The 56,323-nt window shown below is 45.2% G+C and carries 59 protein-coding genes, 1 pseudogene and 1 riboswitch (1 of these 61 cut by a window edge); of the genes and pseudogenes, 23 read left to right on the forward strand and 37 right to left on the reverse strand.

Annotation, left to right across the window (positions count from 1 at the left end; all coding sequences use genetic code 11):
* Positions 1-139: 139 nt before the first annotated feature.
* A complete protein-coding gene (locus AB4209_RS13010; protein ID WP_017078817.1) occupies positions 140-760 on the reverse strand; it encodes an FKBP-type peptidyl-prolyl cis-trans isomerase in 621 nt (206 codons plus the stop codon).
* A gap of 213 nt (positions 761-973) precedes the next feature.
* Here AB4209_RS13010 and AB4209_RS13015 point away from each other — a divergent pair, with 213 nt between their 5' ends.
* Positions 974-1,558, forward strand: coding sequence for a LysM-like peptidoglycan-binding domain-containing protein (locus tag AB4209_RS13015; RefSeq protein ID WP_017068022.1), 585 nt, complete (start codon positions 974-976; stop codon positions 1,556-1,558).
* Between the two features lie 59 nt (positions 1,559-1,617).
* Here AB4209_RS13015 and AB4209_RS13020 read toward each other — a convergent pair whose 3' ends face one another.
* The 10 genes and pseudogenes from AB4209_RS13020 to AB4209_RS13065 form a co-directional block, all read right to left on the reverse strand.
* Positions 1,618-2,466 (reverse strand): DMT family transporter, encoded by an 849-nt coding sequence (locus AB4209_RS13020; protein WP_017063713.1) that lies wholly within the window; start codon positions 2,464-2,466, stop codon positions 1,618-1,620.
* Positions 2,466-2,918 (reverse strand): GNAT family N-acetyltransferase, encoded by a 453-nt coding sequence (locus tag AB4209_RS13025; RefSeq protein WP_017058878.1) that lies wholly within the window; start codon positions 2,916-2,918, stop codon positions 2,466-2,468. The genes AB4209_RS13020 and AB4209_RS13025 overlap by 1 nt, the downstream gene beginning before the upstream one ends.
* A 57-nt stretch (positions 2,919-2,975) precedes the next feature.
* A pseudogene (locus AB4209_RS13030) lies at positions 2,976-3,543 on the reverse strand (Crp/Fnr family transcriptional regulator).
* Between the two features lie 71 nt (positions 3,544-3,614).
* Positions 3,615-5,369 (reverse strand): lysophospholipid acyltransferase family protein, encoded by a 1,755-nt coding sequence (locus AB4209_RS13035; RefSeq protein WP_372056144.1) that lies wholly within the window; start codon positions 5,367-5,369, stop codon positions 3,615-3,617.
* Between the two features lie 12 nt (positions 5,370-5,381).
* On the reverse strand, positions 5,382-5,819 hold the full coding sequence (locus AB4209_RS13040; RefSeq protein WP_102333018.1) for a YHS domain-containing (seleno)protein: 438 nt from the start codon (positions 5,817-5,819) through the stop codon (positions 5,382-5,384).
* 12 nt (positions 5,820-5,831) lie between these two features.
* Positions 5,832-6,581, reverse strand: a complete 750-nt coding sequence (locus AB4209_RS13045; RefSeq protein ID WP_017058882.1) for an NRDE family protein — start codon at positions 6,579-6,581, stop codon at positions 5,832-5,834.
* Positions 6,582-6,583: 2 nt separating this feature from the next.
* Entirely contained in the window at positions 6,584-7,126 is a 543-nt protein-coding gene (locus tag AB4209_RS13050; RefSeq protein ID WP_048618622.1) for a hypothetical protein, read from the reverse strand.
* A 19-nt stretch (positions 7,127-7,145) separates the two neighbouring features.
* Entirely contained in the window at positions 7,146-8,279 is a 1,134-nt protein-coding gene (locus AB4209_RS13055) for a D-alanine--D-alanine ligase (protein ID WP_372056146.1), read from the reverse strand.
* Positions 8,276-8,863: a DedA family protein gene (locus tag AB4209_RS13060; RefSeq protein ID WP_372056148.1), complete on the reverse strand. Its 588-nt coding sequence runs from the start codon at positions 8,861-8,863 to the stop codon at positions 8,276-8,278. The genes AB4209_RS13055 and AB4209_RS13060 overlap by 4 nt, the downstream gene beginning before the upstream one ends.
* A 286-nt stretch (positions 8,864-9,149) precedes the next feature.
* A complete protein-coding gene (locus AB4209_RS13065) occupies positions 9,150-11,126 on the reverse strand; it encodes a bifunctional 2',3'-cyclic-nucleotide 2'-phosphodiesterase/3'-nucleotidase (RefSeq protein WP_371725126.1) in 1,977 nt (658 codons plus the stop codon).
* A 414-nt stretch (positions 11,127-11,540) separates the two neighbouring features.
* Between AB4209_RS13065 and cysD the strand changes: the two genes are divergently transcribed.
* From cysD to cysC, 4 genes are all read left to right on the forward strand, one after another.
* Positions 11,541-12,485, forward strand: a complete 945-nt coding sequence (gene cysD / locus AB4209_RS13070; protein ID WP_372056176.1) for a sulfate adenylyltransferase subunit CysD — start codon at positions 11,541-11,543, stop codon at positions 12,483-12,485.
* 18 nt (positions 12,486-12,503) lie between these two features.
* Positions 12,504-13,934, forward strand: coding sequence for a sulfate adenylyltransferase subunit CysN (gene cysN, locus AB4209_RS13075; RefSeq protein ID WP_017058887.1), 1,431 nt, complete (start codon positions 12,504-12,506; stop codon positions 13,932-13,934).
* A 65-nt stretch (positions 13,935-13,999) separates the two neighbouring features.
* A complete protein-coding gene (locus tag AB4209_RS13080) occupies positions 14,000-15,724 on the forward strand; it encodes an SLC13 family permease (RefSeq protein WP_017058888.1) in 1,725 nt (574 codons plus the stop codon).
* Between the two features lie 24 nt (positions 15,725-15,748).
* Complete coding sequence (cysC, locus tag AB4209_RS13085; RefSeq protein WP_017067555.1) at positions 15,749-16,369, forward strand: adenylyl-sulfate kinase; 621 nt, start codon at positions 15,749-15,751, stop codon at positions 16,367-16,369.
* 163 nt (positions 16,370-16,532) lie between these two features.
* On the opposite strand, the gene AB4209_RS13090 is transcribed toward cysC, so the two are convergent.
* From AB4209_RS13090 to AB4209_RS13120, 7 genes are all read right to left on the reverse strand, one after another.
* Positions 16,533-17,441: a TIGR03899 family protein gene (locus tag AB4209_RS13090; protein ID WP_017058890.1), complete on the reverse strand. Its 909-nt coding sequence runs from the start codon at positions 17,439-17,441 to the stop codon at positions 16,533-16,535.
* A 514-nt stretch (positions 17,442-17,955) separates the two neighbouring features.
* Positions 17,956-18,471, reverse strand: coding sequence for a DUF3299 domain-containing protein (locus AB4209_RS13095; protein ID WP_017058892.1), 516 nt, complete (start codon positions 18,469-18,471; stop codon positions 17,956-17,958).
* Between the two features lie 14 nt (positions 18,472-18,485).
* Positions 18,486-19,745, reverse strand: a complete 1,260-nt coding sequence (locus AB4209_RS13100) for an ABC transporter permease (RefSeq protein ID WP_017058893.1) — start codon at positions 19,743-19,745, stop codon at positions 18,486-18,488.
* Complete coding sequence (locus AB4209_RS13105) at positions 19,742-20,458, reverse strand: ABC transporter ATP-binding protein (RefSeq protein ID WP_017058894.1); 717 nt, start codon at positions 20,456-20,458, stop codon at positions 19,742-19,744. Before AB4209_RS13105 ends, AB4209_RS13100 begins: the two co-directional genes overlap by 4 nt.
* Positions 20,459-20,599: 141 nt before the next feature.
* Complete coding sequence (locus tag AB4209_RS13110) at positions 20,600-21,259, reverse strand: DUF2796 domain-containing protein (protein ID WP_372056151.1); 660 nt, start codon at positions 21,257-21,259, stop codon at positions 20,600-20,602.
* 40 nt (positions 21,260-21,299) lie between these two features.
* Positions 21,300-21,590: a DUF2607 family protein gene (locus tag AB4209_RS13115; protein WP_017063722.1), complete on the reverse strand. Its 291-nt coding sequence runs from the start codon at positions 21,588-21,590 to the stop codon at positions 21,300-21,302.
* Positions 21,591-21,681: 91 nt separating this feature from the next.
* Positions 21,682-22,233 (reverse strand): YtfJ family protein, encoded by a 552-nt coding sequence (locus AB4209_RS13120; RefSeq protein ID WP_017063723.1) that lies wholly within the window; start codon positions 22,231-22,233, stop codon positions 21,682-21,684.
* Between the two features lie 253 nt (positions 22,234-22,486).
* Between AB4209_RS13120 and AB4209_RS13125 the strand changes: the two genes are divergently transcribed.
* Positions 22,487-22,687: a DUF1107 family protein gene (locus tag AB4209_RS13125; protein ID WP_017058898.1), complete on the forward strand. Its 201-nt coding sequence runs from the start codon at positions 22,487-22,489 to the stop codon at positions 22,685-22,687.
* Between the two features lie 110 nt (positions 22,688-22,797).
* Here the strand turns inward: AB4209_RS13125 and msrA are convergent, their stop codons facing one another.
* Positions 22,798-23,427 (reverse strand): peptide-methionine (S)-S-oxide reductase MsrA, encoded by a 630-nt coding sequence (msrA, locus tag AB4209_RS13130; RefSeq protein WP_017058899.1) that lies wholly within the window; start codon positions 23,425-23,427, stop codon positions 22,798-22,800.
* A gap of 195 nt (positions 23,428-23,622) precedes the next feature.
* Between msrA and AB4209_RS13135 the strand changes: the two genes are divergently transcribed.
* Genes AB4209_RS13135 through AB4209_RS13145 form a run of 3 tightly spaced genes read left to right on the forward strand, consistent with a single transcriptional unit; the run spans position 23,623 to position 29,462 of the window.
* The gene (locus AB4209_RS13135) at positions 23,623-25,335 is read left to right on the forward strand and encodes an autotransporter assembly complex family protein (RefSeq protein WP_372056153.1); all 1,713 of its coding nucleotides are present in this window, start codon (positions 23,623-23,625) and stop codon (positions 25,333-25,335) included.
* A complete protein-coding gene (locus AB4209_RS13140) occupies positions 25,332-29,090 on the forward strand; it encodes a translocation/assembly module TamB domain-containing protein (RefSeq protein ID WP_372056155.1) in 3,759 nt (1,252 codons plus the stop codon). The genes AB4209_RS13135 and AB4209_RS13140 overlap by 4 nt, the downstream gene beginning before the upstream one ends.
* 18 nt (positions 29,091-29,108) lie before the next feature.
* The gene (locus tag AB4209_RS13145) at positions 29,109-29,462 is read left to right on the forward strand and encodes a gamma-glutamylcyclotransferase (protein ID WP_017058902.1); all 354 of its coding nucleotides are present in this window, start codon (positions 29,109-29,111) and stop codon (positions 29,460-29,462) included.
* Positions 29,463-29,550: 88 nt separating this feature from the next.
* Here AB4209_RS13145 and fbp read toward each other — a convergent pair whose 3' ends face one another.
* Positions 29,551-30,561 (reverse strand): class 1 fructose-bisphosphatase, encoded by a 1,011-nt coding sequence (gene fbp, locus AB4209_RS13150; protein ID WP_017058903.1) that lies wholly within the window; start codon positions 30,559-30,561, stop codon positions 29,551-29,553.
* 270 nt (positions 30,562-30,831) lie between these two features.
* Here fbp and mpl point away from each other — a divergent pair, with 270 nt between their 5' ends.
* The 5 genes from mpl to thiQ all read left to right on the forward strand — a co-directional run bounded on the left by mpl (position 30,832) and on the right by thiQ (position 36,471).
* Complete coding sequence (gene mpl / locus AB4209_RS13155; RefSeq protein WP_372056157.1) at positions 30,832-32,190, forward strand: UDP-N-acetylmuramate:L-alanyl-gamma-D-glutamyl-meso-diaminopimelate ligase; 1,359 nt, start codon at positions 30,832-30,834, stop codon at positions 32,188-32,190.
* Between the two features lie 38 nt (positions 32,191-32,228).
* Entirely contained in the window at positions 32,229-32,852 is a 624-nt protein-coding gene (locus tag AB4209_RS13160) for a flavin prenyltransferase UbiX (protein WP_016787846.1), read from the forward strand.
* A gap of 43 nt (positions 32,853-32,895) precedes the next feature.
* Positions 32,896-33,015: riboswitch (TPP riboswitch) on the forward strand.
* A gap of 53 nt (positions 33,016-33,068) precedes the next feature.
* Positions 33,069-34,061 (forward strand): thiamine ABC transporter substrate binding subunit, encoded by a 993-nt coding sequence (gene thiB, locus AB4209_RS13165; protein WP_137001872.1) that lies wholly within the window; start codon positions 33,069-33,071, stop codon positions 34,059-34,061.
* 92 nt (positions 34,062-34,153) lie between these two features.
* The gene (thiP, locus tag AB4209_RS13170) at positions 34,154-35,767 is read left to right on the forward strand and encodes a thiamine/thiamine pyrophosphate ABC transporter permease ThiP (RefSeq protein WP_372056159.1); all 1,614 of its coding nucleotides are present in this window, start codon (positions 34,154-34,156) and stop codon (positions 35,765-35,767) included.
* Entirely contained in the window at positions 35,767-36,471 is a 705-nt protein-coding gene (thiQ, locus tag AB4209_RS13175; RefSeq protein WP_137001871.1) for a thiamine ABC transporter ATP-binding protein, read from the forward strand. Before thiP ends, thiQ begins: the two co-directional genes overlap by 1 nt.
* A gap of 106 nt (positions 36,472-36,577) precedes the next feature.
* Here the strand turns inward: thiQ and yjgA are convergent, their stop codons facing one another.
* Positions 36,578-37,102: a ribosome biogenesis factor YjgA gene (gene yjgA / locus AB4209_RS13180; RefSeq protein WP_372056162.1), complete on the reverse strand. Its 525-nt coding sequence runs from the start codon at positions 37,100-37,102 to the stop codon at positions 36,578-36,580.
* A gap of 118 nt (positions 37,103-37,220) precedes the next feature.
* Here yjgA and pmbA point away from each other — a divergent pair, with 118 nt between their 5' ends.
* Positions 37,221-38,564, forward strand: coding sequence for a metalloprotease PmbA (pmbA, locus tag AB4209_RS13185; protein WP_372056164.1), 1,344 nt, complete (start codon positions 37,221-37,223; stop codon positions 38,562-38,564).
* Positions 38,565-38,660: 96 nt separating this feature from the next.
* Here the strand turns inward: pmbA and mgtE are convergent, their stop codons facing one another.
* The 12 genes from mgtE to AB4209_RS13245 all read right to left on the reverse strand — a co-directional run bounded on the left by mgtE (position 38,661) and on the right by AB4209_RS13245 (position 47,933).
* Positions 38,661-40,016, reverse strand: coding sequence for a magnesium transporter (mgtE, locus tag AB4209_RS13190; RefSeq protein ID WP_017058911.1), 1,356 nt, complete (start codon positions 40,014-40,016; stop codon positions 38,661-38,663).
* A gap of 148 nt (positions 40,017-40,164) precedes the next feature.
* Positions 40,165-40,440 (reverse strand): HPr family phosphocarrier protein, encoded by a 276-nt coding sequence (locus AB4209_RS13195; RefSeq protein WP_017066670.1) that lies wholly within the window; start codon positions 40,438-40,440, stop codon positions 40,165-40,167.
* Positions 40,441-40,442: 2 nt separating this feature from the next.
* Positions 40,443-41,312 carry an RNase adapter RapZ gene (rapZ, locus tag AB4209_RS13200; RefSeq protein WP_372056166.1) on the reverse strand — a complete coding sequence of 290 codons (870 nt, stop codon included), beginning with the start codon at positions 41,310-41,312 and terminating at the stop codon, positions 40,443-40,445.
* A gap of 1 nt (position 41,313) precedes the next feature.
* The gene (gene ptsN / locus AB4209_RS13205) at positions 41,314-41,775 is read right to left on the reverse strand and encodes a PTS IIA-like nitrogen regulatory protein PtsN (protein WP_004738707.1); all 462 of its coding nucleotides are present in this window, start codon (positions 41,773-41,775) and stop codon (positions 41,314-41,316) included.
* A 1-nt stretch (position 41,776) separates the two neighbouring features.
* Entirely contained in the window at positions 41,777-42,064 is a 288-nt protein-coding gene (gene hpf / locus AB4209_RS13210) for a ribosome hibernation promoting factor (RefSeq protein ID WP_009847742.1), read from the reverse strand.
* 62 nt (positions 42,065-42,126) lie between these two features.
* Positions 42,127-43,587, reverse strand: coding sequence for an RNA polymerase factor sigma-54 (locus AB4209_RS13215; protein WP_017058913.1), 1,461 nt, complete (start codon positions 43,585-43,587; stop codon positions 42,127-42,129).
* Positions 43,588-43,641: 54 nt separating this feature from the next.
* Positions 43,642-44,367, reverse strand: a complete 726-nt coding sequence (gene lptB / locus AB4209_RS13220) for an LPS export ABC transporter ATP-binding protein (RefSeq protein WP_372056168.1) — start codon at positions 44,365-44,367, stop codon at positions 43,642-43,644.
* A gap of 2 nt (positions 44,368-44,369) precedes the next feature.
* Positions 44,370-44,864 (reverse strand): lipopolysaccharide transport periplasmic protein LptA, encoded by a 495-nt coding sequence (gene lptA / locus AB4209_RS13225; RefSeq protein WP_017058914.1) that lies wholly within the window; start codon positions 44,862-44,864, stop codon positions 44,370-44,372.
* A complete protein-coding gene (lptC, locus tag AB4209_RS13230) occupies positions 44,845-45,408 on the reverse strand; it encodes an LPS export ABC transporter periplasmic protein LptC (RefSeq protein ID WP_004735306.1) in 564 nt (187 codons plus the stop codon). Before lptC ends, lptA begins: the two co-directional genes overlap by 20 nt.
* Positions 45,405-45,962: a 3-deoxy-manno-octulosonate-8-phosphatase KdsC gene (kdsC, locus tag AB4209_RS13235; protein WP_017058916.1), complete on the reverse strand. Its 558-nt coding sequence runs from the start codon at positions 45,960-45,962 to the stop codon at positions 45,405-45,407. The genes lptC and kdsC overlap by 4 nt, the downstream gene beginning before the upstream one ends.
* Positions 45,962-46,933 (reverse strand): arabinose-5-phosphate isomerase KdsD, encoded by a 972-nt coding sequence (kdsD, locus tag AB4209_RS13240; protein WP_017058917.1) that lies wholly within the window; start codon positions 46,931-46,933, stop codon positions 45,962-45,964. Before kdsD ends, kdsC begins: the two co-directional genes overlap by 1 nt.
* A gap of 34 nt (positions 46,934-46,967) precedes the next feature.
* Positions 46,968-47,933, reverse strand: a complete 966-nt coding sequence (locus tag AB4209_RS13245; protein WP_017063737.1) for a calcium/sodium antiporter — start codon at positions 47,931-47,933, stop codon at positions 46,968-46,970.
* A 264-nt stretch (positions 47,934-48,197) separates the two neighbouring features.
* Between AB4209_RS13245 and mlaF the strand changes: the two genes are divergently transcribed.
* The 8 genes from mlaF to AB4209_RS13285 all read left to right on the forward strand — a co-directional run bounded on the left by mlaF (position 48,198) and on the right by AB4209_RS13285 (position 53,677).
* Positions 48,198-48,992, forward strand: a complete 795-nt coding sequence (mlaF, locus tag AB4209_RS13250; protein WP_017058919.1) for a phospholipid ABC transporter ATP-binding protein MlaF — start codon at positions 48,198-48,200, stop codon at positions 48,990-48,992.
* Between the two features lies 1 nt (position 48,993).
* Entirely contained in the window at positions 48,994-49,773 is a 780-nt protein-coding gene (gene mlaE / locus AB4209_RS13255; protein WP_017058920.1) for a lipid asymmetry maintenance ABC transporter permease subunit MlaE, read from the forward strand.
* 2 nt (positions 49,774-49,775) lie between these two features.
* Positions 49,776-50,267, forward strand: coding sequence for an outer membrane lipid asymmetry maintenance protein MlaD (gene mlaD, locus AB4209_RS13260; RefSeq protein ID WP_017058921.1), 492 nt, complete (start codon positions 49,776-49,778; stop codon positions 50,265-50,267).
* 52 nt (positions 50,268-50,319) lie between these two features.
* The gene (locus tag AB4209_RS13265; protein WP_120459707.1) at positions 50,320-50,949 is read left to right on the forward strand and encodes a phospholipid-binding protein MlaC; all 630 of its coding nucleotides are present in this window, start codon (positions 50,320-50,322) and stop codon (positions 50,947-50,949) included.
* Entirely contained in the window at positions 50,949-51,257 is a 309-nt protein-coding gene (locus AB4209_RS13270) for a lipid asymmetry maintenance protein MlaB (RefSeq protein ID WP_017058923.1), read from the forward strand. The genes AB4209_RS13265 and AB4209_RS13270 overlap by 1 nt, the downstream gene beginning before the upstream one ends.
* Before the next feature lie 13 nt (positions 51,258-51,270).
* The gene (ibaG, locus tag AB4209_RS13275) at positions 51,271-51,525 is read left to right on the forward strand and encodes a BolA family iron metabolism protein IbaG (RefSeq protein WP_017058924.1); all 255 of its coding nucleotides are present in this window, start codon (positions 51,271-51,273) and stop codon (positions 51,523-51,525) included.
* An 8-nt stretch (positions 51,526-51,533) separates the two neighbouring features.
* Complete coding sequence (murA, locus tag AB4209_RS13280) at positions 51,534-52,799, forward strand: UDP-N-acetylglucosamine 1-carboxyvinyltransferase (protein WP_017058925.1); 1,266 nt, start codon at positions 51,534-51,536, stop codon at positions 52,797-52,799.
* A gap of 152 nt (positions 52,800-52,951) precedes the next feature.
* The gene (locus AB4209_RS13285) at positions 52,952-53,677 is read left to right on the forward strand and encodes a 1-acylglycerol-3-phosphate O-acyltransferase (protein WP_136989336.1); all 726 of its coding nucleotides are present in this window, start codon (positions 52,952-52,954) and stop codon (positions 53,675-53,677) included.
* A gap of 125 nt (positions 53,678-53,802) precedes the next feature.
* Here AB4209_RS13285 and AB4209_RS13290 read toward each other — a convergent pair whose 3' ends face one another.
* The 4 genes from AB4209_RS13290 to AB4209_RS13305 form a co-directional block, all read right to left on the reverse strand.
* Positions 53,803-54,192 carry a RidA family protein gene (locus tag AB4209_RS13290; RefSeq protein ID WP_004735319.1) on the reverse strand — a complete coding sequence of 130 codons (390 nt, stop codon included), beginning with the start codon at positions 54,190-54,192 and terminating at the stop codon, positions 53,803-53,805.
* Between the two features lie 136 nt (positions 54,193-54,328).
* A complete protein-coding gene (pyrI, locus tag AB4209_RS13295) occupies positions 54,329-54,790 on the reverse strand; it encodes an aspartate carbamoyltransferase regulatory subunit (RefSeq protein ID WP_017058927.1) in 462 nt (153 codons plus the stop codon).
* 12 nt (positions 54,791-54,802) lie between these two features.
* A complete protein-coding gene (gene pyrB / locus AB4209_RS13300; protein WP_012604860.1) occupies positions 54,803-55,732 on the reverse strand; it encodes an aspartate carbamoyltransferase in 930 nt (309 codons plus the stop codon).
* A gap of 287 nt (positions 55,733-56,019) precedes the next feature.
* A protein-coding gene (locus tag AB4209_RS13305; RefSeq protein ID WP_017066667.1) for an ornithine carbamoyltransferase crosses the window boundary here: on the reverse strand, positions 56,020-56,323 show its 3' end. Its footprint extends 701 nt past the window's final position; the window shows 304 of its 1,005 coding nt (coding positions 702-1,005); the start codon falls outside the window, past its right edge; its stop codon occupies positions 56,020-56,022.

Consider the following 56,323-nt stretch of genomic DNA (forward strand, 5'->3'; position numbering starts at 1 on the left):
AAGTAATAAAGTAATAAAGTAATAAAGTAATCGACCTATTCACTATAAACGAAAAACGGCGATGTAGTCACATCGCCGTTGGATTATTTTAATTTTATTTGCCTATAGTATTTTGTTTTACTAAAGGTTTTTATAAAAATTAAAGGATAGCTAGAAGTTCTACTTCAAACACTAGAGCAGCAAATGGTGGGATTGCAGCACCTGCGCCACGCTCACCGTATGCTAGATCTTGAGGGATGTATAGCTTCCACTTAGAGCCAACAGGCATCATTTGTAGAGCTTGTACCCAACCTTGAATTACGCCAGTTACTGGGAATTCAGCAGGTTGACCGCGAGATACAGAGCTGTCGAAAACAGTACCGTCAGTTAGTTCGCCGTGGTAGTGAACACGTACTTGCTTGTCTGCAGTAGGGATTTCGCCAGTACCTTCAGTTAGTACTTCGTACTGAAGACCAGACTCAAGAACTGTTACTTCTGAACGAAGAGCGTTGTCAGTTAGGAAAGCTTCGCCGTCAGCTGCTGCTGCTTTAGCTAGTTCTTGACGTGCAGCTTCACCACGAGTGTGTAGCTCTTGTAGTGCGTTGTTGATTTCGTCAACTTCGATAGCTGGCATGTCACCAACTAGAGCTGTTGCGATACCAGCAGCGATTGCGTCAACGTTTAGGCCTTCAAGACCAGAACCAGCAAGTTGTTGGCCCATTTGTAGACCGATACCGTAGCTAGCTTTTTGCTCTACAGTTTCAAATTTTACTTCAGACATGAAAAGTCACTCTTTTTGTCAGTACGAAAAGGGTAAGAATACCAGTATTAGCAGCGTGAAGAAACGGCTAGTCCCTGATCACTTGCGCTTTACCGTGCCCAAATCACAGCCATGTCAATTTTCTCGCTTTGGGCCTTGTTGTGACGGAAAGATCTATACTGTTGGTACTTTGGTTTTTATACTGTAGTTATTCAATGTATAGGACGCAGTGGTATGAATCGTCGTCAAAAGAAAAAACAGAAAGTTGACCACTTAGCAGAATTCAAGGATCGACTGAATCAGGTCAAAGAGAAATTGAGTTCGATCGATGTGAAGAAAATGAAAACCTCGACAGCGCAAACTTGGGGTTCATTGCCGAAGTTACACCAAAGACTGTTGATGGTGATTTCTCCGATCGTACTGATATTACTTTTTGTGCCGCTACCAGAACCTAAAGTAGACACAGCTCCAACAACATCGCGCGTTGAGCTTGAAATAAACACCGTCGGCTTAAGCGAACAGCAAAATGCCAAGAACAGCTCATTAGAACCGAGTAACAAAAATTGGCAGGAGTACCTTGTTAAGCAAGGGGATACGTTAGCGCAGGTTTTTCGAAACAACGATTTGCCATTGTCTGACTTGAATGCGTTAGTGCGAATTGAAGGTGCAGATAAGCCGCTCAGTCAGATTCGTAAAGGCCAGCTGGTTCGTTTCAAACTTGCTGAAACTGGGCAGTTGGACATTCTTCAGCTAGAGAAAGGCGACACTTCGGTGATGTTCTTCCGCTTATCCGATGGTGGCTTTGGTCGCAGTAAGTAGATGAATAGTGAGCCTGAGTTAAAGCGCTTCACCAGACACAGATAAACGATAGAAAAGAGCTAAGCATTAGCTCTTTTTTTTGGTCGCTTGAAAGGGGCGAGTGGCAAGATGATAAGCATGATTCCGATAAAGGTTAATGTATCCGGAATCTCATCGAACCATATTGCACCTATTAGCGCGACAAACACCAATCCTGAATACTCAGCCAAGGCAATTTGGCTAGAGTGTGCTTTTTGATAGGCAGCAACCGCAAGGCCGTTGTAACTTAAGATTAGCGTCGCACTCAGGGCTATGTATCCCAAATGCTCCACAGACACTGGCTGCCAGTATAAGAAGCACAGTACTAATGAGGCTGGAATAGAGAATAAGGTTGTCCACCACAGCGTAGTGACCACCGTTTGCTCACTAGGAAGCTTTCTTACGAGTACATTAAATAGTGCTAGGGTGAGTGCTGTCCCCAAAGCAAACAGTGCCGCCCAATGAAATTGTGATGGCCTCAAGACAATCAATGCACCAATAAAACCTATGGTTGTGCCGATAACCTTGCCGAGTGCCGGTTGCTCTTTCAATAGCAACATTGAGAGCGGCAACATCAGTAAAGGCGCGACATAAAATACTGCGTTGGCGGTTGCCAAAGACAAGTGAGTGATCGCGACCACCATGCACCCACTGCCGATCAGAATTAACTGACCTCGAATGAAGGTTACCTTAGCCTGCTGTAAGCGCCGTTGTTCTTTTTTCTGCTGTAGCCACAAAGGGGTGATGATGACCAGAGATATCAACTGTCGGAAAAAAATATACTGTAAGGGCGGTACTTCGCCATTTAACAGTTTTACCGCTACGTCGGAAAGCGAGGCAAACAAGTTACCTGCAACCAACAATAGAATACCGGCAGTGATATTCGTCATTATTTTTCTAATCTCATGTCTATATGAGGAATGTCATCTTCGAGATACATATCCGAGATGGTGTTGAAGCCGTGGCTCGCATAGAAGTTTTCTAGGTGTTGCTGCGCGCCAATATCAATGGCCGTATTTGGCCAAAGAGCCTCGCAGCGTGTTAATGCTTCTTTGATTAATTGATGCCCCAAGCCACCACCTCTTGCCGATTGCTTGGTTGCGACTCGACCGATGCTGGTGTTGTCGTAAGAGGTACCTGGTGGTAATAAACGTGCACACGCTACCAACTCTTCATCAGCATAGCCAAGCAGGTGCTCAACACCCGCGAGTGTATCTTTACCGTCCAGCTCTGGATAAGGACAAGTCTGCTCGACCACAAATACATCGACTCTTAATTTAAGTAGTTGATAAAGCTGTTGTGTTGAGAGTTCAGAAAAAGGAATTGAGTGCCAAGTGATCATGTTTACATCCAGAGATTATCGATGCTCTGAATGTACTATGCGCGATGATTGTTGGCATTAACTATTGTTAATTCGACCTTTAATTCTGCTCAGGCTGATTGCGGTTATTCCTAGGTAGGCTGCAATTTGATTGTCGTTCAAGCGCTGCTCAAGGTCGGGATAGTGCTCGCAGAACAGCTGATAGCGTTGCTCTGGTGTATAGAGCAGCATGAAGCGTTCTTTGTTTTCCTTATGCATCAGTTGTGTTTCTAACAGCTTTAAATACAAAGGATTATTTGATGCACGCCACTCGATAACCGCATTCATTGGCAGCTCTAACATGGTGATGGGTGTCAGCGTTTCTAATAGGTAAGGAGAGGCTTGGTTCTTTATCAGACTCTCAAAGCCGATGATCCAATCTTGTTCCCCAATAGAACTCTTTGCTGTATTGCTTACCATCATCAGTGAGGTAGCAGGCATGGCACAAGCCTTCAAGTACAAAGTAGATTGAACTCGCCATCTCACCTTGATTGATCAAGATGTGTCTGGTTGGCAGCTCAAGTGGCTTGGCGACAGCGAGTAGAGATTCAATCTGGCTTTCAGAGAAGTCGAAGCTTTGCAGTTGTTCGATAAAAGAGGTGTGCATGAAAATAACCTAACCCAAATAAGTGCCGAAATCATCGCACTTATTTGGAGAGAGGTACAGAGCGGGATAAATCAGCGGCGTGCGTGTTGCTCTAGGTAATCTTGAGCAAGCTCTCTGCCCATGTATTTACCCAGAGTCTTCAGTGATACCTTTTTAAGGTTCACCACAATCAAGCCATCCAAGGCATCATTAAACGATGGGTCGACATTAAAACACACCAGTTTACCGTTCATCCCTAGATATTGGCGCAGCAGTACCGGCAGGCCTTTACCTTGCTCCATGCGTGCTAACACTTTAGAGAGCAGAGGCACACTCGCCAGTGAAGAGAGCAGGTGATTTTGCCAGAACACATGACTGCTGGTATTGAGTGGTGACGAAGGTGAAACCAAATTCGCCTTTTCCTCATCATAATGGTGGATTGATAACGTGGTCGCGATCAACAGACGCGCATTGTGGCTGTAATCATTGCTGATACTGACTGGGCCGAACAGATGGGTATATTGAGGGTGACGAGACACAAAGGTCGCAATGCCTTTCCACAATAGTAACAGTGAGTTCAGGCTCTTTTGGTAAGGTTTACTTACTACCGATCGCCCTAGTTCAATGCTGTTTTCTAACGTATCAATGAATTCTTGGTTGTAGTTAAACAGGCTACGAGAGTAAAGCTGATCAAGCCCGTGCTCTGCGATGAGTTTGTCGACCATACCGAGTCGATACGCGCCAACTAGTTCTGCCTTGGTTTTATTCCACACAAACAGTTGATGGTAGTAAAGGTCATACTCATCTAAATCACAGGCCAGCCCGCTGCCTTCTCCGACTTCTCTAAAGCTTTCTTCTCTTACTCGACCAATCTCGCGCATTAAGTTAGGAATGGATTGGCTTGGTGTGCAGTAGACCTCAAAGTTCCCTTGCTCGAGCAGTTTCATCTCTTCAGGGAGTGAGTCTATCTCTATTGATAAGACTTCTGGTGGAATAGGCGCTATCACTTGGGTATCGAAAGAGGGCGCGTGGATTGGCGTGTTCGGACTATCTTGTTGACTCATTAGATAGGTATTAAGTCGTAGGTAGTTGACGATATCCATCTCTTTTTCAAACGATTTTATCTCTGAATACGGAATCGATGAGCCAATCGAGATAGAGATAGTTGTCGCTTGTTTATTAAGAAGTTCACGCCCGAGTAGAGCGGTTCTCAACAGTGGATGAACACGACCCGCTTGATAGAAAAGCTCACTGTTCTTGCCATTGATAAAGATAGGTACCGTGGTGGCTTGGTGACGTTTGACGAATTTCGCTACCGACTTGCTCCACTCGATGTCTGTCAGTGTTTTTGCCCCTTTACGGTAGCTTGATACTTCACCTGCTGGGAATACAATCAATAGTCCACCATCAGCCAAATGACGATTGGCATCTCGAATCGCTTTGGCATTGGTGCGTTTCGATTCTTTACTGTTAAAGACATCGACACCGATGAAAAGATCATCCAGTTCAGGCAGGCGCTTAAGTAACTCATTGGCCAGCACCTTCACATCCTTTCTTACTGATCCTACGAGATCGGCAAGGATCACGCCTTCGATGGCGCCAAGCGGGTGGTTCGCCACAATCACGACAGGCCCTTCTTCCGGGATGTTTTCCGTGCTTCCCGATGCAACCGAGTAGTCGATATTGAGCGCCGACAGAGTGTAATTCATGAATTCGAAGCTAGATAACTCGTTTTTACGATCTTGGTAGAGTCGGTCTAGCTTAGATAGCCCAGTTGCCCACTCGACAACAGACTCACCTAAACCAAAAGGCGTGTAACGTGGTAAACGAAAAGGACTATCAATCATAATGAAATTACCTTACTTAATCAGTTGCGGCCAAACTTTATCGGCTTGTTGAATATGCTGTGCTTGGTCTTGTTCCCAGCGCTGCTTAATCTCTTGGTCGTAGTTGAGGTAAAGCTTGTTATCAACAATCGTCCATTGATGTGGGTCACTCGGTGCAAAGTCGCTCTTCGCTGATACTGCCCAAGCGCAATAGCCACCATATTGAGGGGCATATTTTTCAGGATTATTAACAAATAAAGTCAGATTCTTTTCAGAAGAGAAATACCAATCCGCCCCTTTGTACTCAGTGCTGAATTTTTTACTGCCTTCAATGGGCTTACCGGAAGTGAAATATGCGACGGTATCGTAGCCATCGAGCGCCTTACTGCTAAAGAAACCAGTGTAGATTTCATCGGCGGCAAATACGTACGGGCTAACAAGTAGCAGAACCATGGTGAATAGTTTTCTCATGATGGACTCCATCTATAGATTGATTGCGGGTGATAAATCAAAGGTAAAGCGCTGCTGATTTATCTGACATGGTTTAATGGGTTCGCATGGTGAGCCGGGTGCATAAAACATAGAGGCTTGACCATGCAGGTTACGTAAGTGTGTAAAGCTCACGGTATGTGCGTCTTCGCGATGCATACAGGTCGCTAAATGAGGTTGCTCATTGTGATGGTGAGAGTGGAACATCAGTAAGTTCTGTTGATTCTTACCTGCCGCCATGAGCTGATCATATTTTGCTTGTCGGTAGGCTTGCACTCGCTCTAAATCAACACCGGATGAGAAGAGTGGAGAATCAGTGTCGACTATTTTCTGTTGAATACCATCCCACATGTAGGCGATAACCAGACCATTGTGTTGGGTTAGATTGGGCGCGAAAGCTAGCAAGGTAAATGGGGCAAAAGAGTGTAGGTCTAGCTTGTGAAACGCTTCAGATAGCTGACTGATATTACGACTCGATGATAGGTTTTTAAGTAGCAAACCGCGGCTTACTAAAGGACCAACGGGCACTGTGCCTTGATAGTTATTGAGTAGGCATAGCGAAAGCCCGAACTCATTAATACTTATCCAGCTACCGCCGCCAGTTGGGTCGAGTGGCATAATGATATCGACACCGTTGACTCGATATTGTCTGGGTGGCATTGCCAGTGCTCGCGTCTTTTGTTCATCACGATTAAAAAAGACCTGATAACCATTCTCTTCAAGCAGCCAAGATACTGAACACATGATTATTGCTCCCTCAGATAGCTGTTGGTGGTTGGGGCATAACCAAAGGTGTTGCAGGTCTCGACGTCTAGGAAGGTGGTGATCACCTTGATCATCGCGTAATGATGATTGGCATGCAGTGCGGCAAAGGTGACCTCTCTTTCGAGCGTTGAAGGCAGGCTTGCGAACACTTGAGCATCCATCGAAACCTCGGTTTGGATCATGATAGGCGCTTCGAGATCTCGACGGTCTAATCGTTCAAGCCAGTTGATCACATAGTGGATCTCTTTGACTGCAATAGAGCGGTCGTATTCGACAGGATGACCACGACGACGAGTGTTGTAATCAACGGTCTCATCCTCTTTTAAAATCAAGGCGTGAAAAAGATCCAGTGTGTGACGAGTATGTTCACCGATAGAGCTTGTAACGTGTGGCTTTGCTCGTGTTAGGTAATCGCTGTCAGAAATCGCTAACAAAAACTCTAAACCCTGATTCAATATCTCTACCGCTCCCTTGATGCTAGGAGAGAAAGAAGTAAGGGCGCTCGGCTGGGCTATGGGGTTCATTCATGATCCTCGTGAAAAGTTAGTCGGTAGTCGGATATTGTTGAACAAGACGTCGCTCTTCTTGCCACGCCGCAAATAAGCTCTTGAAAGAAGGGGATTGGTGGCCTCGTTGTTTTTGCTGAGCGCCAATATCAAAAAGAATGCGATATTGCAGAAGTAGCGTGGAAAATATCTCTCGCAATGGGGTGTTGCGATCCCAGATATGTCCAGCCTCACTGCTTGCGCCATTGACCTCAAGAATCGTGAAATCCTCGCCGTTCATTAGGCTGTACATGTCTTTAAACTTGACGTCGAGTCGACCAAAGTGAAAGCCATCGAAGTCGTCGAATATCTCGTCTAAGCGTTCTGTTAGAGCCTGAGTGATGTATTGATTACCGTCTCGGAAGATACAGCCACGGCTATGGCTGCCTGCAAACGCGAGTTGGAACTCTTCACCCTCTGCGAGCACTTGATCCAATTTATCTTCATGCCTTGGTAGATACAGGTGGCTGAGTTGCCCAGCGCGCGGGCTGTTTTCAATTAACTGCTTGAGTGTCGACTTGCCATCACCCATCACCATTGGCGCATATTTGAGTGTGATCGAGATGATCTCACCTTGCTTTTTATTTGGGTAACGAATGTAGAAAACACCCGCTTCGGCTTGATAAGGCGCCTTTTTTTGCAGTAGAAAGCGAGCATTATTTGGGAAAGATTCGACATATTGCTCAAGTTGAACTTGGTTGTTGATCAGCTTAACGCCAACACCTCGACAGCCAAGATCCGGCTTAGCCACGATAGGGAAATCAAGATCCGTTTGTATGAGTGCGCTGCGTGCGTCTTCGGCTTGTTTTTTACTGCCGAGATCCGTTTTGGTTAGGGTTATAAACGGTGAGATCCAACGCTGACTTGAAGATCCGGCAAGGCTCAATATCTCATGTTTTGATTCGCCTACCATGCCGCTTAACTTAATGCTTGGATTGGCGATGAGCGGCAGCGCCCAGTCAAAGTGCCGTAACCCTTGCATCAGGCTTTGAATGACCACTGGCGTGTAGAAGAACCAAGTCGGAAGAAACTCATAAGGAGAGACACTTCGCACGGTATCTTTTTCAAGCAGAGGCATACCTGCATTAATTTGATGTGCGGGAATGATGCGAATATCTTGCGGTGAACTCATGATAGCCCTCTAGAGTAGGTTTTATTCATTAATCGATTGCCGATAAACAGCAAAACGATGGCACACGGGATGATGATCCATTGATATTCAGAGGCTTGCAGCCAGGCTGATGTCCCTAAATAGTAGATGGCAGAGAAGACAATGCCAGTCCAGAGCGCAGTTGCGCCGATGACGGCAAATAAGAAAGTAGGCAGTGGGATGGCGAAAAAGCCACTCAGAGTAAAACCAACGGTGCGTAGCCCAGGAATAAAGCGGATAACAAAAAGGCTGCTGAATGCGTTTTGGCGTAATTTGGTACGAAGCGAACGAAAGTACTTATTGGTGAGGGCTTTATATCGAACGCCTCGGAAGTAACGTCCTGATTTACCAAGGTAATAAAGACCAAGATCACCAGTGGCAATGCCAATGAAAATTGCAAGTAACGCATATTGCGGTGGGATGAGTGCTTGAGTCGCTAAACCAGCGGCCGTCACGATTGCCAGATCTTCAAGCAGGTAAGAAAGCGCGATAATGCCAAGCATCAGCCATAGCAGCGACTCCTCCCCTGAATGTAACCATGCTTGAATGCTCTCGACGGTGCCCATCAAATGTCCTTATCTATCCTATAGATGAATGACTTACCGGCCATTCATTGAGTGTAGTAAATTAAATAGACAGGAGGAGCTCAGAAAAACTTACAGCAAATTGCTGCTTTTTTACGTTGATTGGATTCAATAGGTGATTTGAGGTGTGCGATATTAGGCGAAGAATGAGCAGGAGTTTAAGCTTCGAAAGCTGAGGCCTTACACTAAGAATTTAGATAAGAAAAGAAAAAGGCTGAGTCGTTAAACTCAGCCTTTTAGAAGGTTAACTATTGATTACTAGAGTAATCTATTTAGTTAGATCAATTTGGTAAACGCCGAAACCAACATCGTCAGTGGCAACACGTTTCATTGGGTATTGACCCTTCTCTTTAATGAACTGTGCCGCTTTCTCACTTGGCGACGTTTCAAAGCGGATATCTAGCTTTTTATCCGTTTTGATTGGTGCGAATGACCAGTTGTTGTCAGCTGTTGGGCTCACTTGGCCTTGCTCTTTGCTTACGCGAGAGATGTAGTTCGCCAGTACAGTACGGTTCTCATCTGGTGCATCAAATGCGATGAAGTCTTCACCTGTGCCTGGGAATTTAGCGCTGTAAGCTCGGTAGTTGTTGGTTGCGATCAGGAAGTCTTGCTTCATGTCGATTGGCTTACCTTGGTAAGTTAGGCCAACAATACGCTGAGAATCAGGGTTAACCACTTTACAGTTTGCATCGTATTTCGCAGGCTGAGTTACGTCGATTTGGTAATCCACACCGTCGATAACATCGAAGTTGTAAGTACGGAAGTTATCCCACTCAATCAGCTGTTGTGGTGCTGTTGAGTTCACATCGATTTGGTTGAATTGGCCAGCAGAACACTCAAGCCACTCTTTTACTTCGTGACCTGTTACCTTCATTGCAACTAGCGTGTTCGGGTAAAGGTATAAGTCAGCCGCGTTACGGAATGTCAGTTGGCCAGATTCAACCTCAGTGAAGTTCGCTGGGTCATTCTTACGGCCACCGGCTTTGAATGGCGCAGCAGCAGAAAGTACTGGTGTACCGTCTAGGTCTGGGTCACCTTGGATGAACTGTTCAACGTAATCTTTCTGTGCAAGGTTAACAATCTGCACTGTTGGATCGTCTTGTACTAGAGACAGGAAGCTGTACATCACGTCGTCTGCTTTACCAATTGGTTGGTTAACAAACTCACGAGTACCTGCGTGGTCTTTTTCTAGTGCTGTTACGATGCCTTCATCAGCATCTGCAAGTGATTTCTTCTCGATCTTGTCGTAGATAGGGCGTGCTTCTGATTGGCCTTTTACTACTTCCCACTTACCGTCTTTTTGTGCAAGTGTTAGGTCCATAACACCAACGTGGCTACCCCAACGACCTGGCATTACTGCTGCAACGCCGTTCATTGTGCCAGTTTCGTTGTCGATGCCTTGAATGTCATCAAAACCTTTACCTGGGAACACTGCGTGAGAGTGGCCGAATGCGATTGCATCTATGCCGTCTACTTCAGATAGGTAGAACGTTGAGTTCTCTTCGCCATTTCTGTATGGGTCCGTTGATACGCCTGAGTGAGGGATAGCAACGATAACTTCAGCGCCTTCCGCTTTCATTTGAGGCACTAACTCGTTAGCTGTCTCAATGATATCGCGAGCGATTACTTTACCTTCAAGGTTCTTCTTATCCCACGTCATGATTTGTGGTGGAACGAAACCGATGTAGCCGACTTTTACTTCATGCTCTACGCCTGCAGTATCTTCAAACGTGTGCGTCTTGATGATGTAAGGTGTGAAGTAGTGTTCTTTGGTTTTTGCGTCGTAAACGTTAGCACTGATGTACGGGAAATCAGCGTCGTTGATTGACTCTTCTAGGAAATCAAGACCGTAGTTGAATTCGTGGTTACCTAGGTTTGCAGCGTCGTAGCTTAGCTGGTTCATAGCTTTGTATGCAGGGTGAACTTCACCCGCTTCGATGCCTTTGTCTGCCATGTAGTCACCCATTGGGCTACCTTGCAGCAAGTCACCGTTATCAACTAATACGCTGTTGGTTACTTCGTTTTGAGCTTCTTTTACTAGAGTTGCAGTACGTGCTAAGCCGATTTTTTTCGATGGCTTGTCTTTGTAGTAATCGTAATCCATTAGGTTGGTATGGATGTCCGTTGTCTCTACGACACGTAGTTTAATCACTTCATCGGTATCTGGTGTTGTTGTACAGCCTGCTAGAGTCAAACCAAGACCCGCAAGCACAGCCAATGACAAAGGTTTCATTGCAACTTTCATTTTGTAGCTCCAAAGTGGATAGTAGAAAATTCGTTGCGTAATGTAACAAAATGGAATGAAACAATGATTACAACGAATGTTAATTCGTGACTTAGATCGATTACTTTATGGTGTTCTGCAAGACGCCTCCCAAACCTGATTAATCGATGTGCAACTGATATCGATAATATTAGTCCATTCATTTCACCTGCTTATCGATAAATTCAATCCCTTATCAGCTTTTCGAATAAAAAATGAAATTTTAGAATTTCCAGTAATATGAGAGGCTCGTCATAATGCCTATATCAAGGACGTATCAGGCAGACGAATAGCAAGGATAGCTCAACACGAAGCTTCTGTTTTCTTCTAGTGCCAATACTCCCATTCACTCAAGTGGATGAGTTAAATCCCATGCTTGGCAAGACCAAGTAATGAATTGCTCGTAACGCGAGCCTTAAAGGAAGCACTGAAATGGACCAAGAACGTTTAACCCACCTAAAACAGCTCGAAGCGGAAAGTATTCATATTATCCGTGAAGTGGCGGCTGAGTTTGATAACCCAGTGATGATGTACTCCATCGGAAAAGATTCTTCTGTGATGCTTCATTTAGCTCGCAAAGCGTTTTATCCAGGCAAGATTCCATTCCCGCTATTGCATGTAGATACGGATTGGAAATTCCGCGAGATGATTGAGTTTCGTGATCGTACGGCTAAAAAGTACGGCTTCGACCTTTTAGTACATAAGAACCCAGAAGGTATTGAGATGGGTTGTAGCCCATTTGTACATGGTTCTTCGAAGCACACTGACATCATGAAAACACAGGGCCTTAAGCAGGCGTTAAACAAGTATGGGTTCGATGCGGCTTTTGGTGGTGCGCGTCGTGATGAAGAAAAATCTCGTGCGAAAGAACGTGTTTATTCTTTCCGTGATAAGAACCATACGTGGGATCCAAAAAACCAGCGTCCAGAGCTTTGGCACACCTACAACGGTCAGGTTAATAAGGGCGAAAGCATTCGTGTCTTCCCGCTATCTAATTGGACTGAGCTCGATATCTGGCAATACATCTATCTAGAGAGCATCGATATTGTTCCACTTTACCTTTCAGACAAACGCCCTGTAGTTGAGCGTGATGGCATGCTGATCATGGTTGATGATGACCGTATGGAGCTGCAAGAAGATGAAGTGATTGAAGAGAAAAGCGTTCGTTTTCGTACTTTAGGCTGTTACCCATTAACCGGAGCGGTTGAATCTGAGGCGAATACGCTAACGGGCATTATTGAAGAAATGCTGGTGGCGACGTCTAGTGAGCGTCAAGGTCGAGCGATTGACCATGATCAGTCGGGCTCTATGGAGCTGAAAAAGCGCCAAGGTTATTTCTAAGAATCTAAGGAAAGAAAAATGAATAGTGCAGTAGAAGCCGAATTGGCTGAACTAGGGATTGAAGGTTATCTAAGTCAGCATCAGCATAAATCTATGCTTAGATTTTTAACTTGTGGCTCGGTAGATGACGGTAAAAGTACGCTAATCGGTCGCTTACTCCATGATACAAAACAGATTTATGAAGATCAGCTAGCGGCGGTTCACTCGGATAGCCAACGAGTGGGAACGACAGGTGAGAAACCTGATTTGGCACTGCTTGTTGATGGTCTGCAGGCTGAGCGTGAGCAAGGGATCACGATCGATGTGGCTTACCGCTACTTCTCGACTCAAAAACGTAAGTTCATTATTGCTGATACTCCTGGGCATGAGCAGTATACGCGCAACATGGCAACAGGCGCTTCAACGTGTGATCTGGCGGTGATCTTGATTGATGCTCGTAAGGGCGTTCTGGATCAAACACGTCGTCACTCGTTTATCTCTAACCTGCTTGGTTTGAAGCATTTCATCGTTGCTGTAAACAAGATGGATCTCGTGGATTACGCGCAAGATCGTTTTGAAGAAATTCGCGATGAATACCTAGAGTTTGCAGAAAACCTAGAAGGCGAAACCAATATTCAGATCCTGCCAGTATCGGCGCTTGAAGGCATCAACGTTGCTGCACCAAGTAAAGAGCTTGCATGGTTCGAAGGCCCATCTCTGCTAGAAGTGTTAGAGAACGTCGACATTGACCAAAAGCGTTCGGCAGGTGAATTCCGATTCCCAGTTCAGTACGTCAATCGTCCTAACTTAGACTTCCGCGGTTTTGCTGGCACCGTTGCCTCTGGCCGTGTCAGTGTCGGTGATGAAATCAAGGCGCTGCCGTCGGGTAAAACCTCTAAGGTTGCACGCATTGTAACTTTTGATGGTGATTTGGAGTCTGCGCAAGCGGGCTTGGCAGTAACACTGACCCTTGAAGATGAGATTGATATCAGTCGTGGTGATTTGATTGTGCTAGAAAACGCGCAGATTGAATCCACTAACCACGTATTGGCTGACATCGTGTGGATGACAGAGCAACCATTGCAACCGGGCAAAGCTTACGACATCAAGATCGCAGGCAAGAAAACCGTTGGTCAGGTTGAAACGGTTCGTCACCAATACGACATCAACAACCTATCGACTCACGCTGTCGATGAGTTGCCATTGAATGGTATTGGTTTGTGTGAATGGTCATTGAACGAGACTGTCGCGCTGGATAAATACCGTGAAAGTGCCGATACCGGTGGCTTCATCGTTATCGACCGACTAACCAACGTGACGGTTGGCGCGGGTTTGATTCGAGACCGTTTGGACTCTGTTGAACAGCAAGTCGGTAACTTCTCTGCATTTGAACTTGAGTTCAACGCATTGGTTCGCAAACATTTCCCTCATTGGGATGCCAAAGATCTAAGCCAACTACTGAAGTCATAAACGACCAAGTAACAGCTTATTGAATCAGGCGGAAACCGATCGTTTCCGCCATAAAGGACGGGTATATGTGGCAACAAGGATTTGTATTAGCGATTTTGCTCGGCATCATTACTTGCCTGCTCGTTACCCGTATTAAGCCAAGCTTTATCTTTGCTGGCGCGGCGTTTATTGCTTTTATGGCTGGCATGATCGACTTGTCGAGCTTGGCTAATAACTTCACTAACTCCTCGTTACTGACTTTAATTCTTCTGATCCTCGCATCAAGTGCGTTGGAGAAAACTCGCTTAATCAGCTGGGTTAGCCGCAATATCTCTGAAGGTAGGCTAGGTACCGTGGTTGCGAAGTTGGGTATTTCTACAGCGTTACTTTCTTCTTTTACTAATAACACCGCGGTGGTTGTTTCTTTGATCGGGGCGATCAAACGTAATCAACAGCACGCGCCGTCTAAGTTACTTATCCCTTTGTCATACGCTGCCATCTTAGGTGGCACCCTGACATTGATCGGCACATCAACCAACTTGATCATCAATAGCTTTGTTGAAGATGCCGGATTGCCGAGCTTAAACTTTTTCACACCCACCTTGATCGGTTTAGCTGTTTTGATCGGCGGCGTGTTGATCCTTATTCCTCTTAGCTATTTTTTACCCAGCTACGATGATGGTTCTCAAGATGATCTGCCTTACTTTTTAGAAGCCAGAGTGGAGCCGGGCTCACCGTTAGTTGGTCGCAGCGTAAGTGAAAACAACCTCAGAGCATTGAGAAAACTGTTCTTAGCGGAAGTGATTCGAGACGGTAAGACCACCGCATCTATTGACCCTGATTTTATTCTTCAAGCTCGCGACCGATTGCTGTTTTGTGGTGATGTAGAGAGTGTTGCAACACTGCAAGAAATCCAAGGTTTAACCCTGTTTGGTCAGCATCATTTGAATGGCCAGAGCTTTGTTGAAGTGGTGGTGAGTTCGTCGGCAAGCTTCTGTAACAAAACCCTGAAAACCAGCCAATTTAGAGATCGTTTCGATGCAGTTGTGGTTGCTATTCGTCGTGGCCATGAACGCCTAGAAGGTGGGCTAGGGAATATCACATTGACCGCTGGTGATACCTTGATTTTGGTTCCAGGTAAACGCTTTGAAGAACAGCGCCAACAACACAACAAAGAGTTTGTGTTGATGAATGACTTAGATTCGAGTGCCAAGCTTGATGCCGACAAATCGACGTTCGTGTTGCTCGGCTTTGCTAGCGTGATTGGTTTAGCCCTTATCGATGCAGTACCTATTATCAAAGGCTTAGCTGGTTTTCTACTGTTGCTGGTGGCATTTGGCGTGGTGCAACTGGGTGAGCTCCGCCGCCGTTTCCCAGTCGATATTGTGGTGATCGTGGGCTCTGCACTTTCTATTGCTCAACTGATGATTTCATCGGGTTTATCTGAGCGGATGGGGCTGATGTTTATGGAGGCGTTTAATGGCTGGGGCGTATTCGGTGCGTTAGTTGCTACCTACTTTATGACTTTGGTTTTGACAGAGCTGGTGACCAATAATGCGGCTGCAGCACTCTCATTTCCGATTGGCTACAGTATGGCAGTAGGTTATGGCGTTGACCCTATGCCGTTCATCATGGCGGTACTGTTTGGTGCCAGTGCCAGTTTTATCTCTCCATACGGCTACCAAACCAACTTACTTGTTTATAGCGTAGGTAATTACCATTTAACGGATTATCTGCGTATCGGCATTCCAATCTCGATTGTATATTCGGGCTTGGTGCTGACCCTAATTCCTTATTTTTTCCCATTTTAATGCTGTTTATTTAAAGGACTAATTATGACCGCAGTACTCAAACCCAAAGATGAGAATGTTGTGTGGCATCAACACTCGATTGATAAAACATTTCGCGCGGATCTGAAATCACAAAAGCCAGCCGTGCTCTGGTTCACGGGGTTGTCTGGTTCTGGTAAATCGACAGTCGCTGGAGCATTAGAAAATCGTTTGGCACAGCTTGGTTACCATACTTATTTATTGGATGGTGACAATGTGCGTCATGGCTTATGTAGCGACCTTGGCTTCTCTGAGCAAGATCGTCGAGAGAACATCCGTCGTATTGGTGAGCTTGCTAAATTGATGGCAGATGCAGGCTTGATCGTGTTGTCAGCCTTTATTTCTCCGCATCAAGCTGAAAGGCAACTCGTGAGAGATTTATTGCCGGAAGGTGAGTTTCTTGAGGTGTTCGTCAATACTCCATTAGAGGTTTGCGAACAGCGTGACCCTAAAGGTCTGTATAAGAAAGCACGTGCCGGAGAGATCCCGAACTTTACAGGTATTAGTTCAGTGTACGAAGCGCCTCAGAACCCTGAGATTGATCTACCTGCAGGTGAGAAGACACTCGATGAATTGGTCGAACTGTGTATTGATGCGTTGGAGAAGCGAAATATCTTAGCCAACTGAGATCGTTGGTATGACTAAGGCTACTCAGCTGTTTATCTGTTTATTCACGACCGATAAATAGTGCAGCCTTAGTTTACCGAGACAAGAAACCTATCCTCTAGATTCTCTTTATTCCTCTCTATACTTCACTTTTTACACCGTCTATTTTAGCTCCGTCGAGTGTCTAGACGGTGTAATTTACGCTGCTTTTCACTTCTGTCTGTACTGTGAATTTCTGGCTCAATAGTGCAATCAGTTGATCGTAATACTGCGTGTTTGGCTTGTTACCGAGCAAGGTACAAAGCTCATTGCCTGTAGGGCTGAATCGGTAGTAAACCAGCTTCACGCCTTTTGATAATGGTGCCAGTGACATGCTCTTACCTTGATAGGTTAGGTGCAGGGCTGGATCGAAATCAATCTCTCCGGATTCTAATTCTGTGCCCAGAATAATCCCGAGCTCTATCAAGTGGAGCAAGCTGGAGTAGGGCAGGTTGTGCCCACCAAGGTTGATGGTGTTGGTGGTGTCCCTTTTGCCAAAGTTGAATAGCCCAGCATGAGATTTAAAGCCGAGTAAGAGCTTTCTGCTGTTATCGCTACCAAAACTGCAGCCTAATGAAGCTGCTCTTTGTAAGGTCAGTGCTTCCTTTGGCGTCATGTCTTTTAAGATTTGCAGTGCCTTCATCGACGTCGAGCCTGGGTTGGTGACTTCTCGTTTCAGTACTTGAGCCCATAGCCTCTGCATCGATGTATTGTGGATCTCTTGTGCCATGTCGAAGAAACGGTATAGCCAGTCCTGATCCGGGTCTCCAGCCGCTTCATCCTTACATGAAGAGTGCGCCAACTTTAGAATCTGTTCTAGGTTCTTTTGGCGAAGCTCTCTACGTTTTTTCTCTCGCAATAGTGCCCGTTCGATAAGCGTACTCTCAGCTTTATCCTTTGGCTTGGCACTATGACTAATTAAGAAATCGAGGCCGAAGCTTTGTGCGATGTGCAGCATTCTGCTGGCACTGTCGGCAATATGAGGCTTTTTCTCATGCTTTTGCTGTGTATCGCTAGCATGCTCAATGATCACTGGCTGTTTGGTTTCTGACATAAGAGTACCGTTAGGAGACGACTCAAGACCAATCGTAGTAAATAATTGCTCGCTCTAGCTTGTTAAAACGCTCGATAACGGCGTTAGAACTTTTGATTGTAGAATAACCACTTATCAAAAAGCTCCGCCTGGTTCTCAAGCCTTTTTTCTACGCTATTTCTGAACACTTACTTATTGTGATTGGTATAACTGTCTAAAATGTAACTCTTTATCTTATTGGTGGCTAGATTTTGCGTGCAGAGTTGAAGGTTTCAACAAAATTTTACTTTTGTTAATGATAATAAAATGTTAAATTTGTTGTAATTCTCAAGGAGGAGTTATGAATCAAGTCAATGATAACAAGCTGAAGAAACAGCTTAGTATAGGGTTATTACTCGCGATTTATGTCGCTGTTCTAGCTTACTTATCTAATTACATCGCGTAATTCAGAAGAAAATTATCGTTATTAAACTGTTATTGAATGATCACACTCGTTCAGTGACGGCAGCTCATCCTTGAGCCACCCTTCTAATGACTACATGTCGTCATACTCTTCAATCGCAGTACCTTCAATAAGATAACCGGTTTGCGCTAAGTCATGGCTGATTGACTCAGTTTTCAGCGTTCCGACCAAATAGATCACATCCCATAACTGCTGTATTGGTGCACCTTTCGGGAACTTCACGTAGATGATTTGGTTCGGTGGCGGCGGTGGCACGTGGATACATGCGCCAAAGTACGGTACCAGCAGAAACTCAGTGATCATATTCTCATCACCTTCCAATGGAATCACAAAGCCAGGAATCTTCACTGTGCTGCCATTCAGCTCTGGGCGAACAGCACCAAGTGTCGATTGTTGAGGTTTGTCCATACTATTGTGGTCAACCATCGGCATACCAAATGAATCTAGCTGAGCACGTTCTGATTCTGGAATCAAATCAATCCATTCAAGTGTTAATACCGATTCGTCATTCTGAGTGGTTTCAGCGTGAGCTGTACTGATAAATGGGAACAGAAGTAGCCCAAGTATCAGTAGGAATTTGCGTTGCATCGTAGGTTCCTATTTTAGATTCGAATCGTCATGCCATCAGACAATGACTGGCGGTAAGCCCTGAAAGCGGGAATAAAGCCGATAATGATTCCAGCAACTTGTACCAGCATAAGCAGTTTCCACTCATGCGGTGTGATTGCGGATATCGATATGTTGATACCATAACTTTGTTGCACAATAGGAGCAACCACTGCGATCAGCGCAAACAATACTGCAACACCTAATGTAATGCCAAGGAAGGTTAGCGCACTGGCTTCACTGATCAGTAAACCAAACACATGACGAGGTCTTGCGCCCATCGCACGTAGGATGGCCATCTCTCGGCGCCTTTCTTGCAAGCTAGTGAGTAGGCTACTGAGCATGCCCAATAAACCGGCGACGACAACAAACCCTGAAACAATCAGTAGTGCTTGTTCTGCTACAGCCATCATTCCCCACAATTCGTGAAGCGCAATGCCCGGCATAATGGCGCTTAAAGGTTCTTGGCGGTAGTTATTGATTTCTCGTTGCAGTGCGAAGGTTTGGATCTTCGATTTAAGGCCAACCATCATCGCGGTAATCTGCTTCGGTTGGAAGTCACGTTGCTTTAGCGCTTCAGCATTCGGTGTGTGCCCGAGGTTGGCACCTGATTCCCAGCCAACATGAATTGCTTCGATTGCCTCTAGCGATACGTGTACGGTTTTGTCTACTGGTGTTCCTGTTGGCGCGAGTATTCCCACAATCTTGAAGGGCAGATTATCGTGACGGCTAAACGCAACATCACTGATACCGTGCGCAAGAATGATTTGATCACCTATTTTGTAATCTAGCTTCTTCGCGACGTCGGCACCAATCACTACGTCAAATAGCTGATTAAACTCTTTGCCTTGCTGAAAAGTAAGTGGTTGCTTACTTCCATAGCGATAATTCTCGAAGTAGCTATGGTTCGTGCCCATTACGCGGAAGCCTTTATGTGAATCACCCAATGAGATTGGGATCGCCCACTTTACAGCGTTGTGCTGGCTAAATTCTTCATAGCTTTTCCAGTCGATGTTGTTGGTCGCATTACCGATTCTAAATACGGAATAAAGCAGCAGGTTTACCTGACCAGAGCGGCCACCGACGATAAGGTCAGTACCTGAAATCGTATTGGCGAAGCTGCTCTTAGCTTCGGTTCTTACACGTTCCACACCGAGTAATAGAATGACGGATACAGCCACAGTGAGAATAGTTAGAATGGCTGTGGCTTTACGGTTGAGTACGCTTTTTAAGGCTAAGTGAGTAATTACTTTCATACGACAACCTTAGCTTGGTTAACGGTTTTTAAATCTATGGTTCGAGTGAACAACTTTTCTAGTGTTGGATCATGGCTAACAAAGATAAGAGTAGAACCTGCCTGGTTGGCTTGTTCTAACAACAGTTCGATAAAAGCTTCTCGGTTGTCATGATCCAAAGCCGAGGTTGGCTCGTCGGCAATAATGATTTTGGGTTGGCCGATCAAAGCACGAGCGGCAGCAACACGTTGTTGTTGACCGATGCTTAACTCGGTAACGGGCTTGTCCATTAAAGCTTGAGGTAGTTTTAATCTGAGTAACAACTCTCGAGCCGTCTCTTGTAAGCTTTTCTGGCTTTCAGCGACTTGCTGTTTACGTATCTGTGAAAACTGGCAAGGAAGCGTCACGTTATCGATAACTGATAGATAAGGAAGCAGGTTAAATTGTTGGAAAATATAACCAATATGATCGGCTCTGAATTTATCTCTTTGACGAGGTGTAAGCTGAGTGAGGTCTTGATCAAGGATAGAGACTTCTCCTTGCTCAGCTTGGTTGATTCCGGTCAGTAGCCCTAACAAAGTTGATTTTCCACAACCACTTGGCCCTTTAATAAAAAGGTGCTCTTGGGCTTGGATGTGAAGAGAGGGGATCTCTAACGTTGGTGGTAATTCAGGCTTCCAACGAAAGCTGATATTTTCGAGTTTGACCACAAGTGATGAACTGTCAGAAGACATGCTAGCTCCAATAATTAAAGCGGTGTATCTACTGGACAGTAATTTGAAACATAAATTCCCAGGAACACACCGATTTGAACAGCCAAGTAAGCGATGACTTACCTGGCTGTTTATTTTACGTTTAATCCGATCTAGGAGTGATTAGAATCGGAAACTAATACGCTCTGCGTTAAGCACTTCTTGTACTTGAGCTGTGTCTGTTAGTAGGTTCACCGTCATTTTTTCAGTGTTGCTGAACTTAGAGAACCACTGAGTGCTAACTGTGTCTAGCTTAGCAACATCTGAACATTCATAGTGGTACTCAACAGTGAACTCACCGTGGCCACCTTCTGAGTGATCGTGGCCTTCATGATCGTGGTGGTCGTGACCTTCGTGGTCATGGTCTTTGTGGTCATCATGATCGTGTTCAGCGTGGCCATGGTCTTTGTGGTCGCCATGACCGTGTTCCGCATGGTCATGGCCTTCATGGTCGTCATGACCGCCTTCTAAGGTGTTTGCTACTGACTTGAACTTCAGAGTACAACTCGCATTGTTAAAACTAAACAGCTCTTCTGGCTTGTTTAATTGTGCGATAGCCTGTTCAAACACTTTCTTCTGTTCTGCAGTTTTTGGAGCATGTTCAAACCCAACCACATCTGCGCCTGGAGCTGTTACTTCAACAAGCAATTCTTGCCCATCTTGCGCGATGTTTACTTCAACTTGGCCATGCACGTGTGCATCATGAGAGCGGAATTCTTCGTTAGCTAGAGCATTTGTAGAGACAGTCATGCCGATAACAACGGCTAAAAAAGTAGGTTTCATGTTTTTTCCTGAATAAAGGTTAATTAAAAAGTAGTGGTAATTAAGCGATATTTACAGGAGGTGAGCGTGCCAAATAAGCGAAATATAGCCGCTGTAGTGAAGTTACTGACTCTGTAATAGCGACAGTAAATTCCGAATGGAACTCTGGAATCTGTGGTAGTGAGTGCGCTGTGATGAACTGATTAAGCGAAAACAGCTCACAATGGTGTGAAGTGTGGTGCTCTGGTGCGATATCCACAATGTGTGTTGCGGCTAACACGCTTAACATGAGCATAAGCCCAAGCAAGAAGCCTGTTTTGCGTTTCACATTGTTGGGTGTGTTTTGCCACATCAGGATGATTAACCACAGAATTAAAAAAAGGATACTGTTATAATATAACAATATCCTTTGGTTAGGTCTCGAAAAAGACGCGAATATCTTATTAAAGGCTCGCTTTAATCAACTCAATGACTTGAGTGACTTCTGATTCGTTTAATGCACCTTCTTTTACAAACAAGATTTTACCTTGCTTGTCTTGAACGATAATCGCTGAGCTTTCTTCTTTTAGAGCCCATGTTGACGCAACGGCGCCGTCTTCATCTAGGACCATAGAAGACCATGGAAATTCTTCTTTGCTGCTTTCGGCAGAGGACTTAACAAAAGACCCAGTACCCCAAATCGCATCATCTTGGTTGATGATAGTGGTGGTTTGGTAGCTGTCTTCTGAGAATTTCGATGCGGTAATGGCTGCCATCAGTGGTGCGTTGAGCTCTTTAGAGCTGCTGCGGCCAGCGATAGCTTGAACGACGCGAACTTTACCTAGAAGATCATTGGTTGCCCAAGCTTGATATCCAGTATTTCCGTCGTTTAGAACAATCTCACCATAGTTACTCACATCGACGGCAGGCAGGGTAGCGCCTACTGATAGGTTGTGAGCATTGGCGAAGAGTGGAGAGGCTGCGGCTAGAAAAGCCAGTAGAGTTTTGTTTTTCATTATATTTTTGTTCCGCTTATTGGTTTGCACAGGAAGTATAATATGAAATTTGAAAAATGCCTCTTTAACTTTTTTATCGTACGACGTAGAAAGAAGTTGCAGGCTTGTTACCAAAAGGTATAATGCATCAATATCAAGATGAACAATAGATTATCTTGCTGTTTGCTAAAGGAATTAGCGATTAAATGTGCTTTGAACAGCGACGCTGTTCAGGTATGTGACTGTAGTACTCAAATGGAATTGAGGTTGTATTATGTTAAGAAAATTTTCTACTTACCGTCCACGTCAGGTGGCGCGTTTCGTTAAAGTCCTGTTCAAAGGCCAATTTGCTATTGAAGGTGTTGGAGAGTTTCGCTTCGACCAAGGCAAGGTGCTACTTCCTGAAGTTTCAGACAAACAAAAGCTCACTATTTTTAAAGAAGTTAACGGCACCATTGCAGCGTTGCCGGTGTAACTGAGCTTTATCGATTTGTCTTGCACCGAATAGATTAACAATGAAAAGGGCTTCCTGATGGAAGCCCTTTTTTAATGCGTGTCGTTCACGATGGTATGTCGAACGGCACTTTATTGTGGAGGGAAGCACACACCTGTTCCACCCAACCCGCAATACCCATTCGGATTTTTAGCTAGGTATTGCTGGTGGTAGGTTTCTGCGAAAAAATATTTTCCAGCAGGCAGAACTTCCGTCGTGATCTCGTTGCCTAAAGATTCAGTCATTGCTCGTTGATATTCACGTTTAGAGTGCTCAGCGATAGATTGTTGTTCTTCACTGAAGGTGTAAATCGCAGAACGGTACTGAGTCCCTAAATCGTTGCCTTGGCGCATCCCTTGAGTTGGGTCATGACGCTCCCAAAAGGTTTCAAGTATTCGAGCTAGAGAGGTTTGTTCACTATCAAATATGACACGAACGACCTCGGTATGGCCGGTTTGCCCAGTACATACTTGTTCATAAGTGGGATTAACTGTGTATCCGCCAGCGTAACCAACGGATGTTGAAATAACGCCATCCAATTGCCAAAACAAACGCTCAGCTCCCCAGAAGCACCCCATACCAAACAGGACTTCTTGTTGAGAGCCCGTGGGTGCATCGAGCAGGTCGGTTTGATTGACGAAATGGCGCTCAGTGATTCGAATTGGGTCAGCATTTCCCGGTAGTGCGGTTGCTGCAGAAACCAGTTGTTGTTTGTTTAGCATGTTATATTCCTTTTCGCATACGTTTACCGCGCTGGCTTTTATTTAACGTGGGTTCATATTAACTGTTGGTCAATATTGAATAAGTCTTTAAATTAGACCGTGTTATTCCAGGATTTATTACAGACTCAATGCCTATTTAGCGGTATTATTTCTTTTCACTTATTAACGTATTGATAACTTCTTCACCAATTAAACATGATAAGAAAAACTTTACCAGTTCTGATTGGCACTCTATTGTCATCGACGCTCGCTTTCGCTGACGTTTCCCTTGAAATCAAAGGGCTAGATGGAGCGCTTGAGGATAATGTTGATGCTTATCTGAGTGCGATCCCTGAAGAAGAGTATTCGGTTTCACTAAGATTCCAATCCCGCTTGGAATCTATGATTAAAGAAGCCCTGAATGCGTTAGGCTACTACCACCCTAAAATCACATTTACTCACTCCGAAGATGATACCGAAATGACCGTTACGGTTGAGCCGGGAGAGCCTGTTGTTATTTATACTTCAGATATCGTTCTAACTGGTGAAGCCAAGGATGACCCAGACTTTTTAGCCTTGATAGCGAAGAGTAGCTTGTCTAAAGGTTCGACTCTGAATCATGGTAATTATGACTCTTTGAAATCGTCGATCCGCAACCTTGGCTTAGCGAAAGGCTACTTCGATGGTGCTTATGATCTTAGTAAGCTAGAAGTCGCTCCTGAATTGAACCGCGCTTATGTTCGTCTTCATTATAACAGTGGTATCCGCTATCACTTTGGTACTACTCAGGTTACTGGTAGCCAGATAGAAGAAGATAAGGTGCAGTCACTTAAACCATTTGAGGATGGCGAACCTTACTCAATCACCAAAGTCGGTGAGTACAACCAAAACCTGTCCAATACGGATTGGTTCTCCTCGGTATTTGTTGAACCAGATTTAAGCCAGTTAGGCGAAGGCCGAGAGATCCCGATGAAGGTTAGCCTTGCTCCGCAAGCTCGTAACCAAATCGAAACGGGTATCGGTGTATCCACCGACCTTGGCGTAAAAGGCACTCTGAAGTGGAAAAAACCTTGGGTTAATGAACAAGGCCATAGCTTCAATAGCAGCCTGTCGATTTCTAAACCTGAACAGACAATTACCGCTACCTATAAAATCCCTCTGGATGACGTGCTGAACGACTACTATCAAGTTAAGTACGGTATGAAAAACTTGGATAATCGTGATACCAAGAGTTTGGAGTCAAACTTAGCGCTAGAAAGATATTGGCGACTGGATAACGGTTGGCAACGCACGGTCTTCATTCGATACTTGGTCGAAAACTATGAGCAAGGTTTGCAGGATGATTTAGCGCAATTTGTGCTGCCGGGTATCTCTTTCTCACGCACTCGAACGCGAGGCGGTTCGATGCCGATGTGGGGCGATAAACAAACCATTATGGTTGAAGCGGGTGATGATACCTTGTTATCTGAAGCTAAGGTTGTTCGTTTTCAAGGTCAAACCGCTTGGATTCGAAGCATTGGCGACAATCACCGAGGCTTAACTCGACTTCAATTTGGCGGCAACTTTGCCGACGAGTTTGATAAGCTATCTCCCTCCCTAAGATTCTTTGCTGGTGGTGACAATAGCATTCGTGGTTATGGTTATGAGTCGATCTCTCCTCGAGATGAAAGTGGCGCACTAACGGGTGCCAAATTCATTGCAACCAGCTCGTTTGAATACCAATACCGCTTGGTTGGAAACTGGTGGGGCGCAGCATTCTACGACATTGGTGATGCATTTAATGACAAACCCGAATGGAAACACGGCACCGGCGTCGGTGTTCGTTGGGCGTCACCTGTTGGTCCAGTGAGTTTGGATTTTGCTTGGGGTCTAGATGCAGAAAAAGGTGATGAGTTCCAGTTACACTTTAGTTTAGGGCCAGAATTATGATCAAAGTGATGGGCAAGTGCATCAAGTGGACGTCGATCTCATTGACGTCTATTTTGCTGTTGTTGATAGCCTTGCTAGGTTTTGTTTTGTTCACCAATCCAGGGTTGAACACTGTGTTGTGGGGCGCTGAAAAAGCGTTGCCACAGCTTAAAGTGGAAAGCACTAAAGGGGCTCTGTTCCCGAGCTTTACGCTTAATAATGTTCAGTTTAAAGATGACAGCCTGCATATAGACACCAAAGTTCAAAAGCTGAACTTGGCGATTAATCCTCGCTGTCTGCTCGACCCTAAGTTGTGTGTCGATCGTTTAGCGATTCAAGGATTGGACTTCGCATTTACTGAACTGCCTCCGGCCTCTGCAGAAGAAACAGAACCTACTCCGCCCGTAACATCGGTAAAAACACCGTTGCCAATCGTAATCAACCGTATCGCTTTGTCTGATATCAAGTTGAATATCTTAGGGCATGAAATTGAATGGAGCTTGTTCTCTACGGCTTTGAGTATGCAGGGCGAAAAGCTAACTGTATCGCCAACCTTATTCAATGATCTTAAGGTTAAACTCGCTGAGTCGACAGAAGAACCGCAAGCAGAAAAGGTTGAGCCAAAAGCTGCCGTTAAAACGGCTATCGAATTGCCGGAAGTCTGGATTCCTCTGCAGGTTGTGTTGGAGCGTTTTGACCTCAACCGTTTCACCTTAGAACAAGAAACACCAATCGTTGTTAACCACCTTGGGCTAGAAGCTCGCGCGGGCAAACACACGGTTGATGTTTCAACTCTCGAACTCGATATGCCACAAGCAAGCGCCAATCTAACCACGAAGGTTGAGCTCAAGGGCGGTTACCCGCTAGAACTTTCTTTGGATGCGTTGGTGAAAGAAACCGACCTTGTTGGGCAGAAGTTGTCTCTGAAAGCACAAGGCAGCGTGGCTAAGCTAAACCTAGACTCCCAATTTTCTGAGCTGATTGAGGCAAAGTTGTCTGGGGATATTCAACCCTTAGAACCGACTCTGCCATTTGACCTTCTTTTAGAGGGCGGACAAGCACAGTGGCCCCTTACCGGAAAAAGCGATTACCAAGCGACAATTGAGCAATTTAAAGCTGATGGCTCACTAGATGGTTTTAATGTTCTTCTTAAAGGTGAAGCCGATGGTAAGGAAATCCCTGAATTAGCCATCGATCTACAGGGTAAAGGCACGACGGAACAAATTGTTCTCGAGCGTCTAAAGCTCAACACGCTAGGCGGTGAGCTTAACGGTGTCGTTAAAGCGAACTGGAAGAGTCTCGTTAACTGGCAAGCTGACGTGACACTCAAAGATATTCAACCGGGTCTGCAGTGGCCAGAAGCTGAGGGCAACATTAGTGGAAACATCGTCACCTCAGGTGAGTTGACTGAAGCGGGCGGCTGGGCGATTGAACTGCCTAAATTGGATATTGAAGGGATCTTGCGAGAATACCCTCTGGATATCGAAGGTCAGTTGTCAGCGTCGGATCGCAGCGCGAGCGGTGAACCAAAACTGAAAACCAGTGGTTTGAGCTTAGCTCACGGTGTTAACTCGATTAAGGCTCAGGGTGAGCTTGATAAGAAATGGGACATGGGTGTTGAGATTCACTTCCCTGAGCTTGTAAAAAGCGTCCCTGATTTGAAAGGTAAAGTGATTGGTAACATCCAGCTCAGTGGTCCAACGAAAAAGCCTGAAGTCGATCTCGCTCTAAATGTGGATAAGGTAGATTGGAATAACGAAGCAACACTAGAATCCTTGTCGCTTAATGGTTCTGTGGTTCCTCTGCCATTGCCTGAAGCTCAAGCTGATCTTGAATTAAAAGCTAACAACCTAACCTATCAAGATCAGAGCGTAAAAAGCATTGATCTCACGGTGAGTGGTGGTGAGAAGAAACACACAGTGACACTTGATGTGATATCCGACATCGTGTCTACAAGCTTAGCTATTTCCGGAGAGTTGATTCAAAAGCCTTCTCTTATTTGGTATGGATCGTTAGACAGAGTCAAAATCACCACTCAGCAAGGTCCTTGGGTGTTAGATCAACCTGTCGCGATAAATGCGGATGTTGATAAACAGTTTGCCGATGTTCAAGCGCACTGTTGGAAACAATCGGGTTCGAGCGTGTGTTTGGATGAAGACGTTCGTGTCGGAAAATCGGGTGAGGCCAAGGTAGCCATCAATCAATTCGATTTCGAGCAGATTAAAGCCTTTGTGCCTAAAGAGACGCAATTACAGGGCTTAGTCAATGCGACTGCTCATGCAAAGTGGTCTGAACAAGATGAGCCTGAAGTCACGGTAAGCGTTGATATGCCGAAAGGTCAGGTTGTTCAACAAGTGGGTGAGCCAATCACACTGGGTTGGGAAAGCGTTGCATTGAATGCCCAACTGAAAGACAACAAACTGGATGCCGATTTTAAGTTGGATGTTTCCGACAATGGTGACCTGTCTGGCACGGTGTCGTTACCGGATATTCTTGCCGAAGACAAAATGGTCGATGCGGCAATTAAGCTGACCACGTTCCATCTTGATTTCTTACAACCAATTCTAGGTGAATACAGCTTATTGAAAGCCGACCTTGAGAGTGATCTTCAAGTTAAAGGCTCTCTGATGCACCCTCAAGTCTTTGGCCAATTCTCTGTTGATGGTATTCAAGTCAAAGGCGATGTTACGCCTGTTTATGTGAAAGATGGCCGCATCGACCTCGACTTTGATGGTTATAGTGCAAAACTGGATGCGAATGTCGAAACGCCTGATGGTCACCTTGATATTGAGGGAACCGGAGATTGGCAAGATCTTAAAGCATGGCACTCGAACGTTAGAGTTTTCGCTGATGAGTTGATGGTTGATATCCCACCGATGGTTAAGGTGAAGGTCGTACCTGATATGACTATTGATGTCACACCAGATCTGGCGAAAATCACCGGTGATATTGCATTACCATGGGGACGAATTGTTGTTGAAGATTTACCACCGTCAGCGGTTGGCGTCTCTTCTGATCAGGTTATTTTGAATAAAGATCTAGAGCCAGAAAACGAAGATACGATTCCATTCAATGTGATGACGAATATTAATATCTCCATTGGTGATGACTTTAAACTGTCTGCCTTCGGTCTTGAAGGTGATTTGGTCGGTAAGCTCAACGTGGCTCAAAAAGACCAAGGTCCATTTATTACAGGTGAAGTGAACATCGTCGATGGTACTTATCAATCATTCGGGCAAGACCTCTTGATCGAAGAGGGTAAGATCCTAATGAATGGACCACCGGATCAGCCATACGTAGCCATCAACGCGATTCGTAATCCTGATAATACTCAGGATGACGTGACCGCTGGTATTCGAGTGACTGGCCCTGCGACAGAGCCTACCATCGAGATTTATTCTGACCCAGCGATGCCACAAGCGAACGCACTGTCTTATATTTTGCGTGGCCAAGATATCGACGGTGAGTCGAGCGGTTCGATGACAACGACTTTAATCGGTTTGAGTTTAGCGAAGAGTGGTAAGGTTGTTGGTGAAATCGGTGAAGCCTTTGGTGTACAGGACTTGCAACTGGATACTGCAGGCTCTGGCGATGACTCTCAAGTGACGGTAAGTGGTTACATCCTGCCTGGCTTACAGGTGAAGTATGGTGTGGGTATCTTTAACTCGTTAGGTGAGTTTACCGTTCGTTATAGATTGATGCAGGATCTCTATGTTGAAGCTGTTTCTGGCCTAGACAGTGCTGTGGATCTTCTCTATCAATTTGAGTTCGAGTAGAGCCGTATGGGAGGGCATATGCAGCATCTTGTTTTTGTCTATGGAACCTTGAGGCAAGGTCAGTCCAATCACCATTATTTGCAGGGCTGCGATTTATTAGGGCAGTTTGATACACCTAAGGAATACGCACTTTTTGATTTAGGTGCCTATCCGGCGATGATTTTGGGAAAGAAAAGTGTCGCTGGTGAGGTCTATATCATTAACGACGAAATTTTAGAGTCGCTCGATCGGCTAGAAGATGTTCCTGTTGAGTATCGTCGCGAGCAAATAGAGACTATATTTGGATTAGCATGGGTATATTTGTATCAGCTTGATCTAACAGCTAATAAAGAAATACTTTCGGGTAACTGGTGTAAGCGGAACAACGCTTAGTCGCTATATCTTCTGAGTTACCAAACAAAAAGCCAGCATGTGAATGCTGGCTTTTTTAATGATGCTATTTTGAGAAATGAACGAGGGTTTAGTCTCGGTTCAGCTCAAGAAACTCTTCTACTTTGCGAACCATGTTTGTTGAGCCAACAAAGAAAGGTACACGTTGGTGCAGCTCAGTTGGTTTGATATCCATGATACGTTGAGCACCGTCTGAAGCGATGCCGCCCGCTTGTTCCATAAGGAAAGCAATTGGGTTGCACTCGTAAAGCAGACGCAGTTTACCTTGAGGGTGACTTTGCGTGCTTGGGTACAAGTAGATGCCGCCTTTCAAAAGGTTACGGTGGAAATCTGATACTAGAGAACCGATGTAACGTGATGTATAAGGGCGGTTGTCGCTTGGCTCATTTTCTTGGCAGTACTTGATGTACTTCTTAACACCCGTAGGGAAGCGGATGTAATTACCTTCGTTGATTGAGTAAATCTTACCTTCGTCTGGAATCATCATGTTTTCATGAGATAGGCAGAAGGTACCCAGTGATGGGTCGTAGGTGAAGCCATTTACGCCAGCACCTGTTGTGTATACAAGCATGGTTGAAGAACCGTAAATCACGTAACCCGCGGCTACTTGCTTGTGTCCGGGCTGTAAGAAATCTTCTTGTGTTGGTGGTGTACCGATCGGTGATACTCGACGGTAGATAGAGAAAATTGTACCAACCGATACATTTACATCGATGTTTGATGAGCCATCTAGTGGATCCATCAGTACAACGTATTTTGCGTTTTTGTTGAGCTCTTTATTGAAGGCGACAGCTTCGTCTTCTTCTTCACTTGCAACACCACAAACTTGGTCACGGGCTTCTAGAGCCGCTTTAAATTTGTCGTTCGCGTAAAGGTCTAGCTTTTGCTGCTCTTCACCTTGCACGTTGTCTGTACCAACAGCGCCAGTGATGTCGACTAGGCCAGCCTTGTTGATCTCACGGTTAACAATTTTTGCAGCAAGTCGAATAGACGACAAAAGGGATGATAGATCACCGCTTGCATGGGGGAAGTCACTCTGTTTCTCAACAATGAACTCACCAAGGGTGCGCATCTCAGACATGTTATTTCCTTAAACTTCTCTCAATATTAGGGGGGATTTGAGCACTGTAGATTCGGCCTCTTGAGTGGGCTTTATTCATCTAGACGCTTACCTAAATTCTAAAGGTTAGATCTTTTTAATGGTAATGAACTAAGCGACACAGATCTCACTTACTATGTCGACTCAATTTGTTTTGCATTGCCGCTCGCTTTTAATCGCCATTTAATGATAATGAGTGCAAGCCGTTTTAATTAGACATCGTTTATTTAGCCAAGCGTTTGGAAGCAATTTATGCATATTCATATCTTAGGAATTTGTGGCACCTTCATGGGGGGTGCTGCGGTATTGGCTCGTCAATTAGGTCACAAGGTTACGGGTAGTGACGCGAATGTTTACCCACCAATGAGCACCTTGTTGGAATCACAAGGGATTGAAATTATTGAAGGGTTCGACCCTAGCCAATTAGAACCAAGGCCAGATCTCGTGGTTATCGGTAACGCAATGAGCCGCGGTAATCCGTGTGTAGAGTATGTGTTGGATAACAACCTTAGATACACCTCTGGTCCTCAGTGGTTGCAAGAGTTCCTGCTGCAAGACCGTTGGGTGTTAGCGGTATCGGGAACGCACGGTAAGACCACGACATCAAGCATGTTGGCTTGGATCTTGGAAGACTGTGGCTATGCACCGGGCTTCTTAGTTGGCGGAGTGTTGGGTAACTTTGGTATCTCTGCTCGCCTTGGTGAAAGTATGTTCTTCGTGGTAGAAGCCGACGAATACGACAGTGCTTTTTTCGATAAACGATCTAAGTTCGTTCATTACCACCCAAGAACCTTAGTGATGAATAACCTAGAGTTCGATCATGCGGACATCTTTGACGATCTTGAAGCGATTAAGCGTCAATTCCATCATTTGGTGCGCACTGTGCCGAGCAATGGCCGTATATTCTCACCTAAGCAAGATACTGCTATTGAAGATGTTCTAGCTCGCGGTTGCTGGAGTGAAACTGAATCGAGTGGCGATCAAGGCGACTGGGATGCCAAGAAACTGGTCAAAGACGGCTCTCAATTTGAGGTTTACTTCCAAAATGAATGTGTTGGAACCGTAAATTGGGACTTGGTTGGCGACCACAACGTAAATAATGCTTTGATGGCGATAGCAGCTGCACGTCATGTGGGCGTGACACCTGACCTTGCTTGTGAATCACTAGCTACCTTTATTAATACTAAGCGCCGCTTGGAGTTTAAAGGCGAGGTGGCAGGTGTGTCTGTTTATGACGATTTTGCTCATCATCCAACGGCGATTGAACTTACGCTTGGCGGATTACGTAATAAGGTCGACACTAAGAAAATCATTGCCGTTTTAGAGCCTCGTTCTGCCACCATGAAACGTGGTGTGCACAAAGAAATCCTGGCTGATTCGTTGAAGCAGGCGGATTCTACCTACTTATTCCAACCGGATAACATTGATTGGTCAGTTCAAGATGTTGCAGACGCTTGTCACCAACCGGCACACGTGAGTGATGACATGGATGCATTCGTTGCTAAAATTGTCTCAGAGGCACAAGCGGGCGACCAAATCTTGGTAATGAGTAATGGTGGCTTTGGTGGCATTCACCAAAAACTGTTGGATGGATTGGCACTCAAAGGCTAACTGCATCCACGACCTTATAATTTGAAGTAATTGAGAACATGACAAAACACGATAAAGCGATAACCCTTGCTTTCACTGGCGCATCCGGTGCGCCTTATGGCCTGCGTTTACTTGAATGCCTTTTGGCAGCCGATTATCAGGTCTACTTGCTGATTTCATCGGCAGCGCGAGTGGTATTGGCGACCGAGCATGAACTTAAGTTACCTGCTGGGCCAGATGCGGCGAAACAAGCTTTGGTTAAACATCTTGGCTGCGACCCTGAAAAGCTGGTGGTGTGTGGAAAAGATGATTGGTTCTCGCCGGTTGCCTCTGGTTCAGCAGCACCTAAACAGATGGTCGTTTGTCCATGTTCAGCGGGAAGCTTGGCTTCGATTGCTCATGGTCTATCAGATAACCTGATTGAGCGAGCAGCAGACGTAGTCATGAAAGAGCGAGGCCAATTGTTGTTGGTGGTTCGCGAGACGCCATTTTCGACGCTTCATCTCGAGAACATGCACAAACTTTCGACCATGGGCGTAACGATCATGCCTGCAGCTCCGGGTTTTTATCATCAACCCAAGTCAATTGAAGATCTGGTCGACTTTATGGTGGCGCGTATTCTAGATCACCTTGGTATCGAACAAGGTTTAGTGCCACGTTGGGGTTACGATCAACGTAATTGATCCAAACTTGATAGCTTATTGTTAAAAATCAAATTACAATTCTGAACACTCATCGGGGAGCGAACCATTCAAATAATGAATGCGAGCTGAGATCAAGCAGGTGCTTGGGACCCGTAAACCTGAACCAGATAATGCTGGCGTAGGAATTGAGTTAGGAACAACCTCTACCGTTCTCCTCCCTCAAACCTGTGCCGCTCAGACCATGGAGAGCGTCCAGTGAAATTCACATTAACTACCCTTGCTGTTACTACAGCTATTTCTTTTTCTGCCTTTGCTGCAGACAACACTTTGACTGTATACACCTATGACTCTTTTGCTGCGGATTGGGGCCCTCGTCCTGCCGTTGAAAAAGCATTCGAAGAGAAGTGTGGTTGTGATGTGAATTTTGTCGCTCTAGAAGATGGCGTGTCTATTCTGAACCGTTTACGTCTTGAGGGCGGCAACAGCAAAGCCGATATCTTGCTAGGTCTCGACAACAACCTGATGGCTGAAGCGAAAGCGACGGGCTTATTGGCTGAGCATAATGTTGATACGTCATCGGTAACGCTTCCTAATGGTTGGAACGACAGCACTTTTGTACCCTATGACTTTGGCTACTTTGCTTTTGTTTACAATAAAGAGAAACTGGAAAACCCGCCGAAGAGCTTGAAAGAACTGGTTGAGCAGCGTGATGATCTTAAGGTCATCTACCAAGATCCACGTACATCAACACCAGGCCAAGGCATGATGCTTTGGATGAAATCAGTATACGGTGATGAAGCGACAGCAGCATGGAAGAAGCTTGCTCAGAAAACAGTGACTGTAACCAAAGGCTGGTCTGAAGCTTACTCTATGTTCCTAGAAGGCGAGTCGGATTTAGTGTTGTCTTATACAACGTCTCCGGCTTACCACATTATTGCTGAAAGCGATTCTAAGTATGCAGCAGCAAGCTTCGAAGAAGGGCATTACACTCAAGTGGAAGTGGCCGCTAAGGTTAAAGGCAGCAAGAACGAAAAGCTTGCTGATGAGTTTATGGCGTTTATCCTAAGTGATGAATTCCAATCGGCGATGCCAACAGGCAACTGGATGTACCCAGTGACCGATATTGAGCTTCCAAAAGGGTTCGAGCAACTTATGGTTCCTCAGAAAGCGCTAAGCTTTACGCCCGAAGAAATTGCAGCTAAGCGTAAGCCATGGATTCGTGAATGGCAGAGTGCACTTACTTTTTAATTTGCTTTTAAAAAATTAGCTTTCTAACTTTCTGTATTTAAAGGTTTGTTCGATGTTAACTGAGCGAACCATTTACGGTAAAAAATCAATCTATGATAAAGAAAACACCTAAGGTTGGGATTTGGGTAGCGATACTCATTACCGCCTTCGTGGTTTCAGCAGTTGGGGCATTGCTTAGCAATGCCCCTTCTCTTGATATCAGCCAAGTATGGTCCGATACCTACTATTGGCATGTAACGAAATTCAGTTTTTATCAGGCGACACTCTCAACGGTGCTGAGTGTTGGCTTTGCTATACCTATTGCTCATGCGCTGTGTCGTAGACAATTTTTTGGACGCGCTTTGTTGTTAAGGCTGTTCGCGTCGACCTTAGTCCTGCCAGTGTTAGTGGGTGTATTTGGCTTACTTGCGATCTATGGCAATAGTGGTTGGTTAGCTAAGTTTTTGGCGAACTTCGATATTGAATTGCCATTTTCCATATACGGATTGAATGGTATTTTGCTGGCGCACGTTTTCTTCAACTTGCCTTATGCCAGTCGCTTACTTCTGCAAGCGTTAGATACCGTGCCTGCCGAGCAACACAAGCTTTGTGCTCACTTGGGTATGAGTCATTGGAACAAATTCAGATGGGTTGAATGGCCTCGCTTAAGACAGCAATTACCACATGTGTGTGGCTTAGTCTTCATGTTGTGTTTTACCAGCTTTGCTACCGTGATGGCGCTAGGCGGTGGACCTAAATCAACCACTATCGAGCTCGCTATTTATCAGGCGATTAAATTCGACTTTGACCTTCAAGCTGGTGCCTTGCTCGCGATATGGCAAATGCTGCTGTGTGGTGTGCTAGCGGTGAGCATTCAACGCCTATCGAAGCCTATTTCAGTGACGGCCAGTCAGCTGTCGGAAGAGAAATATTTGGTTAAGGACAGCTGGTGGTCAAAAGCTTGGGATAGCTTTTGGATCATCATAGTCTCAATGCTGGTATTGCCGCCATTAGCTATGGTTATCGTCAGTGGAATTAACTCGCAGGCATTAACCGTACTCAGCAGCGAGCCGTTTTGGGCGGCGTTAATGACCTCGGTTAAAGTCGCGTCATTAGCAAGTGTTATCGCAGTTGGTATTGGTATCGCCATACTACTGACTAGCCGAGCATGGCGTTTACAGAACAAGAATTTTCGAGCCGATAAAATCGAGCTGATTGGCACTATTATCTTGGTGACTCCGGGGCTGGTGATCAGTACGGGTATCTTCTTATTACTGCGTTCATTCACCGATGTATTCAGTTTAGCTTTCTTTATCGTGATTGCCGTCAACAGCTTAATGGCGCTGCCTTACGTAATTAAAACCCTAGCTCAACCTATGCTGCATTTGTCTCAGCAGTACCAGTATGTGTGTGCAAGCTTGGGTATGACAGGTTTCACGCGTTTTAGGTTAGTGGAGTGGCGAGCATTGCGTAAGCCGATGGCGCAAGCCTTCTCGATTAGCTTTATGTTGGCGATGGGTGACTTAAGCGCGATTGCTTTGTTTGGTAGCCAAGATTTTAGAACTCTGCCTTTGTACCTATTCCAATTGTTAGGCAGCTATCAAATGGAAGCGGCGGCGGTAGTTTCTGTGAGCTTACTGTTACTGAGTGTCGGCAGTTTTAGCTTAATAGAATTCTTATTTACTCGAAGATCTAAGCTCGATGCTAAAGAATTAAGGAACCGATGATGTTAGTGATGAAAGATGTGGATTACCACTATCACAGAGAGTTGTTTAGCTTTGATTTTCAAGCTGAGCAGGGCGATATTGTTGCGCTTATGGGGCCGAGTGGTGCGGGTAAGTCTACACTGTTGGCGCTAGTTGCTGGTTTCATCGAGCCTACATCGGGTGAGATATCAGTGGCTGGGCAGTCGCTTATTGGTAAAGAAGCACATCAGCGTCCGTTGGCGATGTTGTTTCAAGAGCACAACCTGTTTGCCCATCTCACGGTGAGTGAAAATATTGGTTTAGGTCTGCACCCGGGATTAAAGCTTACGGCAACCCAAAAGCTCAAAGTTGAGCAAGCAGCCGCACAAGTAGGTGTTGCAGAGTATTTGGATAGATTGCCTGAGCACTTATCCGGTGGTCAACGCCAGCGTGTCGCGTTAGCGCGTTGTTTTGTCCAACCTCATGATATTTGGCTGCTTGATGAACCTTTCTCTGCGCTTGACCCTTTGCTGCGTGAAGAGATGCTTAGCTTAGTGAAGCGATTAGCGGCAGAGCGAAATATTACGGTCTTGATGGTGACTCACCATTTAGGTGACGCACGCAGTATCGCGAATAAGTTTGTGTTTGTGGCGCTAGGTAAGGTGTTGGTTGAAGACTCGATAGAGGCACTGACGGCGGATCATCCACAGACAGAATTAAGCTCATTTGTTAAAGCGGGTGAGTGACGATTCATCACTCTTGTTTAATCTCTCTGATATTGAGTACGTAGAAAACAAAAAGACCTAGCATGCGCTAGGTCTTTTATTGTCTTACAGAATAAAGCGACAAAGATTAGTCTTCTAGCTTTAGCTCTTTTAAGATTTGGAAGATTTCACGAGAAGCCTTTGCTGGCTTGTTCGCTGATTTCTCTTTGTTAGCTTGGCGAGCTAGCTGACGAAGACGCTGACGGTCTGCTTTAGGGTACATGTCCATGACTTCTGAAATGGCAGCATCGCCTTCAGCAACAACGCGATCACGCAGTTGCTCAAGCTTGTGCAGTTCAGCGGTTGCTTGCGAGTGCTTGTTACGTACTTTATCCAAAGCCGCTTGAATTGGCTCAGGATCAACATTGCGCATTACTTTACCAATGTATTGAAGTTGACGGCGCTTCGCTTCATTTTTAAAGCGTTGTGCATCTTTAATCGCTTGTGCCAAATCTTCAGACAGAGGAAACTTGTCTAATACAGAAGGCTTCAGGGAAACAAGTTCTTCCCCCAGTTTTTGTAGCGCTTCCATGTCGGTTTTCATTTCTGTCTTACTTACCCAGATGATTTCTTCTTCTGGTTCCCATGGGGCTTTTTGGTTTTTGCGAGCCATCTTTTCTGCCTATGTCACTATCTCAAACGAATATATTGCCTATTTTAGCAAGAATCTTGGGGAGAAAGCGAAATTCTTGTTATCCTACGTAATATTGACCTACAAAATTAGAATAGATATGGATGTAAAACAGCAAGTCGCCCAGCAAAGAGTTGAGCTAGAAGCCGCAGTAGCAAAAGCGTTGGACATGGCCTCTGTGAGTGCCGACGCCGCTGAAGTTGCTATTACTAAGTCAACGGGTTTAAGTGTTTCAACACGTATGTGTGAAGTGGAAAACGTTGAATTTAATAGTGATGGTGCACTTGGTATTACTGTTTATCGCGGCCAGAAAAAAGGCAGCGCATCTACATCTGACCTGAGTGAGAAGGCTATTGCTCAAACGGTAGCAGCCGCGCTTGATATCGCTCAGTACACATCTGAAGACCCGTTTTCAGGTCCTGCAGCAAAAGAATACATGGTAAAAGAAATTCCAGACTTGGATCTTTTCCACCCTGACGAGCCTAACCCTGACTATGCCGCTGAGATTGCGATTGCAGCTGAGAAGCAAGCGCTCGCTTATAGCGATAAGATCAAACAGAGTGATGGCGCGAGCTACGACAGTCACTACGGTGTTAAGGTTTACGGTAACAGTCATGGCTTACTAGCCAGCTACGCTTCAAGCCGTCATAGCACGAGCTGCTGCGTGATTGGACAAGGCGCTAATGGTGAAATGGAACGTGACTACAGCTACACCGTTGCACGTCACCGTGATGAACTGTGGACGCCTGAGCGTGTAGGTCAGGAAGCTGCAGAAAAGACCATTAGCCGTTTGGATGCGAAAAAGCTACCAACAGGCCAATACCCAATTATGTTCGCTAACGATGTTGCGACAGGTCTTATCGGTCACCTTGTTATGGCGATCAGTGGCGGTAACCTTTACCGCAAGTCGTCATTCCTATTGGATCATCTCGGTCAGAAAATCCTACCTGACTGGTTTAACATTTCTGAGCGACCACATATCTTGCGTGGTTTGGCTTCAAGCCCATTCGATAGCGAAGGTGTGTTCACTCAAGATCGTGAAATCATCACTGACGGTGTGCTAGCAACTTACCTACTAACGAGCTATGCCGCACGTAAGATGGATATGATGCCAACCGGTCATGCTGGTGGTATTCATAACTGGTTCGTTAAATCGACCGGTCAAAACTTTGAGCAGATGCTAAAAGAGTTGGGTACTGGCTTCCTAGTCACTGAAGTGATGGGCCAAGGCGTAAACACCGTAACGGGTGATTATTCACGTGGCGCTGCAGGTTTCTGGGTTGAAAACGGAGAGATCCAATACCCAGTATCAGAAGTAACAATCGCAGGTAACCTAAAAGACATGTTTACTCAGATTGTTGCTGTGGGTAACGACGTAGAAACACGTTCGCAAATTCAAACGGGTTCTATCCTGCTTGAGTCGATGAAAGTCGCGGGTGAGTAATTCAATTAAAGCGAATCTGATGAATTAAAAAAGGGAGCCGTGGCTCCCTTTTTGTTTTCTGTATTTCGCCAAAAATTGGCTAACTGCTTATGCTAACTAGATCAGTATGGTCGCTAAGCCTAGGAACACCGATAGGCCAATAACATCGGTTACTGTGGTCAGTGCCATACCGCCAGCAAGGGCTGGATCGATATTCATCTTCTTCAACATCACTGGGATAGTTACACCAGCAATACCTGCGACAATCAAGTTGGTCATCATCGCCGCTGAGATGATGCCTCCCAGTATCCAGTTACCTTTCCAAGCCACCACGATACCACCAATGATAACGGCCCATAGAACGCCGTTTAGGAAGCCGATGGCTGCCTCTTTGAGTAGCAGTTCGCGTTTGTTACTGTCACCGATATGACCGAGTGCCAAACCACGAATCACCAGAGCAACGGTTTGGTTACCCGCAACACCCCCCATCGAAGGCACGATAGTCATCAGAACCGCAATCGCTGCCATTTGATCGAGCGTTGCTTCAAACATGTTTGATACAGATGCTGCCGCCAGTGCTGCGAGTACGTTAGCACCAAGCCACACACTACGACGACGAGCAGATTTTACGACCGGTGCGAAGGTATCTTCGTCATCGTCCATACCCGCCATACTCATCATTGAGTGTTCGGCATCTTCACGGATAACATCAACCACGTCATCGATGGTGATACGACCAACAAGGTGCTGGTTACTATCGATGACAGGCGCAGAAACCCAGTTACGACGTTCAAACAGGCTCGCGATATCTGACGCACTGGTTTCTACCGCGATCGCTTCGTCGGCATCATCCATCACTTCTGAAACAGGGACATCAGGTTGAGTCGTTACTAGCGTGGTAAGTGATAGGTTACCGATAAGACGTTCTTCTTCATCAATAACATACAGAGCATCAGTTGCATCCGGCAGTTCGCCACGCATACGCATGTAGCGCAATACAACGTCAACATCGACATCACCACGAATCGTGATTACGTCGGTGTTCATGATCGCACCCGCTGAATCTTCAGGGTACGACAGGGCAGTTTCAACTAACGCACGATCGACGGAGTCCATTTGAGAAAGGACTTCGCGAGAAACATCGTCGGGTAGGCTTCGAAGTACGTACGCGACGTCATCGGTTTCCATACCTTCGGTTGCTTCTGCCAAGGTCTCAGGTGCCATTTTCGACACAAGAGCATCTTTGACGTCTTCGTTTAGTTCATCAAGAATTTCACCGTAGTCTTCAGGATCGGTGAGTTGCCAGAGTACGTCACGACTTTTGCGAGGGGAGGCTTCTAAAAGGTGTGCAATATCTTCAGGCTCCATGTCCTGAAGTTGTCGGCGTACGTGAACAAATCGGCCGTTTTCTAGGGCTTCGCTGACTTCTTGGAGGGTTTGGTGAGCTTGGTCGAATTCTAATTGCTCTGCCATATTTTCCTCCTATCTCATTATTCTAACAATGGTTGGAATAGTAACTTAATTCTGGGGCTTATTTAAATCATAAACTTAGATAGAACTAAGATTTAATATTGGTTGGTTCGTTGTTTGAGTCTTAGGCGTTGTGAGTGAAGCGTTTTCGCTACTCACCCTCATCAAACTTGTCTTCAATGAGATGACAGACGGCATCCAGTGCTTGCTGTGAATCGGTACCTGCAGCTTGAATCGTAATATGTTGCCCTTGCGCTGATTCCAGCATAAGTAACCCCATTACGCTGTCTGCTGTTGCTGTTTTATCTTCTTCGCTATGGATAGTGATGGTTGCATCAAAGCTTTGTGCAAGCTCAACCAACTTTACGGCTGCTCTAGCGTGAAGACCCAAGCGATTTTGGATCAGTACAGTTCGAGTTAATTCCATGGTTAGCCCTGTTGGTGCTTCTCTAGGGAGGCGTGTCTGATTTGAACTTGATGGCCAAGTTGCTCAAAGTACTCACCAATTTTCTGGGTTAGATAAACCGAGCGGTGTTTGCCGCCAGTACAGCCAATCGCGACCGTTAGGTAACTGCGATTGTTCTTCTCTAACATTGGTAACCACTGTTCAACAAAGCCTTGGATCTGTTGCTTGAGTTCCAGAACTTCTGAGTGTTCTTCTAGAAAGGAGTGAATTGGTGCATCTAGCCCGGTTAGTGGTCGTAGTGCAGGTTCCCAGTGAGGGTTCGGCAAAAAGCGAACATCAAACACGTAGTCGGCATCGCTTGGCAGACCAAATTTAAAGCCGAAAGATTGAAAGACAATGATTAGTTCTTGCTTCTCTTTGCCTTCGACTTTAAAGCGCACTTTTTCACTCAACTCGTAGAGGTTGCAGTCACTGCTATCAATCACAATGCTGGCTTGCTCTGCTAGAGGACTGAGAAGTGTCTTTTCTAAATCAATAGCCTGCTCTAGAGAAAGTTTCTCTTGGCCAATTGATAAAGGGTGGATTCTGCGGGTTTCGCTGTAGCGCTTAAGGAGTGTCTGCTTGCTGGCATCGAGGAACAATACATCAACATCGATGTTTGTAGCTGACTCGAGTTGCTCGAGCGTGTCGGTGACTAACTGAGGCTCTTTCGGTAGGTTACGTATATCAATACTTACCGCAACGTTTTGGTTGCTTTCGCGTACCGATTCGACAAAGTTGTTGAGCAGGTTTACTGGTAGATTATCGACACAGTAATACCCCAAGTCTTCTAGGACTCGTAACGCAACACTTTTACCGGCCCCTGATTGGCCACTAACCACGATTAATCGCATGTTATTGCTCGCAAGTTGGCACTTGAATCATGATGTCGTAAAGCTCTTGATCGCTCTGAGCATTACGCAGCTGTTTAAGAGTCTGCTTGTCGTTTAGTCGTTCTGCCATACAAGAAAGGGTTTTTAGATGCTCTTTGCATTGTTCGCTAGGAACAAGCAGGGCAAATAGTAGGTCGACAGGACGATTATCAATCGCATCAAATTCGATAGGATCTTGGCATTGCAGTAATACAGCTATCGCTTTATCACTGACATTCATACGAGCATGGGGAATCGCGATACCATTACCAATACCGGTACTGCCCATCTTCTCACGGCTCAACATACACTCAAATAGCTCTGTTGAATCTTGACCGCAGCTCTCAGCTGCTATCTGGCTGATGAGCTCAAGGGCTCTTTTTTTGCTTGTGCATTGGACTGCACTTTTGGTGCAGTCCAATGAAAGTACTTCGCTTAATTGCATGTTAGTGACTACTTAGCTTTTCTTTGTGCTTGTTGAGTTGGCGGACGAGTTTATCAACCAATGAATCAATCGCGGCATACATGCTTTCATCTGTTGCTGTCGCATGGATTTCCCCCTGATTTATATGCAGGGTAGCTTCTGCGATTTGATTGATTTTCTCAACTTTTAAAACAACCTGAACGCTATTGATATGATCAAAGAAGCGCTCAAGTTTGTCGAATTTGGTGTGAACATAGTCTTGCATTGAATCGGTAAGATCAACGTGATGGCCTTGAATATTGATTTGCATAGACTTTCCTTTTCAGTTGGTTGCCTGATCATAGTTGCTAAGTAACTAGCGACTAAATGAGCTTATAGCAGGCGTTTACGCTGACTCGATGGGGCAATGCCCAGAGACTCACGGTATTTCGCTATGGTACGTCTAGCTACCTGAATTCCTTGGTCAGCCAGTAAAGCAGCAATCTTACTATCACTTAGAGGCTTCGCGGTATTTTCCGCTGCGACAAGCTTCTTGATGAGTGCGCGAATTGCTGTAGATGAACATTCACCGCCATTGTCAGTGCTGACATGGCTTGAGAAAAAGTATTTGAGCTCGAAGATGCCACGTGGCGTATGCATGAATTTTTGAGTCGTCACACGAGAGATCGTGGATTCGTGCATATCAACAGCTAACGCAACATCATTAAGAACCATTGGCTTCATCGCTTCTTCGCCATGTTCGAAGAAATCACGCTGATGTTCAACAATGCATCGCGCAACTTTGAGTAGCGTCTCATTTCGGCTCTCTAGGCTTTTAATTAACCACTTTGCTTCTTGCAAATTTGAGCGGATGTATTGATTGTCGGCGCTGTTGCCTTTACTGCCCAGATCAGCGTACTGCTGATTCACTTTCAACTTAGGCACGCTATCAGGGTTAATGGTCACTAACCATTTGCCAAGGTCTTTGAAGACAGATACATCTGGAACCACATACTCAGTTTCATCCGGAGTAATCTTACTGCCAGGACGAGGGTCCAGCTGTTGAATCAGTTGCAAAACTTCACGTAGTTCTGCTTCTTTCAACTTGGTCTCTTTGATAACCAGTTTGTAATCGCGATTGCCGAGTTGGTCGATATGGCTAGTAAGTACTAACTTAGCTTCGTTAAGCCAAGGCGTATCTTGGGGAAAGGTTGCCAGTTGCAGTAACAAGCAATCTTGCAGGTTGACTGAACCGACACCTAGCGGATCAAACTGCTGAATTCGTTTACGTACCGCTTCAATTTCATCAAGCTCGATCTCTTCATTGTCGAAGTTTTCAAGGATGTCTTCACAAGTTACAGTGAGGTAGCCGTAGTCGTCGATGGCATCGATTAATGCAAAAGCGATGCTTCGGTCGGTGTCAGTGAATGGCGTTAAGTCGAGTTGCCAAAGTAGGTAATCGTGCAGGCTTTGAGTGGTTTCGCCTTGATAAACAGGCATGTCGTCATCAATCGCAATACCCGTGTTACCGGTGTTCGCGCTGTAGACGTCTTCCCAAGTTGTGTCGATTTCTAGTTCGTTGCCAATCTCTGATTTTTCGATTAAGTCTGAGCTATCAGGTAAGTCTTGCTCTGTGGCTTCAACAGTTTCTTTTTCGTCACTGCTAGGTTTTTCTTCCGATGTTGGCGTATCTTCATTGCCTTCTTCGACATCGAGTAGTGGGTTAGATTCAAGTGCTTCTTGAATCTCTTGCTGCAAATCTAAAGTAGACAATTGCAACAAACGAATCGCTTGCTGCAATTGAGGAGTCATTGCTAACTGTTGGCCTAGCTTAAGTTGTAATGAGGGTTTCATTCAGTGTGACTTACCTAGTTATTATTCTTAGAACTCTCGATACTCTCTATATAATCATAGACGGAATTGTTCGCCTAGATAAACTTGTTTAACTTGTTCGTTATTGAGAACATCTTCAGGAGTACCCTCAGCGATCAGGTGTCCTTGGCTTACGATGTAAGCTTTTTCACACACGTCTAATGTTTCACGAACGTTGTGGTCGGTAATCAAAACGCCCAAGCCGCGATCACGCAGGTGAACAATGATTTTTTTGATATCGATTACTGAGATCGGGTCAACACCGGCGAATGGTTCATCCAATAGAATGAACTGCGGGTTTGCTGCTAGTGCACGAGCAATCTCTACACGACGACGCTCACCACCCGACAGAGCCATACCATTGCTGGTGCGGATATGTTGGATGTGGAACTCTTCTAGCAGGTCTTCCATCTTATCTTGGCGTTGTTCGTTGGTCATTTCATCACGGGTTTGTAAAACCGCCATGATGTTGTTCTCTACGGACAACTTACGGAAAATCGATGCTTCTTGAGGCAGGTAACCGATACCAAGACGAGAGCGGCTGTGCATTGGTAAGATACTGATGTCTCGGTCATCAATGCTGATGGTACCTTCATCACGCGCCACCAAACCAACAATCATATAGAAAGATGTGGTTTTACCTGCACCGTTAGGCCCAAGCAGACCGACGATCTGGCCTGACTCTACCTGTAAGCTTACATCGGTAACAACCTTACGTTTACTGTAGGTTTTAGCTAGGTTTTTTGCTTTAAGAACAGCCATCGTTACTTATTCACTTCCGTTGGTTGTAAAACCGTTGACACTCGTTTGTTTTCACCACTGTCAGCGACTAATTTCTGAGAACCGATCTGGTAAGTGATCTTAGAACCGCGAATGATGCTGCCATCTTGAGATAACATCGCATTCTTAGTCATGATCAGTCGGTCGGCAACAAGCTGGTAGTGCAGGTCGTCAGCTTCACCGTAGAGTGTCTTACCGTCGTCAGTAAGCTGAGAGAAGGTTGCTGGCTTACCGAAGCCTTGAATTTCTTCAATCTCACCGTTTACGGCGTTACGAGTAACAATAACCTTATCGGCATTGATATTGATGCTGCCTTGTTTAAGGTTCACATCACCAAGGAAAGTCACTTGGTTACTTTTCATATCCAATTGCTGGCTGTCTGAGTCAATGTAGACAGGTTGCTCACTATCCGAAGACAGAGCATAGACATTAGGTGCCGCAAGGGTCAAAGCGAATAAACTAAGGTGTAAGAGTTTCATATCTACCTTGAACAGAATTAAAGAGGGTTGCATTGTTGGTACCGAAGTTACCTTTCATTGCTTGTCCCTCAGTTTCAAAAAATGTACCGATCATATGGACCGGAGTCTCTGAATAAAAATCTCGGCTAGGCAGCTCAACAACCATTTTATCTGTGGTCATTGTATCGAAGCTGGCTTCTGGCAACAGGTTCTTTGCCACGACGTTGTCATAAAACGTGACAACTTGATTCTCATCCATAATCGCGCGATCAGCGGTGACTTGCCATTCAATCGTGTGCCCTTCACGGAATACCGAAAGAACTGGGTTTTGAAAGTGCGTATCGCCAACTACTGAGTAGTGTTCTAAATACGTCGATTCAACCTGATAGCTGCGAATACCGCTTTCGTCGTAGCTAATGTTGTTCAGGCTTTTGCCACTAAACGCGGGCAGCTCCAAATTTGGAGCCACTTGTATCGTTGATGTTTGCTCTTTGTCGTACAAGTAATAGGTCGACCAAGAGGCAATAAATATGAGTATTAAATAGATAATACGAGTAAAACTCATATGCTTAAACCTTTATGCACGTCGAGTTCATTTCTTGCTTGTAAAATAAGGTCACAGACTTCACGTACCGCGCCATGACCACCGTTAATGGTTGTCACGTAGTTTGCACGCTTTGCAAGTAGCGGGTGCCCATCTGCCACACAGACCTTCAAGCCAACTTTTTCCATTACAGGCCAGTCAATCAGATCGTCTCCGATGTAACCTGTATTTTCAGGGTTTACAGAAAGCTTATCGCAAATATCTTGGTATGCCTTAACTTTATCGTCTTGACCTTGATAAATCAGCTTAATGCCTAGAGCGGTCATACGATTCTCAACAATTTGAGATTTGCGACCCGTGATGATCGCGATTTCAATGCCTGCGTTCATCAGTGATTTGATACCGTAACCGTCACGAGTGTGGAAGGTTTTCAGCTCTTCACCGTTGTTGCCCATGTAGATGCGACCATCAGAGAAGACACCATCGACATCGCAAATCAGCAGTTTGATCTCTTTTGCAATTGCAAATACATCTGAATTAACAGTGCCGTATAGAGTTTCGACTGTCTGTGTCATTACATTACTCCTGCTTTCAGTAAGTCATGCATGTTTAACGCTCCGACTAATTTACCTTCTTGGCATAACATCAGGCCATTGATGCTCTTCGCTTGCATCAAGTTTAAGCCCTCAACCGCGAGCATGTTTGGCTCGGCTACCGTCGGGTTTAGCGTCATCACATCACCGATCTGCGTGTTATGGATATCAACGCGTTTGTCTAAGATACGGCGTAAATCACCATCGGTAAAAATACCGGCCATTTGGCCATCTTCACCAACGATTGCTGTCATGCCTAAGCCTTTCTGAGATATCTCTAGTAGAGCGTCTCTTACTAGTGCGTCGGGTGCTACAACAGGAAGTGAATCGCCTGTGTGCATGATGTCGTCGAGCTTCAACAGCAGCTGACGACCTAAAGCGCCACCAGGATGAGACAGGGCAAAGTCTTGAGCGGTGAAGCCTCGAGCCTGCAAAAGTGCAACGGCTAATGCATCACCCATGACCAAAGTCGCCGTGGTGCTTGTTGTTGGTGCTAAGCCCAGCGGACAAGCTTCTTCCGGTACTGAAATTTGTAAATGGATATCAGACAGGGTTGCCATGTTTGATGCTGGCTTGCCTGTCATGCTGATGATCTTGATGCTCAGACGCTTTAACACAGGAAATAGGCTGAGGATTTCTCCCGATTCGCCGGAGTTGGATATTGCAATCACAATATCACCAGGTTCGATCATGCCTAAGTCGCCATGCGCCGCTTCGCCTGGGTGAACAAAGAAAGCCGATGTCCCGGTACTTGCCAATGTTGCTGCGATTTTGTTGCCAATGTGGCCTGATTTACCCATGCCCATCACAACGACTTTGCCTTTGTTGTTCAGGATAAGGTCGCAAGCTTTACAAAAATCATCATTAAAATATTGGTCTAATTGAGTGAGACCTGCAACTTCGGTTTCCAAAACTTGTTTTGCAACGCTGCGGTAATCAAATGGCTGAGACATCAAATACTCCAAGTACGGGAAGTTAAATCAACAATTAAGCCGACATGTTCATTAATAGGTAACTTTGGTAGGCCACGAACGTCACAATTAACACGCCGCCTTCAATACGATTCACACTACGAGATTTTCCTAGTGCCATCACAACAAGTAGTAGCGATACGCCTAGCATTACCCAGAAGTCACGACCCATAGCGAACTCGCTCAAGATCGAAGGGTTTAGGATGCCCGGGATACCCATAACAGCAAGGATGTTGAATACGTTTGAACCAATGATATTACCTACAGCCATATCATCTTCACCCTTCATAACGCCGGCTAGTGATGCTGCAAGTTCAGGAAGGCTAGTACCAACAGCAATGATGGTTAAACCAATGACAAGGTCGCTCATGCCGAAGAACTTCGCGATGATCACAGCGTTATCTACCAGCATATCAGCAGCTAAAGGTAGGACGATTAGACCAATCACGACCCACATTGCAGCCTTAGGGTTACTTACGCCTTCAGGGATCTCTGATTCTTGCTCATCAAGGAAAGCATCGCCGTTCTTTTTCTCGCTGCGGCTGATTTGCAACATAGCAAACAAAAACGCGGCAAAAAGAACAAACAACAACACGCCTTCATAGAAGCCTAAATGGTTATCCCACAATAGGGCGCCCGCTAGCAGAGTGACACCGATCATTAATGGTAGTTCACGACGAATCACGCCTGAGCTAATCGATAACGGCTTGATAAGGGCTGTAATACCTAAAATCAGCGCGATGTTGGCGATGTTAGAGCCCAGTACGTTGCCTACAGCTGTATCTGTTTTGCCATCAAGGGCTGCTGTCGCAGAAACCATCATTTCAGGAGCCGAAGACCCCATTGCTAAGATCGTCATACCGATAACTAGTGGTGAAATACCGAAGTTGCGAGCAAGAGCAGCGGCACCGTAAACCAGCTTATCTGCACTCCACACCAAAAAACCTAGACCGATAATAAGAAACGCAATCGCTTCAAGCATGATGATTCCTAAAAAATTAATAAAAACGGAGAATTAACCGCTAATTTTGACCTGTTGCTAGATAAAAGGGAAGTCACTCGGCAAATTAATTACCAGTTAGCAGGCAAGAAAGAGAGATCAATAGATAATTTCCTAATGCTTTCAAATCCCTGCATAGATTCCTGTTTAATATGAATTAATTGAACAGTGCTTTTAATTCTAAAGTAGACTCATTATTATTGCAGCCATAATTGGCGTTTTTTAAAGCAAGGAAACAACAAAAATATGTTGAACACTGAGCTTGTGAAAGTTAAGAACCTCAGCTTCTCACGCGGTGACCGCGTTATCTTTGATGACATCAGTTTAGAGGTGCCTCAAGGCAAGATAACCGCCATCATGGGGCCGTCTGGGATCGGCAAAACGACTTTACTGCGTTTGATCGGTGGGCAACTGCCGCCAGATGAAGGCGAAGTTTGGTTTGATGGTGACAATATCCCTGCATTATCACGTCGAAAGCTATATCAAGCACGTAAGAAAATGAGCATGCTATTCCAATCGGGTGCGCTTTTTACGGATCTCAATGTCTTTGATAATGTGGCGTTTCCGCTGCGAGAGCACACTGAACTTAATGAAAAATTCATTCGTACCATCGTATTACTTAAGCTTGAAGCGGTAGGATTACGTGGTGCTGCGCAATTGATGCCGAGTGAGTTGTCTGGCGGAATGGCTAGGCGTGCCGCACTGGCGCGCGCAATCGCACTGGATCCAGAACTTATCATGTACGATGAGCCGTTTGTTGGCCAAGATCCCATCACCATGGGCGTATTGGTTGAATTGATACGAAATCTCAATCAAGCCTTGGGCTTAACCTCGATTGTTGTTTCTCACGATGTGCCAGAGGTGATGAGTATTGCTGATTGGGTTTACCTCATGGCAGATAGCAAGATTATTGCCGCTGGAACACCTGATGAGTTGTACAACAATAGCGATCCGAGAGTGCAGCAATTTTTGCAAGGCGAAGCCGATGGTCCAGTACCATTTAGATTCCCTGCGAAGAGCTTAGAAAAGGATTTGTTTTAATATGATTGTTAAAACTATTGCGGGTGTCGGTAAGCGTACACTTGCGAGCTGTGAGTCATTTGGTCGAGCAAGCCTGATGTTATTTGGGGCTTTGTTTGGCATCCCGCGACTAAAAAACTTCCCCTTATTAGTAAAACAACTTTATAGCGTTGGCGTTCAGTCATTGGCTATTATTTTAGTTTCGGGTCTGTTTATCGGCATGGTGCTCAGCCTGCAGGGCTATGTCGTGTTAATTGACTACGGCGCTGAGGGAAACCTTGGTCAAATGGTCGCGCTTTCACTGTTGCGTGAGTTGGGGCCTGTGGTGACTGCGTTATTATTTGCAGGTCGAGCCGGTTCAGCACTCACGGCAGAGATTGGGTTAATGAAGGCAACAGAGCAGATCTCAAGCCTTGAGATGATGGCCGTTGACCCTCTTAAACGCATTATTGCACCACGTCTTTGGGCCGGGCTTATCTCAATGCCATTGCTTGCTATGATTTTTATGGCGGTAGGTATTTGGGGCGGTCAACTGGTTGGTGTTGATTGGAAAGGCATTGATCACGGCAGTTTCTGGTCTGCGATGCAGTCTTCAGTAGAACTTGGCCGAGATATTGGTAACAGCATGATCAAATGTATGGTCTTCGCTATCACCGTAACTTGGATCGCACTTTTCAATGGTTATGACGCAGTACCGACTTCAGAAGGTATCAGTCAGGCAACCACACGCACTGTAGTGCACTCTTCTCTAGCGGTACTAGGGCTAGATTTTGTTCTTACCGCATTGATGTTTGGGAATTAATCATGCAACAAACTCGAAAATTAGAATTATGGGTCGGCACCTTTGTTATTGCCGGAATTTGCGCAATCTTAATCATGATCTTTCAAGTCGCTGACGTAAAAGGCATAGGTTCGAACCATACTTACAATCTAAAAGCGACCTTTGACAACATTGGCAGCCTAAAAGTTCGTTCTCCAGTGAAAGTGGGTGGCGTCGTTGTTGGACGAGTTAAAAGCATTGAGCTTGATACCGAGAGCTACCTTCCTGTCGTTGAACTGTCTATTGACGGGAAGTACTCACAATTTCCAGATACCTCTAGTGCTCAAATTTTAACATCTGGCTTAATTGGTGAGCAGTACATTAGTCTGGTTCCAGGCTTCATTTTTGATGATGAAGAGATGTTGGTCGATGGTGATTCAATTGAAGACACTAAGTCAGCATTGGTACTAGAAGATTTGATTGGCCAAGTGCTGTATAGCGTTGGTGGTTCTAATGACAGCGAAGCTAAGGAATAAGATAATGTTGAAAACTATTAGTTATTTAAAAGCTATTGGTTACTTGAAATCAATGTTTATGGCGGCAATGGCGTTGCTTATTTCTACCCAAGCCTTTGCTGCAGAATCGATTGACCGTACTCAGCCTTACCAGATGATGACTCAAGTTGCCGAAGTGGCATTTGAGCGTTTGAAGAGTGAACAAGACAACATCCACCAAGATCCAGAGTTATTGAAGGTCATCGTGGAAGAAGAGTTGATGCCTTATGTGAATGCACAATATGCAGCTCTTAAGTTACTTGGACCAAACTTGAAAGGCGCGGATAGAAAAGACGTGGGCGTGTTTATCGATTCATTCCGTAAATACCTTGTTTCTTCTTATGCCCAAGTGCTGACTCAATACACAGATCAGACGATTGAATTTGGTCCAGAACCAAAAATCAAAGCGGATAGCCGCATTACCAGTATCAAGGTCGACATCATCGATACGCCGCGACCAAACATTAAGCTTGAATTTAAGCTTCGCAAAGACAAGAAATCTGGCGAGTGGAAAGCATTTGATATGGTTGCCGAAGGTATTAGCTTGTTGTCGAGCAAGCAATCGGAGTGGAATACTAAGATTCGTCAAGAAGGCATCTTACAAGTTGCAGACGAACTAGAGAAATTAGCCGCACAACCGATTCGTTTTGAGAGTAACAAATAATGAGCCATTCTCAATGGCAAGCACTAAGCTCTAAAGAGTATCAACTGTTCGGTGATTTAGACCGAGACAGTGTCCCTGCAATCTGGCGTATATTGGAAAAGTGGCAAACGACGGAATCGAGCGTTGAAATTGACCTTAGCCATATAAATCGAGTCGATTCAGCAGGAATGGTGATGCTAATTCACTTATTAGAGCATGCAAAAAATCAAAACTGTCATATAATGCTCAGTTTCGTGCCAGAACAATTACGAACGTTGTTCCAATTGAGCAATATCCAGCCAATGATGGCAGAACACATAAAAAATTAGGCAGGAGCTATTTGTGGACAGCACAAAAGTACAAGAATTATTAGCAGAAGCACTGAACCTTCAGGAAATTTTCGTGAAAGGGGAAGGCAGTCATTACGAAGTTGTTGCGGTTGATCCATGTTTTGACGGCATGAATCGAGTTAAGAAGCAGCAACTAATCTACGGCCCACTAATGGAATACATTCAACGCAATGACATCCATGCTCTTTCTATTAAGGCTTTCACGCCGGAAGAGTGGGAACGTGATAAGAAACTGATGTCACTTTAAGGTTTATGATGGAAAAGTTTCGAGTTATTGGATCGGATAAGCCGCTAAGCGGTGAAGTGACGATCTCAGGCGCAAAAAATGCAGCGCTACCTATCTTATTTGCTTCAATTCTTGCTGAAGAGCCAGTGGAAGTAAGTAACGTTCCTCACCTACGTGACATCGATACTACGATGGAACTGCTTAAGCGTTTAGGCGCAAAAGTATCGCGTAATGGTAGTGTTCATGTTGATGGCAGCGAAATTAATGAATTTTGTGCGCCTTACGATTTAGTGAAAACAATGCGTGCTTCTATCTGGGCTTTAGGTCCTCTAGTCGCTCGTTTTGGTGAAGGTCAAGTGTCACTTCCAGGCGGTTGTGCAATTGGTGCTCGACCTGTTGATCTGCATATCCACGGCCTAGAGCAACTAGGTGCGACCATTAAGTTGGAAGATGGTTATGTGAAAGCAAGTGTTGATGGCCGTCTGAAAGGCGCGCACATCGTGATGGATAAAGTAAGTGTGGGTGCCACCATTACTATCATGTGTGCAGCAACGCTAGCGGAAGGAACAACAGTACTCGATAACTCAGCGCGTGAGCCTGAGATTGTTGATACGGCTGACTTCCTAAACAAACTGGGTGCTAAAATTTCTGGCGCAGGTACAGATACGATTACTATCGAAGGCGTTGAACGTCTTGGTGGTGGCCAACACTCTGTGGTTGCTGACCGTATTGAAACAGGTACTTTCCTGGTTGCTGCTGCTGTTTCTGGCGGTAAAGTGGTTTGTCGCAACACCAACGCTCATCTTCTTGAAGCTGCCTTAGCGAAGCTTGAAGAAGCGGGTGCGAAGGTTGAAACGGGCGAAGACTGGATCAGTCTTGATATGACGGGTCGTGAACTGAAAGCGGTGAAAATCGTAACGGCACCTCACCCTGGTTTCCCAACCGACATGCAAGCACAGTTTACTCTGCTTAACATGATGGCGAAGGGCAGTGGTGTTATCACTGAGACTATCTTTGAAAACCGTTTTATGCACATTCCTGAGTTACAGCGAATGGGTGCAAAAGCGGAAATCGAAGGTAACACGGCTATCTGTGGTGAAACGGAAAAACTGAGCGGCGCTCAAGTAATGGCAACGGACCTTCGCGCATCTGCGAGCCTTGTTATTGCTGGCTGTATTGCTCAAGGTGAAACCATCGTTGACCGTATTTATCACATCGATCGTGGCTACGATAAGATTGAAGATAAATTGTCAGCCTTAGGCGCAAACATTACACGATTTAGTGAGTCGAACTAACCTAGGTTAGTGGATTCATGAATCAGTAAGATGAAAACATAAAAGTCGGAACCTTGGTTTCGGCTTTTTTATAGTTGTATTTACCGCGAGTAAATCTATTGCTCATTTTTGCGCGAATAGATGAATCAACTTGGCGGTCGGTGAGGAACAAAATGATAGCAATATTACGTATTTTCGCAGTGGCGATATTTGCGATTCTTATGTTTGTATTTGGTTGTGGTTACTGCCTATTAAGTCCACGCAACCCGAAACACGTATTTACCTTTGGCCGTTATTTCGGTCGCATGTCGAAGATCTTCGGCATGAAGTTAGAGCTTCGCATCCCAGAAGATGCCTACTCTCGCGGCCAACATGTTTATGTGGCGAACCACCAAAACAGCTGGGATCTATTCACGATTTCATCAGCGGTAACGCCAAAAGTGGTAACTGTTGGTAAGAAAAGCCTAGTGTGGATGCCTCTATTTGGTCAGCTTTACTGGTTGACGGGTAACATCCTAATTGACCGTGCTAACCGTAGCAAAGCGGTAGGTACGATTGATCAGGTCGTGACGAGTCTAAAAGAGAGCGATGTTTCAGTTTGGATGTTCCCTGAAGGCACTCGTTCTCGTGGCCGTGGTCTGCTGCCATTCAAAACAGGTGCATTCCATGCTGCGATTGGTGCTGGCTTGCCTATCATCCCTATCGTGTGTAGCTCAACAGGTGGCGTGAAGCTAAACCGTTGGAACAATGGTCACGTGATTGTTGAAATGCTGCCACCAATCAGCACTGAAGGCTACGACAAGTCTAATATTCGTGAACTGGCTAACCTAGCCCGTGAGCAGATGGCTGCTAAGCTTGAAGAGTTAGACAAAGAAGTGGTTGAGCTTAATAAAAAGTAATTATCTAAGCGAAACGATGAACAATAAAAAAGGTTGCCAACTGGGCAACCTTTTTTTGTATCTAATAAACACTCAGTATTACGCTAAGTCGTTTATTAGAAGGTGTTTAATCTAAAGATTAAAACCTATTTGCGAACCGCAATAGCTTCGATCTCGATACCTACATCTTTTGGCAGACGAGCTACTTCAACACATGAACGTGCAGGGTAGTTTGCAACGCCGTGCTCATCGAAGAATTTACCGTAAACTTCGTTTACTGTGCCGAAGTCGTTTAGGTCTTTAACGAATACCGTTAGTTTTACGATGTCTTTTACAGTCAGGCCTGAAGCTTCAACAACCGCTTGAACGTTGTCTAGAGATTGGCGAGCTTGCTCTGCGATATCAGCAGATACTTCACCAGTTGCTGGATTTACTGGGATTTGACCAGAAGTCAGTACCATGTTGCCAAGGTCAACGCCTTGTACGTATGGGCCGATTGCAGCTGGAGCAGATTCTGTGTGAAGTACTTTAGTCATTGGTTTATTCCATCAGTTATTAGATAAAAATCAATTTTCAGTGTGCCTTCAAACTTTGGATAGGTAAAGCGCAAAATACCCCGCACAGGCGAGGTATTTGATAGTTTTTACATTCGGTCTGCTTTGCCGTATGACGTTATCTTTCTGTTACGATCTCGCGAGAGAAGACTTTTTCGCAATACTTACACTTCAATCGAATATCTTCTTTCTTTTCAAAGATCTTAAAGCTACTTTCAACCGGTTCATTGTGAGTAATACAGTTGGTGTTTGGACACTCGAACACATCGTTGATTTGCTCAGGAAGTTCTAGTGGTAGTTTCTTAACCACTTCGTAATCTTCGATTTGATTCACTGTTGCGTGAGGCGCATAAAGTGCCAGCTTGCTCGCCTGTTCTTCTGTGATAAACACATTCTCAATCTTGAGCAGGTCTTTTCCGCCTAGTGCAGAAGACGGTAGATTCAGGCCAATCGTCACGCGCTGATGAGAATTGTGCATGTCGAACAGTTTTAGAACCTTGATCCCGATATTGGCTGGGATATGGTCGATAACAGTACCGTTTCTGATTGCTTCAACTTTTAATTGAGTCTCTTTAGACATTATATCTCTCCTCTACAGCGTTTCGTTAAGAACAAGGGCTAGCAATGCTTCACGGGCGTAAACACCATTCTCTGCTTGCTGGAAGTAGTAAGCGTAAGGTGTTTTATCGACATCGACAGTAATTTCATCAACGCGAGGAAGAGGGTGCAGAACCTTCAGGTTATCGCGTGCATTTTCCAGCATCGAAGCGGTCAGGATGTATGCGGATTTTATGTGCGCGTATTCTGACTCATCGAAGCGCTCTTTTTGAACTCGAGTCATGTACAAGACATCGAGCTCAGGAATCACATCTTCCATGTCCGTCAATAGTTGGTACTTGATGCCCGCTTCATCAAGCTCTTCGCAAATGTAGTCTGGCATCGCTAGAGCTTCTGGAGCCACGAAGTAGAAACAGATGTTGTCGAACTTCGCTAGTGCTTGAGTCAATGAGTGAACCGTACGGCCGTACTTAAGGTCACCAACGAATGCAACGTTTAGGTTGTCGAGGCGGCCTTGTGTCTCAGCGATAGAGAATAGGTCTAGTAACGTTTGTGTTGGGTGTTGGTTTGCGCCGTCACCTGCGTTAATAACAGGTACACCGTTTGAGAACTCAGAAGCCAGACGCGCTGCGCCTTCTTGAGGGTGACGCATCACGTAAGCGTCAACGTATGAAGAGATAACCTGTACCGAGTCCGCTAGCGTTTCGCCTTTCTTTGCCAAAGAAGTGTTACCACCACTGTCGAAACCAATCACATCACCACCGATGCGTTGAATCGCAGTTTCAAAAGAGAGACGAGTTCGTGTAGAAGGTTCGAAGAAGCAGCTGGCAACAACTTTGTTCTTGATGAGTTCTGGGTTTGGTTCAGCCTTTAGCTGACCTGCCGTTTGAACAATTAATTCTAGCTCTTCACGAGAAAGCTCTGGAATTGAGATGATGTGCTTTTGATAGAGCGAGTTCGCCATGATCTTCTTCCCCACAATAATGTATTGGCCATAAAAAAGCCCCCCATAATGGGAGGCTTTAAAAAAGTGCTGAAAAGCAGAATAGACGGCCTGGTAAGCATCTTAGCTTACGAGCAATATTTGGTGTTTTCACAATATTACTATGTGTTTTCACAATATCATTATGTTTTATCACAACATTGCTTGGCGTCATTTTCATTACTCTCAGACAAATTGCCGAGAATTATACGCTTTCAATTTGTGAGCGCAAGCGATTACATCAAGCTTTTGTTTACTTTCAGTATTCGCTATTGACCCAGTGTCGCAACCATTACCGCTTTGATGGTATGCATGCGATTCTCAGCTTCATCAAACACAATTGAGTAATCCGATTCAAATACTTCATCAGTAACTTCTAAACCGTTCATTCCATACTTATCTGCGACTTGCTGGCCGATCACGGTTTCATTGTTATGGAAAGCGGGTAGGCAGTGCATGAATTTCACTTGAGGATTGCCAGTGAGCTTAATGACATCCATATTCACTTGGTATGGTTTCATTACCGCTACACGTTCGTCCCAAGCTTCAGGGGCCTCGCCCATTGAAACCCAA

The sequence above is a fragment of the Vibrio sp. 10N.286.48.C11 genome (genome assembly GCF_041469805.1).
GTDB classification, from domain to species: domain Bacteria; phylum Pseudomonadota; class Gammaproteobacteria; order Enterobacterales; family Vibrionaceae; genus Vibrio; species Vibrio crassostreae_C.

Excerpts from the sequence above, each read along its gene's own strand:
- AB4209_RS13010 (WP_017078817.1), bottom strand. The coding sequence starts at position 760 with ATGTCTGAAGTAAAATTTGAAACTGTAGAGCAAAAAGCTAGCTACGGT.
- AB4209_RS13015 (WP_017068022.1), top strand. The coding sequence starts at position 974 with ATGAATCGTCGTCAAAAGAAAAAACAGAAAGTTGACCACTTAGCAGAA.
- AB4209_RS13020 (WP_017063713.1), bottom strand. The coding sequence starts at position 2,466 with ATGACGAATATCACTGCCGGTATTCTATTGTTGGTTGCAGGTAACTTG.
- AB4209_RS13025 (WP_017058878.1), bottom strand. The coding sequence starts at position 2,918 with ATGATCACTTGGCACTCAATTCCTTTTTCTGAACTCTCAACACAACAG.
- AB4209_RS13035 (WP_372056144.1), bottom strand. The coding sequence starts at position 5,369 with ATGATTGATAGTCCTTTTCGTTTACCACGTTACACGCCTTTTGGTTTA.
- AB4209_RS13040 (WP_102333018.1), bottom strand. The coding sequence starts at position 5,819 with ATGAGAAAACTATTCACCATGGTTCTGCTACTTGTTAGCCCGTACGTA.
- AB4209_RS13045 (WP_017058882.1), bottom strand. The coding sequence starts at position 6,581 with ATGTGTTCAGTATCTTGGCTGCTTGAAGAGAATGGTTATCAGGTCTTT.
- AB4209_RS13050 (WP_048618622.1), bottom strand. The coding sequence starts at position 7,126 with ATGAACCCCATAGCCCAGCCGAGCGCCCTTACTTCTTTCTCTCCTAGC.
- AB4209_RS13055 (WP_372056146.1), bottom strand. The coding sequence starts at position 8,279 with ATGAGTTCACCGCAAGATATTCGCATCATTCCCGCACATCAAATTAAT.
- AB4209_RS13060 (WP_372056148.1), bottom strand. The coding sequence starts at position 8,863 with ATGGGCACCGTCGAGAGCATTCAAGCATGGTTACATTCAGGGGAGGAG.
- AB4209_RS13065 (WP_371725126.1), bottom strand. The coding sequence starts at position 11,126 with ATGAAAGTTGCAATGAAACCTTTGTCATTGGCTGTGCTTGCGGGTCTT.
- cysN (WP_017058887.1), top strand. The coding sequence starts at position 12,504 with ATGAATAGTGCAGTAGAAGCCGAATTGGCTGAACTAGGGATTGAAGGT.
- AB4209_RS13080 (WP_017058888.1), top strand. The coding sequence starts at position 14,000 with ATGTGGCAACAAGGATTTGTATTAGCGATTTTGCTCGGCATCATTACT.
- cysC (WP_017067555.1), top strand. The coding sequence starts at position 15,749 with ATGACCGCAGTACTCAAACCCAAAGATGAGAATGTTGTGTGGCATCAA.
- AB4209_RS13090 (WP_017058890.1), bottom strand. The coding sequence starts at position 17,441 with ATGTCAGAAACCAAACAGCCAGTGATCATTGAGCATGCTAGCGATACA.
- AB4209_RS13095 (WP_017058892.1), bottom strand. The coding sequence starts at position 18,471 with ATGCAACGCAAATTCCTACTGATACTTGGGCTACTTCTGTTCCCATTT.
- AB4209_RS13100 (WP_017058893.1), bottom strand. The coding sequence starts at position 19,745 with ATGAAAGTAATTACTCACTTAGCCTTAAAAAGCGTACTCAACCGTAAA.
- AB4209_RS13105 (WP_017058894.1), bottom strand. The coding sequence starts at position 20,458 with ATGTCTTCTGACAGTTCATCACTTGTGGTCAAACTCGAAAATATCAGC.
- AB4209_RS13110 (WP_372056151.1), bottom strand. The coding sequence starts at position 21,259 with ATGAAACCTACTTTTTTAGCCGTTGTTATCGGCATGACTGTCTCTACA.
- AB4209_RS13115 (WP_017063722.1), bottom strand. The coding sequence starts at position 21,590 with ATGTGGCAAAACACACCCAACAATGTGAAACGCAAAACAGGCTTCTTG.
- AB4209_RS13120 (WP_017063723.1), bottom strand. The coding sequence starts at position 22,233 with ATGAAAAACAAAACTCTACTGGCTTTTCTAGCCGCAGCCTCTCCACTC.
- AB4209_RS13125 (WP_017058898.1), top strand. The coding sequence starts at position 22,487 with ATGTTAAGAAAATTTTCTACTTACCGTCCACGTCAGGTGGCGCGTTTC.
- msrA (WP_017058899.1), bottom strand. The coding sequence starts at position 23,427 with ATGCTAAACAAACAACAACTGGTTTCTGCAGCAACCGCACTACCGGGA.
- AB4209_RS13135 (WP_372056153.1), top strand. The coding sequence starts at position 23,623 with ATGATAAGAAAAACTTTACCAGTTCTGATTGGCACTCTATTGTCATCG.
- AB4209_RS13140 (WP_372056155.1), top strand. The coding sequence starts at position 25,332 with ATGATCAAAGTGATGGGCAAGTGCATCAAGTGGACGTCGATCTCATTG.
- AB4209_RS13145 (WP_017058902.1), top strand. The coding sequence starts at position 29,109 with ATGCAGCATCTTGTTTTTGTCTATGGAACCTTGAGGCAAGGTCAGTCC.
- fbp (WP_017058903.1), bottom strand. The coding sequence starts at position 30,561 with ATGTCTGAGATGCGCACCCTTGGTGAGTTCATTGTTGAGAAACAGAGT.
- mpl (WP_372056157.1), top strand. The coding sequence starts at position 30,832 with ATGCATATTCATATCTTAGGAATTTGTGGCACCTTCATGGGGGGTGCT.
- AB4209_RS13160 (WP_016787846.1), top strand. The coding sequence starts at position 32,229 with ATGACAAAACACGATAAAGCGATAACCCTTGCTTTCACTGGCGCATCC.
- thiP (WP_372056159.1), top strand. The coding sequence starts at position 34,154 with ATGATAAAGAAAACACCTAAGGTTGGGATTTGGGTAGCGATACTCATT.
- thiQ (WP_137001871.1), top strand. The coding sequence starts at position 35,767 with ATGTTAGTGATGAAAGATGTGGATTACCACTATCACAGAGAGTTGTTT.
- yjgA (WP_372056162.1), bottom strand. The coding sequence starts at position 37,102 with ATGGCTCGCAAAAACCAAAAAGCCCCATGGGAACCAGAAGAAGAAATC.
- pmbA (WP_372056164.1), top strand. The coding sequence starts at position 37,221 with ATGGATGTAAAACAGCAAGTCGCCCAGCAAAGAGTTGAGCTAGAAGCC.
- mgtE (WP_017058911.1), bottom strand. The coding sequence starts at position 40,016 with ATGGCAGAGCAATTAGAATTCGACCAAGCTCACCAAACCCTCCAAGAA.
- AB4209_RS13195 (WP_017066670.1), bottom strand. The coding sequence starts at position 40,440 with ATGGAATTAACTCGAACTGTACTGATCCAAAATCGCTTGGGTCTTCAC.
- rapZ (WP_372056166.1), bottom strand. The coding sequence starts at position 41,312 with ATGCGATTAATCGTGGTTAGTGGCCAATCAGGGGCCGGTAAAAGTGTT.
- ptsN (WP_004738707.1), bottom strand. The coding sequence starts at position 41,775 with ATGCAATTAAGCGAAGTACTTTCATTGGACTGCACCAAAAGTGCAGTC.
- hpf (WP_009847742.1), bottom strand. The coding sequence starts at position 42,064 with ATGCAAATCAATATTCAAGGCCATCACGTTGATCTTACCGATTCAATG.
- AB4209_RS13215 (WP_017058913.1), bottom strand. The coding sequence starts at position 43,587 with ATGAAACCCTCATTACAACTTAAGCTAGGCCAACAGTTAGCAATGACT.
- lptB (WP_372056168.1), bottom strand. The coding sequence starts at position 44,367 with ATGGCTGTTCTTAAAGCAAAAAACCTAGCTAAAACCTACAGTAAACGT.
- lptA (WP_017058914.1), bottom strand. The coding sequence starts at position 44,864 with ATGAAACTCTTACACCTTAGTTTATTCGCTTTGACCCTTGCGGCACCT.
- lptC (WP_004735306.1), bottom strand. The coding sequence starts at position 45,408 with ATGAGTTTTACTCGTATTATCTATTTAATACTCATATTTATTGCCTCT.
- kdsC (WP_017058916.1), bottom strand. The coding sequence starts at position 45,962 with ATGACACAGACAGTCGAAACTCTATACGGCACTGTTAATTCAGATGTA.
- kdsD (WP_017058917.1), bottom strand. The coding sequence starts at position 46,933 with ATGTCTCAGCCATTTGATTACCGCAGCGTTGCAAAACAAGTTTTGGAA.
- AB4209_RS13245 (WP_017063737.1), bottom strand. The coding sequence starts at position 47,933 with ATGCTTGAAGCGATTGCGTTTCTTATTATCGGTCTAGGTTTTTTGGTG.
- mlaF (WP_017058919.1), top strand. The coding sequence starts at position 48,198 with ATGTTGAACACTGAGCTTGTGAAAGTTAAGAACCTCAGCTTCTCACGC.
- mlaE (WP_017058920.1), top strand. The coding sequence starts at position 48,994 with ATGATTGTTAAAACTATTGCGGGTGTCGGTAAGCGTACACTTGCGAGC.
- mlaD (WP_017058921.1), top strand. The coding sequence starts at position 49,776 with ATGCAACAAACTCGAAAATTAGAATTATGGGTCGGCACCTTTGTTATT.
- AB4209_RS13265 (WP_120459707.1), top strand. The coding sequence starts at position 50,320 with ATGTTTATGGCGGCAATGGCGTTGCTTATTTCTACCCAAGCCTTTGCT.
- AB4209_RS13270 (WP_017058923.1), top strand. The coding sequence starts at position 50,949 with ATGAGCCATTCTCAATGGCAAGCACTAAGCTCTAAAGAGTATCAACTG.
- murA (WP_017058925.1), top strand. The coding sequence starts at position 51,534 with ATGGAAAAGTTTCGAGTTATTGGATCGGATAAGCCGCTAAGCGGTGAA.
- AB4209_RS13285 (WP_136989336.1), top strand. The coding sequence starts at position 52,952 with ATGATAGCAATATTACGTATTTTCGCAGTGGCGATATTTGCGATTCTT.
- AB4209_RS13290 (WP_004735319.1), bottom strand. The coding sequence starts at position 54,192 with ATGACTAAAGTACTTCACACAGAATCTGCTCCAGCTGCAATCGGCCCA.
- pyrI (WP_017058927.1), bottom strand. The coding sequence starts at position 54,790 with ATGTCTAAAGAGACTCAATTAAAAGTTGAAGCAATCAGAAACGGTACT.
- pyrB (WP_012604860.1), bottom strand. The coding sequence starts at position 55,732 with ATGGCGAACTCGCTCTATCAAAAGCACATCATCTCAATTCCAGAGCTT.